This is a genomic window from Shewanella sp. K8, assembly GCF_028823715.1.
GTDB classification, from domain to species: domain Bacteria; phylum Pseudomonadota; class Gammaproteobacteria; order Enterobacterales; family Shewanellaceae; genus Shewanella; species Shewanella algae.
Genome location: NZ_JAPEHY010000037.1, coordinates 1 through 51,876 on the forward strand (window position 1 = coordinate 1; position 51,876 = coordinate 51,876).

Sequence of the window (51,876 nt, forward strand, 5' to 3'; positions counted from 1 at the left end):
CATCCAGGCCCGTAAGCCGACGCAGAGCACACATGGGACTTGTTCACACCTTCCTTAGCCTCTACACGGTTAACCACCGAGGATCCGCTTCCACCAAGGCAGAGGTTCACCGCAGTTGGGCGCCGGATGATAACTGTCGGCCAGCGCAGGTACCGCCACCACATTACGGCAATCGGCTTGTTTCGCTGCACCTGTATCCCGATCGAAATAGCCCTGCACCACGCCGTTGACCGGCGGCAACCTCAGCCCCAGTGGCGGCCGCTCGGCGAGGAAGCGTTGATAAACCGTCATGGCACCACTGCTGCCATAGAACTGGGTCTTGCCGTTGTCATCGCGGCCAACCCAAACGGCGGCAACGTTACGCTCGTCAAACCCGGCAAACCAGGAGTCGCGGCGGTCGTTGCTGGTGCCCGTCTTGCCCGCCAGCATCACGCCGGGGAAGGCCGCCCCCAGACGCGAAGCCGTGCCGGACTCCACCACCTTGGTCATGGCGTACTGCACCAGATAGTTGGCCGCAGGCGTTATCGCCTCATGGCGTGGCATACTGGCCACAGGCAGGGGCTGGTTGTCGCTGTCCAGCACGGCAGTCACCGCATTGAGCTGACGATAACGGCCACCGTCCGCCAGGGTCTGATATACCTGCGCCACCATCAAGGGGGAACCGTTCACGGCGCCGAGCAACATGGAAGGATAAGCCGATACAGCTTCATTCCAGCCGGCCTCTTTTAGCGTCGCGGCCACGGCATCGACGCCGACATTCATCCCCAAATTAACGGTCGGCACATTCATCGATTTCTTGAACGCCGTCAACAGTGGCACCTGGCCACGGAACTTGCGATCCACATTCTGTGGCGACCAGGTCTTGCCCTGCTCATTCTTGAGGGTAATGGCCTCATCTTTGAGGGGGCTGGCGAGATTGAACTTGCTGCCCTGAGCCAGCGCCGTGGCATAAACAAAGGGCTTGACCAGTGAACCTATGGGACGGCGAATTTCCACCGCCCGGTTGAAACCCTCGTAGCCAGGTACCTTGTCGCCCACCATGGCGGCGATACCGGCGCTGTACTTGTCGGTCACCACCATGCCTACCTGCAACTCTTTATCTTTCTTGCCAAGCTCCTTCAGGGTTCGCTCAACGGCGTTTTCGGCGGCTTCCTGTGCCATGGGGTCCAAGGTGGTATAGACCTTGACGCCGGACTGCTTCAGCAGCGCCGCACCGTAGCGATCCTTGAGTTCCTGTTTGACCACGGCAAAGAAGGCCGGCAGTTTCTGGTGCACAGGTTTGTCCGAGCGCCTTAATCCCAGCGGCGACTCTGCTGCCGCCTTGTATTGGTCAACAGAAATTTTGCTGCCTTCCATCAACAGCCGGAGCACCAGATCGCGCCGCTCCTGAGCCCTGTCAGGATAGCGCCAGGGGTTGTAGTAAGATGGCCCCTTGATAGCGGCGACCAGGAAGGCTTGCTGCGCCAGGGTCAGCTCTCCTACGGGGCGGCCAAAATAGAATTGCGATGCCAGCCCCATGCCATGCACGGCTCTGGATTTGTCCTGTCCCATGTAGACCTCATTGAGATAGGCCTCGAGGATTTCATCCTTGCTGTAACGAAAATCGATAATCAGCGCCATCAGGGCCTCTCTGGCCTTACGGATCAAGGAGCGCTCGCTGGAGAGGAAGAAGTTCTTCGCCAGCTGCTGGGTCAGGGTCGAGCCGCCCTGTACCGTGCGACCGGCACTGATATTGACCAGCAGGGCACGGGCGATGGCAAAGGGGTTCACCCCGTGGTGTTCATAGAAGCTGCGGTCTTCCACCAGAATAAGCGCTTCGACTATGTTTTCGGGGATCTGTTCGGTTGGTACAAACAGCCTGTCCTCACCATCGCCGGCGATGATCCTGTCCAGCAGTACAGGTTCGAGATGAAACACCGCCAGTTGGCGTTTGTCGCTCATACGCGCCACTGAAGTGACGCCGTTGGAGTCGAAACTTATCATCACCCGCTGCTCTGCCTGGCTACCCTCAGGATGCAGGAAGGGGCGGCGCCACAGCTCGATTCGGGTACTGGAGGCAGAAAACTCCCCCACCTGGCGCGGATTGGCCACCTTGCGATAGCCCAGCAGCTTAAGTTCGGCCATCAGCTGGGCATGGCTCACCGCCGCCCCGGGATAGAGTGCCATGGAGCGACTGAACACCTGCGCCGGCAGGTGCCACTTCTGCCCTTCAAACTTACGGGCGATGATCTGATCCAGGTAGATACAATAGATAGTCAACGCCGCTACCAGAATAAGGGCCAGCTTCCAGGTTATCGACCATAACCTGCGCCACAACCCAGGGCTTTGCTGCGCCGGTTTGCTCTTGCTGCTGGTTTTTCTGATACTTTTTTTCGTGGTACTTTTCTTGGTGGTCATGCTTATCCCAAAATTTACTGCTGGATATTCAAGGTCTTTTTCTTGGTGAATTTAGTCGGCAAAGTATTGGCCGGATCGTCGGGCCACAGGTGTTTAGGGTAGCGCCCACGCATCTCTTTTTTCACTTCGACATAGGGCCCTTGCCAAAAACTGGCCAGATCGGCCGTCAGCGCCAAAGGGCGCTGCGCCGGAGACAAGAGTTCCATGGTTACGGTCAGTTCCCCTTGCAGCAGCCGCGGGCTTTCGGCCATGCCCAGCGCTTCCTGCAGACGCACACTCAGCAGCGCCCTGCCGCCGGCATCATAGCGGATCGGTGCCCGGGTGCCCGTGGCCATTTTCCAATGACTCGGCAGCCATTCATTCAGTGTCTGCTGCGCCTGCCACTCGAGGCGATTGAACAGCAGCTGCTTGATATCCAATGCCATTAATCCCTTTAGCTGCTTGATATCGCTCAAAAACGGCTCTAACCACTCTTCGAGAGAATCCAGCAGCGCCGGATCGCTGCTGTCCGGAAATAGGCTAGGGTCTTTGGATCTTGCCAGTGCCAGCCTGAACTGGAGCTGCCTGACATCCTCATCCATATTGAGCAGCGCCAAGCCTTTACTGCGCAGCAGCGCCATAATCGCCTGAGCCCTCAGCTTGGGATCCGCCTCTTTCTCGGACTCCCGCTTGAGTACTATCTCCCCCAGACGCAGTTGGCGCTCGGCAAAGAAACGTCCCTTGGACTCATCCCAGCCCGCCTGCTGTTGCCAGGTACAGAGAAAGGCCAGCTCATTTTCCAGCAATCCCGTCGGTAATTCGGCCGCCAGATAGATGCGGCCGGCGCTGCGGCCCTCGGTCTCCTGGTAATCGGCCACCACCAGAAACTCGCAGCCGCTGAGGCTGTCACCGGCATCGAGCACCACGCCGCTGCCATTGGCCAACTGGTAACCCTCGACGCCTCTTGCCTTGGCTATCCTGTCAGGAAATGCCAACGCCAACAACAGGGCGCAATCGGCACGATTCGCCAATTTCAGAAAATCCGCCGCCTTGCCATTAAGCCCTAAGCGTCTGAGCCAGTTGCCGACTTGTCTGGCTTCAAGGCCTTGAGTGGCCTGAGAAAGTTTATCCATGATGTCGGCGCCGTTGCCCGCAAGGCTTCTGGCCTCCAATAAGGCAGCCAGCAGACAAGCCAGACCGGCTAGTTCGGGGTCGCCGCGCGCCTGCCCCAGGCTTTGCGCCCGGAGCAGCATGTGCGCCAACCGTGGCTGCGCCCCCAGTGCATAGGCCGCGCGGCCATGGGCGGTAAGCTTACGTTGCGGGTCAACCAATTGCAGCGACTGTAACAGCTGCCAGGCCACCGCCTCATTGGCTCTGGCCGGTAGTGTCAGTAAAGGCAAGTCACTGAGGCTGCGCACACCCCAGCAGGCCGCATCCAGGGCCATGGAGAGCAAGTCGGCATGCAAGATTTCCGGTTCATCCGCCTGCGGCAAGCGGCCGTGCACCTCCTGGCCCCAAAGCCTTAAGCAAAAACCCGCACTGGTGCGCCCAGCCCGCCCGGCTCTTTGAGTGGCCGATGCCTGGCTGATACGCTTGAGTCCCAAACGGGTCACGCCGCTGCGGGGGTTGAAACTGGCCTGGCGCTTGTAACCACTGTCCACCACCAGAGTAATCCCCTCTATGGTCAGACTGGATTCCGCCAGGTTGGTGGACAGTACCAGCTTACGCTCACCGGCATTGGCCGGGGCAATCGCCGCATCCTGCTCTTTTGCACTCAATGAGCCGTAGAGAGGACAAATGCGCACATTGGCTGCAACTCTGGATTGCAGATAGTGCTTGAGGCGCTGAATTTCCCCCTGTCCCGGCAGGAAGGCGAGTATCGAGCCCTGTTGCTGCGCTTCGCTAACCCCCAAAGCACTGGCCTGCTGAGGATCCAGCAGCGCCAGCAACTGCCGCCCAATATGTTCAAGCCAAGGTGCCATGCCAGAGCCGGAACCCGAACCGCTGCGCCTCTGCGCCGAAGCGGCGCTGTAGGCGATAGTCACAGGGTAGCTGCGGCCCTCACTGACAAGCAGCTTGGCATCCGGCATCAAGGTTTGTAACGGCAAGCCTTCGAGCGTTGCCGACATGGCCAGCAAGTGTAAATCGTCCCGCAATGAGGCCTGCACTTCCAGTGCCAGCGCCAGACCGAGATCTGTGCTCAGATGGCGCTCATGGATCTCATCGAAAATGATCATGGCAACGCCCTTGAGCTCAGGGTCCTGCTGGATCATGCGGGTCAGTACCCCCTCGGTGATGATCTCGAGTCGGGTGTTGCCGCTGACCTGACTCTCACCACGAACCCTGAACCCCACCTCTTGCCCCAGTGCCTGCCCTCTTTGGCGCGCCAAAAAGCCGGCGATGGCCCGCGCTGCAACCCGCCGGGGCTCCAACATGAGGATCTTGCCGTCGATTTCCGGCCAGTCGAGCAGTGCCAAGGGCAGCGCGGTGGATTTACCGGCTCCGGTAGGCGCCTCGAGGATAACTTGCCGACAAGTGGCCAAGGTTTGGCGCAGTTGAGGCAACAGGGATTGAATGGGTAAGTCGTTCAAGATTCAGGGCATGGCTTACAAAAACAGGCGCTCAGTGTAACCAGTTTCAGCCGCCGTGGCTAACAGGAAGGCCCTGAGCATGTCCTGCAAACTACACCAGGTATCCTGATGTCAGTCTGTGCCAGCCTGTATGAATCAATAAGCATTGGCACAACTGCGGTTGGACTCACTCAGCTCAAGTAAGGGCCTGGGCTTGCCTATGGCGTAGCCCTGAGCATAATCCACCCCCAGCTCCTGCAGTTTCGCCACTATGGCCTCGGTTTCCACAAACTCGGCAATAGTTTGAAACTCCATCTGCCTTCCCAACTGGCACATGGCGGCAATAATCGCCTGATCCGCCTTGTCTTCACAGAGATTGAGCACAAACTGGCCGTCAATCTTCACATAATCCACCGCCAACTGTTTAAGGTAAGCAAAAGAGGAAAAGCCGGCACCAAAGTCATCCATCGCCAGCTTACAACCCAGGGGTTTAAGCAGCTCAATCAACCTGTGGGCCTGCTCGAGCTGGCTGAGAACCGAAGTTTCGGTGATTTCGATACACAGCTTATCGACCAATTCGGGTTCGGCCAGCAGGCGCATCTCAAGCCAGTCCATAAACTCCTCATCCTCGAGCGAGGACGCCGAAAGGTTCAGCGACACCAAAGACAGGGATTGCCACAACTCAAGATGCCTATTGCCCCAGAGCAGCAGATGATCTATCACCCAGCGATCCACCCTGGATGCCAGGTTATAACGCTCGGCCGCTGGCAGAAATATCGCCGGAGACAACATCTCTCCCTCCTCCTGATACATACGCAGCAAGATCTCCAGATGCATGCCGCTATCTGTAGCCTCCAGCGGGCGGATCTCCTGGAAATAGAGCTCAAATCTGTCATTGGCAAGAGCCCCGAGGACATCGACAGAGGCGGTCATTTCGCTGTAGAGCCGCTTGAGGCGGGGATCGCTGCTGTCGTAGAGTAACCAGCCGTTGCGCCCCTGCTCCTTGGCCAGGCGGCAGGCGGCATCGGCCTGGCCCATGACGGTATAAATGTCCTGGGCTGCCGGATCCAACTGGGCTATGCCTATGCTGGCCGAGACCCCGTGTTTGCGGTTTTCCCAGTTGAATTCGTGATTGAACAGCTGCTGACAGATACGCTCGGCGATATGTTTAGCCGACTCTGGGTTGCAAAAATGCATCAGGATCCCGAACTCATCGCCGCCGAGCCTGGCCACCACATCCCCCTTGCGCACCAGCTGCTTGAGCCGCTGCGCCACCTGACACAAGAGCCTGTCACCCGCGATATGACCGCTGACATTGTTGATCACCCGAAACTGGTCCAGATCCACAAAGGCAATACACACAGGCGGCGCCTGTTCCTCGCCGAGCACTTTGGCCAGCAGGGCTTCGAAATGCACCCGGTTGGGCAGGCCGGTCAGCGCATCATAATTGGCGTGAAATGACAGCTCGCTGGCCAGTCTGTGGCGTTCACTGACATCTTCGGCCATCAACACCAAGGTACGCTTATCAGCCTTACTGCGGCTGAAACTGAGTTTTTGCCAAGAGAGCTCCTGTCCATGCAGAAAACCAACCTCACACCAGGCCTGATTCAATACCCCATCGCGTACCACGGCCAGGGTATCGAGCAAAATCCCCTTGTCATCCTCACGCACCAACGCCAGCAGATCCTTGCTGTCACTGGCCACCAGCGTTTGCTTGGCTATCCGGTTCATCATGGTCAGTTGGTTGCTGCTGTCCAACTGCCCGCAAGCCAGGGGTAACTGTTGAAATAGCTCCTGATACTTGCGCTCACTGGCCAGCAGCGCCAAGGCGATGCGGGTCAGCTCCATTGCCGAACCTATCATGGCGGCAGCATGGCTGAGTTCATTGATAAAATCTTCCTGCCAGCGCTTTTCGCCGCCGCATTGCAGGGCGCCAACGGCGATATGGGTATCTCCCAGATGCAGTGGCGGCAGCACCAACAGGCTGCGTACCTGCCACTGGCGTAAGAAGCGTTTCTCTTCCTGAGCTTCCTTGGGAAGCTCTTCAATACTGTCCAAGGTCAAGAGTTTGGGGTGGCGTAACAGATTGCGAAAAAAAGGCATGTTCCCCAGCCCCCATTCCCGGGAAGCTTGCTGAGTCTTGAATTGGGGTTTGAGGTAGAGATTGCGGGTCTTGAGTCGCCCCGGTGTCTTACCGGCCGCCAGCACAAACACCCCGTCACAATCCAGTTGTCGGGTGATGATCTCCAGGGCGCGATCAACATTCTGCTCCAGGGTGATCAGCGGAGAATCGCTGAAGACATCCACCAGAGCATGTTGTAATTGGTTGGCAAGACTCGCGGGCATAATGGGGTCATTTCCTTACGACTGTTTTTTGATCCGAAGAATCCATCCGATACCATTGCTTTTCATTCTCACCGAGTGAATCGACTCCTGTGTACAATGGTACAAGTCACAGTATAGGCCAAGGTCTTAACCGGGAACGAAAAATGAGCTCAATTACGCCTAAAAGGCTATTTCTGGGATTCACGCCAACCACGGCAGAAAGAGCGAGCTTACTGACGTTGCAGCAAGCATGTGAACAAGCTGATGAACCGTCAGCCCCCGGTCTCAAGAAAGTGACTGAGGCCAATCTGCACCTTACCCTGGCGTTTCTCGGCCAGGTGACGGCAGAACAGCTCGGGAATTTACTCGCTGCCATTCCCGGCTTGCCCTTGAAACGCTTTCGGGTGCGGCTCGAGCATCTCTGTTTCTGGCCCGGGCCGAAAATACTCTGCCTGGCCGGCACAGCCGAGGATCCGGCGTTAATGGCGCTTGCCGGGACGGCGCAACAACTGGCGGACGACCTTGGGCTGCATAGCAGCGAATATGATTACCGTCCCCATATCACCTTGATGCGAAGGGCTGGCAACCTACCGAAACTCGAACATATTCCAACGCTCGATTTAACGCCAAGCGAGCTGCAACTCTACGAGTCTTTGAGTACTCCAACCGGCGTCGAGTACCGGATATTGGCCAGTTGGCCGTTAAGCGACTGAATCACTTAAGCGCCTTGTGCATCACCACGCAGTCGAGCACTATGCCTCTTGGGGAGTGATATTGGCTTATCCCCTCACCGCAAAAGCCACAGCTACGATAGAAGTCGGCGGCATTGAGGGTAGACTCCAGCGTCAGCGCAGTCACGCCTCTTTCACGCGCCAAAGACTCGAGATGAGCGAGCAAGTCACGCCCGAGCCCTTGGCCCATGGCTTGTGGATGCACGAACAGTGCTTCAATTCGGTCGTTATCCAGCATGCCGGTCGCCAGTATTTTTCCCTGATGTTCGATTAGATAAAAGTCTCTCTCCACCATGGTGATAAAGACAGAGGGCATCTCGCCTTGGGTCCAAATTCTGAGCTCTGCCTTTGTGTAAAACCCCTGGCAACCGGCCTGAATAGCCAGATTACGGATATCCCAGGCAGTTTGTGCGTCTTCCTTTCTTGCCTTGCGTAACTTCATCCTGCACTTCCCTTTGTTGAAAAATAGCGATACACCGGCATTAAAAAGCCGCCCAGTGGGCGGCTTGGTTTGGGCGTTAATTCCCTATGACTTAGTCCGCCAGCAGTTCGGCTATGGTCAACATACCATGAGTCGTGGCGCCTGCAGCCCAAAGGGCCGAAGCGTTGTCTTCAAATGCGGCGGCCAGATCGATATGCAGCCAATCCACACCTTCATTGACAAAACGCCACAGGAAACCGGCGGCATTGGAAGCACCACCGGCGCCGCCACCTTTTACAGGGCGGCTGTTGGCGGTATCGGCATAGGCAGAAGGGCACATCTCTTTATGCCAAGGCTCCAGCGGCAAAGGCCAAACATTTTCGGCCACTAGAGCCGCCTTTTGCTGCGTCAACGCCAGCAGTGGCTGGCTGGGGGAGAAGATGGCGTTATAGTTGCGGCCAACGGCCATCACAGCGGCGCCGGTCAGGGTGGCGGCATCGATAACCCGAGTCGCACCGCTGGCGCAGGCGGCCTGCAGACCATCGGCCAGCACCAGGCGTCCCTCGGCATCGGTATTGACCACTTCAACCGTGGTGCCGTTCTTGTAGGTCAGTATGTCTCCCAGCTTATAGGCACGACCACTGATCAGGTTCTCGGCGCAGCAGAGGTAGAGTTTGACCCGCTTGTCGAGACCGTTCTGAATCGCCAGCCCCAGCGCCGCAGTAACAGTTGCCGCACCGCCCATATCCGCCTTCATGCCCAGCATGCCTTCGGAAGCCTTGATGCTGTAACCGCCTGAGTCAAAGGTGATCCCCTTACCTACCAGCGCGACGGACACGGGAGCATCTTCACCCAGAGGGTTGAAGTCCAGTTCCAGCAATGCAGGTGGCCTTTCGCTGCCGCGGCCAACCGCATGAATGCCTATCCACTGCTCCTGCAACAAGGCTTCCCCTTCAACTATCCGGTAGCTGACCTTGTCACCGCCGAGTTCGGCCAGCCAATTGGCCGCCTGCTGCGCCAGTTTCAGTGGAGGCAGGTTTTCCGGAGTTTCATTGATAAGACTGCGGGCAAACGATGCGCTGTAAGCCCTGCTGGTCAGCGCACCCTTGAGCGCCTCATCACCGGCCCACTGGATCTCATGTCCGCCTTTGGCAGTGACAAAGCCCTGAGCAAAGGCCCACTGACTGTTGAGGTCCCAACCCTCTCCCACCAAAGAAACCTGATTGATTCCCTGGTTACGCAGCTTGCGGGCAGCCATCTGGATTTGCCGCAGAGCATCGTTTCCCTGCAGGTGGATCTGAGCCTGCTCAGCATTGTAGGTTACATCGGCCTTGCCCCAATGGGCCGCAGGGGCCTCATGGGTCAGCACTATCTTCATGGATTGACTCATTTCGATTCCTTCTTCTTTATGCAGTGAGCGCCTTCGCGCCACAATTGGTCCCAGTGTACTGCATTCCAGCCCGGCACTTGAAGCCCCGCGCCGAATGAGAATTGTTGCCAACTGTAAAGCCTGCTAGGCTTTGGGGTTTTCAACAACTTCAGGGAGATGGGGATGGAGTTTATCCCGCCACTGCAATCCGGCATCCTGCTCCAAAGGTATAAACGCTTTCTGGCCGATGTCAGGCTGGATGATGGCACTGAGATTACCCTGCACTGCCCCAATACGGGTTCAATGAAGAACTGCCAGTTCCCAGGCGAGCGGGTTTGGTTCTCCTGTTCGGACAATCCCAAGCGTAAATACGCCCACACCTGGGAGCTGATGCAAACCCCTGACGGCGACCTGATTGGAGTCAACACAGGGCGGGCCAATGCCCTGGTAGAGGAAGGGATCCAAACGGGTGTCATCAGGGAACTGCAGGGGTACCAAAACCTCAAGCGGGAAGTGAAGTACGGTGATGAAAACAGCCGTATCGATATCTTTCTCAGCGAAGGGGCAGAGGCTGATTGCTATATCGAAGTGAAGAACACCACACTCTTGGAAGAGGGTCATGGTTACTTTCCCGATGCCGTCACCAGCCGTGGTCAAAAACACTTGCGGGAACTGATGTCAGTGGTCAAAAGTGGCCAACGTGGGGTATTGGTGTTTTTAGTGCAACATACAGGGATAAAAACCGTATCAGCGGCCCACCATATAGATTCAAAATATGCCGACTTATTGAACGAAGCCATAGATGCCGGGGTCGAAATACTGGCCTATGCCACAAGCCTTTCACCTAAAGGCTTCAGGGTGGAATCAAGGCTCGAATTTGTTCGTCAGACAAGCCCCAAAAAGTGATAAAAAGTTGATTTAATCGGGTTTAGCAGACATATTCAAATAATTAGCAATAAGTAAATCGAAATATTTGCCTAGGTAGAGAGATTCTGATATAGATAGCGGCCGTTCATAAGAATGCCCTACGACGCAAATGGAAACAGGAGATGCGTTATGCCTGAAGGCACTAAAAAACTTGGTGTACTCGCTATCGCTGGTGTAGACCCTTACCAGGAAAAACCCGGTGAGGAGTACATGAACTCACAACAACTGAGCCACTTCAAGACCATTCTTGAAGCATGGAGGAATCAGTTGCGTCAAGAGGTGGATCGCACTCTTACCCATATGCAGGATGAAGCTGCAAACTTCCCGGATCCGGTTGACCGTGCCGCCCAGGAAGAAGAGTTCAGCCTCGAACTGCGCGCCCGCGACCGCGAACGTAAGCTGATCAAGAAGATCGAAAAGACACTGCAGAAAATTGAAGAAGATGACTTCGGTTTCTGCGAATCCTGCGGCGTCGAAATCGGCATCCGTCGTCTGGAAGCCAGACCGACAGCCGATCTGTGTATCGACTGCAAAACGCTGGCAGAGATCAAAGAAAAACAGATGGCAGGTTAATCTAATCTGCCGCAGCGCGGGGCCAAGTGTTACACTGGCCCCGCGTTTTTTTGTCACTCAGCCCTTGATGAACAACACTTCCTACATAGGCCGTTTCGCCCCCTCGCCTTCAGGCTCTTTGCATTTCGGCTCTCTTGTTGCCGCCCTCGGCAGTTATCTACGCGCCCGCTCAAAGCAAGGGCAGTGGTTGCTGCGAATAGAAGATATCGACCCCCCGAGAGAAGTCCGCGGCGCAGCCGATGACATAATGCGTACTCTGGAAGCCTTCGGCCTGCACTGGGATGGCGAAGTGCTGTACCAGAGCCGGCGTCTGCAAGACTATCAGCAACATATTGATGCCTTATTGAGATCCAATCAGGCCTACTACTGTCAGTGCACCCGCAAGCAGATCCAGCAAAGAGGTGGTGTTTACGACGGCCGCTGCCGGGAGTTGCAACTCAAGCAAGGTGCCATTCGCATTCACAACCAACTGGCGGTTGCCCGGTTTATCGATGGTCATCTGGGGGAAGTCTGTGTCGACCCAGCCTTCGCCGCAGAAGACTTTATTATCAAGCGCAGCGATGGCCTGTACGCCTATCAACTGGCGGTGGTACTGGACGACGCCTTTCAGGGCATCACTGAGATAGTCCGCGGCGCCGACCTCTTGGAGGCCAGTTGCCGACAGATAAGCCTGTTTCGCCAATTCGGGTTTCAGGAACCGAGCTTTTTTCATCTGCCACTTGCCAGCACCCAGGCAGGGCTCAAGCTTTCCAAGCAAAACCATGCCACGCCGGTGGATAAACGCCATCCACAACCGGCGCTGCTGGCGGCACTCGAGTTTCTCGGCCAGGCGGCTGTCACCCCCCAAGCCGATGTGACTCAGATGTTGGCCCAGGCGGTGGCTCAGTTTGATCCAGACAGCATTCCCAAGCAGACAGAGATCCTCATCGGCCGCTGATATACTCATCGCCTGCTATTTGGTATATCATAGCCGCCAGTTTTTAACCCTTATTTTGCGTTAACGTTCCGAGGTGTCCCATTTTTCGCCGTATCAGTCAGTTTTGTAAGCAGTTGTTTGACGATGGTCAGACAGCCAAGGCTCAACAAGAAGACAACACAGACACAGGTTTGAGCCTGGAGGTTATCCCGCGCGATGGCCACAGCATTTCCCGCAGACAGATTAGCGAGAATGCGCTCAAGGTTTTGTACCGCCTGCATAAGTCTGGCTTTCACGCCTATCTGGTTGGTGGCGGCGTACGCGATCTGCTGCTGGGACTGGAGCCGAAAGACTTTGACGTGGTCACCAATGCCACTCCGGAAGAGATCAAGAAGCTGTTTCGCAACTGCCGCCTGGTTGGCCGTCGTTTCCGCCTGGCCCATATCGTCTTTGGCCGGGATGTTATTGAAGTGGCTACCTTCCGCGGCCACCACGGCAACAGCGAAGAGAAGATTTCCAAGGTCAATTCAGCCGGACGACTGCTGCGCGATAATGTTTATGGCGACATAGATGAAGACGCCGAGCGCCGCGACTTTACCGTCAACGCCCTCTATTACAATATTGCCGACTACTCCATTCGCAGCTATGGCGGCGGTATTCATGATCTTAAGGCCAGAACCCTGCGACTGATTGGCGATCCCGAGACCCGTTATCGGGAAGACCCGGTGCGTATGCTGCGGGCCGTGCGCTTTGCCACCAAGCTTGGGATGTCCATCGAAAAACGCACTGCGGCCCCGATCAAGAGTTTGGCTCCGCTGCTGAAAGATATTCCGGCTGCGCGTATGTATGAAGAAGTGCTCAAGCTGTTCTTCGCCGGTAAGGCGCTGAACAACTATCAGATGATGCGCGAATATCAACTGTTTGCGCCCATTTTCCCTCTGGTGGAAAGCCTGCTGCGGGACGACCCCAAGGGCCCGGCCGCCAGACTGCTGAGCGAAATGATGCACAACACAGATGTGCGCGTTGGTGAAGACAAGCCTGTGACTCCGGCCTTCTTCTATGCCGCACTCCTTTGGTATCCGCTGCAAAACCGCGCCCAGGATATCGCCTTGGAGAGCGGTCTCAGCCCCTATGATGCCTTCTTTGCCGCCATGGGCGATGTGCTCGAACAGCAGTGCCGTTCGGTAAGCATTCCCCGCCGCTTCAGCACTCCGGCGCGGGATATCTGGCAGTTACAGATACGCTTTGAACGCTCTCAAGGGGGCCGCGCCTTTAAACTGATGGAACATCCCAAGTTCCGCGCCGCCTACGATCTCTTGCTACTCAGAGCCAATGCCGAAGGCGGCAATCTGGCCAAGCAGGCCAGTTGGTGGCAACAGTTTGTCGAGTCTGATGACGAACAGAAGCAACAACTGGTGCGCAGCGGCAGTAAGTCCAACGGCAGCCGCAACCGTAACGCCAATCAACGCCGGCGCCGCAAGCCTCGTCGCCCAAGCGAAAAACCACAGGCGGCCGAGTAAGATGACCGGAGTCTATGTGGCGCTGGGCGCCAACCTGGACTCTCCCGAGCGCCAGCTTGACAGTGCTTGCCTGGCGCTGCAACAGCTGGCGCGGCAAAACAGCTTTCGCGTTTCATCCTACTATCGTTCGGTTCCCATGGGCGATGTTCCCCAGCCGGACTATGTCAACGCGGTGGCCTATTTCGAGACCGAGCTAGCGCCGCTGGAACTCCTTGACGCCTTGCAGGAAATCGAGTTGCAGCAAGGGCGACAACGCCTGGTGCGCTGGGGCCCCAGAACTCTGGATCTGGACCTGTTGCTCTACGGCGATAAGCAGATACAGACCCCAAGGCTCACAGTGCCCCACTACGGCATCAAGAGCCGCGAGTTTGTCCTCATTCCACTGGAAGAGCTCAATCCTTCGCTGGTGTTGCCCTGCGGCACCGGCATAGCCACGCTGATCACCAATGCCATGCGCCAATCGCTGCAACTGATCCACCCCTCAGGCTGAGAACCTGAGCCGGATCGTTGCAGTCCAAAGCCGCATGGCATATAACACCACTTCACTCGGTTAATAAGAAGAGCATTATGTCTAAAATCACCACAGCTACCCTGCGTAAATTCAAGCAGGAAGGTAGAAAGTTTACCGCTCTGACCGCTTATGACGCCAGTTTTGCCGCCGCTTTTGACAGCGAAGGTGTAGACGTCCTGCTGGTAGGAGACTCATTGGGAATGGTTCTGCAAGGTCACGATGATACCTTGCCGGTCAGTGTCGAGGAGATGGCCTATCACACCCGTTGCGTTCGCCGCGGCATCAGCCGCAGTTTGTTGATGGCCGATCTGCCCTTCATGAGTTATGCCACTCCCGAGCAGGCGATGACCAATGCTACCAAGCTGATGCAGGCCGGTGCCAACATGGTCAAGATTGAAGGTGGCCAATGGTTGCTGGAAACGGTTTCCATGTTGACCGAGCGCGGCATTCCTGTCTGCGCCCACCTGGGACTGACGCCACAATCGGTGCACGTGTTCGGTGGTTTCAAGGTACAGGGCCGCGATGCCGACAACGCCCAGCGGATCCTGGATGAGGCCAAGGCGCTGGAAGGTGCCGGGGCCCAGTTGTTGGTACTCGAGTGCGTACCGGCTTCGCTGGCACAACAGATAACCGAAGCGCTGCAAATTCCAGTGATCGGCATAGGGGCCGGCAAGGATACTGATGGCCAAATTCTGGTGATGCACGATGTACTCGGGATATCCAGCGGCTATATCCCGCGCTTTTCCAAGAACTACCTTAAGCAGACAGGTGAAATCCGTGAGGCCGTGAAGGCCTATATCGACGAAGTTCAGCAGGGACAATTCCCCGCAGAAGAGCACACCTTTAACTGAGCCGGGGATTCGCCAGATTATGCTGACCACAGCCAAGATAAATGAGATCCGTGCCCGGGTACGGGAATGGCGCCAAAAAGGGGAAACCGTAGCCTTTGTCCCTACCATGGGCAATCTGCACCAAGGACATGTGAGTTTAATCCTCGAAGCCGCGCGCCGCGCCGATCACGTGGTGGCCTCGATTTTTGTCAATCCACTGCAGTTTGGCAAGAATGAGGATCTCGATGCTTACCCCCGCACCCTGGGCGCCGATCAACAGAAACTGACCGAAGCCGGCTGCGAGCTGCTGTTTACCCCAACACCCGAGCTTATCTACCCCAAAGGGCTGGATGCCCAGACCTTTGTGGAAGTCCCCGGGATCTCCGATGAGCTTTGCGGCGCCAGCCGTCCAGGGCACTTTCGCGGGGTCGCGACCATAGTCTGCAAACTGTTCAATATAGTTCAGCCTGACATAGCCCTGTTTGGCCGTAAGGACTACCAGCAGCTTCTGGTGATCAAGACCATGGTGGCCGACCTGTCGCTGCCCATCGAGGTCATAGGGGTAGAAACCGTTCGCGAGGATTCCGGCCTGGCACTGAGTTCGCGCAATGGTTATCTCACCGAAGCCGAAAAAGCACTGGCGCCCAAGCTCAAGGTAAGCATGGATAAACTGGCCGAGGCGATTGTACTGGGGCAGGATATCGACCAGGCCATCAGCAATGCCAAGGAGTTCCTGCGCGCCGCCGGGCTTGAGCCCGACTATCTGGAAGTGCGTGAGGCTTCAAGCCTCAAACCTGTGAGCAGCGATGACAAGTCGCTGGTGATCCTGGCCGCCGCTTATCTTGGCAAGGCTCGCCTCATAGACAATATGACGCTGTCACGCTGATATCCTTTCTTTAGGGAGGGGGAAATATTCCCCCCTCTTTCTTCCGAAGACCTTTTTCCAGGTCGCCAAAAAAATTTCCTTAGTCAAAAACTGGTCTTCAATAAAGGTTTGAGTCATATTGGTTACACTTGTTTTAGATATGTAACGAAAGGATTCCCGCCCCAATGTTGCCCGGACAGCCCAGACTCTGGCTCTTTGCTGCACTGCTGCTCGCTTCGCAAGTTCAGGCAGGTACCGTCTATAAATGTATCAAAGAGGACAAGGTAGTATTCAGCCAGCTTCCCTGCCCGCAAGCCTTCAAACAGCACAAGATTGAATATCAGTATGGCGTGACCACGGAAACGGCCGAGGGAGAAAGAGTTGATCCGCTGCAATCCCTTTTGGAGAACGACAGCCTGCCAGAAAACAAGCTATTGCAGCGACTGGAAGCCGAAGTCTATCGGCTGCAGCAGGAAAACAGCTATCTGGAAATATTGCGGGCCAGCGAGCTACAAAAGCAGGAGCGGCAACGCTATTGGCAGAAACTGGAGCGGGAAGACCCCGCTTTTGTTAAGCAACGCGGCAAGATAAACGCCCATTTTGATGAGCTCAAACGCGTCAATGATGACAAGATAGCCAAGCTGCAGCAACACAGACAGTTGCTGCAGCAAAAAACCGAGGCTCAGCCCTGAATCAGCTGCGCAGCCCTATCCCACGGGAGATCAGGTAATAAGCCAGCAACCACAGACCCGCACAGAACCCCAACATCACACCAATGGACAGCGGCACGCTCATATCGGCAAATCCCAGGAAACCGTAGCGGAACACGTTGATCATATACACCACAGGGTTCAGCGCCGATACGCCACGCCAAAAGTCAGGCAACAGCGACAGCGAGTAAAACACCCCGCCAAGATAGGTCAGCGGCGTCAACACAAAGGTGGGGATGATGCTGATGTCGTCGAAGCTCTTGGCAAACACGGCATTGATAAGGCCGCCAAGGGCAAACAGCACTGAGGTCAGAAACACTGTGACTATCACCAATCCCAAGTGCTGCACACTGAGATCGACAAAGAACATGGCCACCAGGGTCACTATCAGGCCCACCAGCAATCCACGGGCGACACCGCCACCGACATAGCCGGCTATCATCACATAGTGGGGCACGGGCGCCACTATCAGCTCTTCCAGGTTACGTTGGAACTTGGCGCTGAAAAAGGAAGATGCCACATTGGAATAGGAGTTGGTAATCACCGACATCATGATAAGGCCCGGGGCGATAAACTCCATATAGGACACCCCGCCCATCTCACCGATGCGACTGCCCACCAGATTACCGAAGATCAGGAAATACAGTGTCATGGTGATCGCCGGCGGTACCAGTGTCTGTACCCAAATGCGGGTAAAACGGGTAATTTCCTTGATTAAAATACTCTTGAAGGCAACCAGATACAGACCTCTCATGCCTTGCCTCCTTGGGCATTTTCAACCAGTTTCACAAACAACTCCTCCAATCGATTGGCCTTGTTACGCATGGATAGCACCTCAACCCCCTGCTCGCTCAGTAAACCGAAGACGGCGTTCAGGCTGTGGGACTTCACCAAGTCCACTTCCAGGGTCGCAGGATCGGTAAGCCTGACTGTAATATCGCCAAGCTTGGGCACCTCAACAAGCGGCTGCTTGATATCCAACACAAAGGTTTCCATATCCAGTTTCGACAGCAGGGATTTCATACTGGTGCACTCCACCAGCACGCCCTTATCGATAATGCCTATGTTGCGGCAGAGCATTTCCGCTTCTTCCAGATAGTGGGTTGTCAGTATAATGGTGACGCCTTCAGCGTTGATTTTTTTGAGAAACTCCCACATGGAGCGCCGCAGTTCTATATCCACCCCGGCGGTGGGCTCATCGAGGATCAAAAGTTTGGGCTCGTGCATCAGTGCCCTGGCTATCATCAAACGCCGCTTCATGCCGCCGGAAAGCTGCCGGGATTGGCTGTTGCGCTTGTCCCAGAGATCCAGTTGCCTGAGGTATTTCTCGGCCCGCTTGTGGGCTTCGGCTCTGGGCACACCGTAATAACCGGCCTGGTTAACCACGATTTGCAGCACTGTCTCGAACTGGTTGAAGTTGAATTCCTGCGGCACCAAGCCGATACACAATTTGGCCTGCTCCAGTTCTTTATCCAGATCATGGCCAAAGACCCGCACACTGCCGCCACTCTTGTGCACCAACGAGCTTATGATGCCGATAGTGGTGGACTTACCGGCACCGTTGGGGCCGAGCAAGGCAAAAAAGTCGCCCTGAGCCACATTCAGGCTAATCCCTTTGACGGCTTCGACACCGCCCTTATAGGTCTTCTTAAGATTGTCCAGCTCCAACGCCAGAGCTTTGGTCGTCATAGATGTTTCTCCTAAAGAGCCTCCAATACCTGGGGTATCGGCAGCGGCCCGGGACGCAAAAAGCAAGACTCCCGCCGTGGCGGGAGTCCGTCTTACTATACAAACAAAGCCGAAATCACAGCTTGCTTACTCCTGCGGGATCACCTTGGCGATATAAGGCAGGTTGCGGTACTGCTCGGCGTAGTCGATACCATAACCGACCACGAATTCATCAGGAATAGTAAAACCGACAAAGTCTACCGGTACGTCTACTTCGCGGCGGTCCGGCTTGTCCAGCAGAGTACAGAGAGTCAGGCTCTTTGGCTCACGCAGCAGCAGCATTTCGCGTACCTTGTTGAGCGTGTTGCCCGAGTCAATCAGATCTTCGACGATCAACACATCACGATCGGCGATTTCCGACTGAACATCTTTGAGTATCTTCACGTCTCTGGAGCTGGTCATGGCATTGCCATAGCTGGAAACAGACATAAAGTCGATCTCTACATGGCCCTTAATCCGACGGCAGAGATCGGCCATAAAGACCACTGAGCCCTTGAGCAGGCCGACCATCAGCAACTTGTCGGCATTGGCATAATGCGCATTGATGCGCTCGGCTAATTCATCCAGTTTCTGGTTGATCTCTTCTGCCGAGATCATCACTTCGGTGGTGTGTTTCATATCACTCTCAATTGTCGATCTCACTGTCTTTGGGCTTGTCATAACCCCAGCGATCCGTTAATGCATGTTCGACACCCAGATGATCCAGGATCCGGGCGACCATGAAGTCTATCAGATCTTCAATGGATTTGGGATGATGATAAAAGCCGGGGGCGGCCGGCATTATGATGGCGCCCAGTTGGCTGAGTTTCAACATATGTTCGAGATGAATGGCGTTGAAAGGTGTCTCTCTGGGCACCAACAACAACTGACCGCGCTCCTTGAGCACCACATCGGCGGCTCGCTCCAGCAGGCTGTTACTCATGCCGGTGGCCACCGCGGCCAAAGTGCCGGTTGAGCAGGGACAGATCACCATCTGCTTTGGCGCCGCCGAGCCGGACGCCGGCGGAGAGAACCACTCATCCTTGCCGAGCACCCTCAGCTCACCGCCTTCGGGAAACAGTTTTCTGAGCTGCTCTGTGGCCTTGTCCGGTGCGCTGCTGAGTTTGAGCCCATGTTCCGTTGCCAGCACCACCCGAGCGGCGCTGGACACCATCAGAAAAACCCGAAACTCGGCCTTGAGCAAGCACTCCAGCAGCCTCAGCCCATAGGGCGCCCCGGAGGCGCCGGTCCAGGCGAGGCTGATACTCTTAATCTGCTGATATTTCACGCTTTGACCTCGCCACTTCTGGCTTTAAGGGCCTGGAGCAACTTTTGATGCAGACCGCCAAAGCCGCCATTGCTCATGATCAGCACGGTATCGCCGGGCTTGGCTTCACCACTGACCTTGGCCACTATCTCATCTATGTCGTGCAAAACCTGCACCGGCAGCGGCGCCGCCTGCATGGCCGCGGCAATATCCCAATCGATATTATCCGCCTGATACAACACGGCCTCATCGGCCAGGGCCATAGAGTTGGCCAGTGTGTCTTTATGCACCCCTTGCTTCATGGTGTTGGAGCGGGGCTCGAGCACGACAGTGATTTTGCCCTGGCCCACCTTGGCGCGCATCCCCTGAAGAGTAGTGGCGATTGCCGTTGGGTGATGGGCAAAGTCGTCATAAACGCTGACCCCGTCTACGCTGCCCAGCAACTCGAGACGGCGCTTGGGCGGGGTAAAGTCTGCCAGCGCCTTGAGCGCATCTACCGGCAAGACCCCGACATGACGCGCCGCGGCTATCGCCATAGTGGCGTTGTCTATGTTGTGACGCCCAATCAGGCCCCAGCTCAAAACGCCCTGGGATTTACCGCGGAAAAATAGCTCAAATTCGTGACCATCGTCTGCCAACATCCTGGCGCTCCAGTCCCGCTGGCCCGCTTCATGGCCCAAGGTTTCCTGCTCACTCCAGCAGCCCTTGGCTATCACGCCGGCAACCGCCTGACTGTCTTGCGGCCAGATCACCCGGCCATCCCCCGGCACGATTCTGAGCAGATGGTGAAACTGCTTCTGTATCGCCTTGAGATCGTCGAAGATGTCGGCATGGTCGAACTCCAGGTTGTTGATCACCAAGGTTCTTGGCTGGTAATGCACAAACTTGGAGCGCTTGTCGAAGAAAGCGCTGTCATATTCGTCGGCCTCGACCACAAAGAAGGGCGACTCGCCCAACCTGGCCGAAATGCCGAAATTCTGTGGCACCCCACCAATCAAAAAGCCAGGTTGATAGCCGCAGGCTTCGAGGATCCAGGCCAACATGCTGGCGGTAGAGGTTTTGCCATGGGTACCGGAAACGGCCAATACCCAACGTTCGGGCAATATATGGTCATGCAGAAACTGCGGACCCGAGGTGTATTTCAGGCCGCGGTTGAGTACGGCTTCCACACAGGGGTTGCCGCGGCTCATGGCATTGCCTATCACCACGAGATCCGGCTCGGGATCCAGCTGTGACGGGTCAAACCCCTGAATAAGGTCTATCCCCTGCTGCTCAAGCTGGGTACTCATGGGTGGGTAAACATTGGCATCGGAGCCGGTGACCTTATGTCCCATGGCGCGAGCCAGCAGCGCCAAGCCCCCCATAAAAGTGCCACAGATCCCCAGAATATGTACGTGCATTAAGGCCATCCTTCTGCAGTGAGTCCGCTCGCCCCACGTTGGGCGAGTTTGCATGCCGCTCATTGTACCTATGCCACCGGCAAGACGCGAGAGGCCTCTGCCTGCTGTTCAGTTTTCTCTCATCTTCCCATGACAAATACAATAAATGGATAGCGGAAATTTCCCAAAACCTGAGCCGATCGCTGGTCAGGACAGAGCCGCGCGTTTAAAATGCCCGCAGCCTACGCAAATGCGATTAGCATCAGGAAAGCAGCATGCAGTTAACGGAAGAACTCCAACATCTCAGGCGCGAGCTTGAAGATCTCAAACTCAAAGAGACTAACCTGGAAATCAGGACAGATATCCGCCTCGACGCGATAGAACAAAGAATCGAGGCGCTGTTTGCGGCCGTCAATCAGCTTGCCGAAGAGCAAGCTCAGCCTTTGGCGCCCAAGGTTGCCGAGCCGTCAGCAATACCTGGGCCCAATGAGCCTCAGGCCGAGCCAGTAGCCGACTTATCCTCCGAGTCACAGACCCAGCGCCAGGACGCCTGGCAGCGCAGGGCCGATATTCAGCCTATCGAGCACACCAAGCCGGCAAGGGCAGAGATGGCTGCAACGCCAGTTGCAGCCAAAGCGCAAACCGCTTCTGAATCCTCCGCAGCGAAACCCTTCGCTTCGAGACCCACTGATTCGAAATCCTCCGCCGCCCAAAGAGTATCGCCCCAAACACAAGAGGGTCGAGGGCAGCAGACTCCCAACTGGGGGCGTAAGTTTGATCAGGCTGTGGCCGCTTTTTTTGCCGCTATGCTGAGCCCCCTGCTGGGACTCTTCGCACAAGCCAAAGATTTTTATCAGCACTATCAAGCCAAAGGTCAGGGCCCGGTATTTATGATGACCCTGGCCGGGATCATCGCCATGACCCTGGGCTTTGGTTATCTGCTGCAGTATTCCATGAACCACTGGCTGTCGGACACAGGAAAGGCCTTGACCGGCTTTGTCTGTGCCAATGGCATTCTGGCCTTGGGGGCCTTTATCCGCAAACGGCAACGAGCGATGGCCGATTTCGGCTCGGGTCTAGTGGGCCTTGGGCTGATTATCAACTATCTGTGTGCCTATTTTGTCGGTCCCTACTTCGAGCTGGTGCCGGATGGCGTCAGCTATCTGCTGCTGTTGCTTATCACTGTGGCCGGTTACAGTCTGGCGCTGAAACTGGAAGCCAGAGTCATCAGCATAGTCGCCTTGCTGGGTGGCTCCCTCGCACCACTGATGCTGCTTTCCGGCAGTCAGGCGCCTTTGATGTATCTACCCTTCCTGCTGCTGATTGGTGGCTGCTCTTTACTCTTGAGTCACAAGATACGTTGGCCTGTGCTGCTGGAAACGACAGCCATACTGCACATCGCCTGTATCGAGAGCCTGAGTTTCTTTGTCGAGCTGCCGCTGCAAGGGCAAGGGATAATGGGAGTTCTGGCGCTCATCTCCCTGCATGGCCTCTTCTATGGTTATGGCCTTGGCAGCCTTTGGCTGTTTGGCCGGGAAGGCCTCAGCCACAGACTGCTGGCTCTGCCGGCGGCATTGCTGGCCTTTTTGGTCTATAGCCTGAGTCAGTTCAGCCCCCATGCCGGCGAGCTGCTACTGGCCAACGCCGCCGTGCTTATCGGCCTGTCGCTCTGGCTTAAACAAGACAAACAGCTGCAGACGCTATTGTGGCTGGCGACCGGTGCCTGTCTCGGTTTTGCCGCGCTCAGCCTGCTCAGTGGTGAGCTGCTGGGGCTGGTGTTACTGCTCGAAGCCTTGCTGTTGATGTGGCTAGGTTGCCGAGAGCAGCAAGCCTCGCTGCGAATCGAGGCCATCACCCTGCTGGCTCTTGGACTGGTCATCAACCTGTTGGCCCTTGGCGATATGATCAATGAAGCGCCGGCGCTCTTGTCACTGCCGCTGCTGGCTTGGGGGCTAAGCACGCTTACGCTATTTGGCTTTAACCAACTGCTGGGCAAACAGCCCGAGCTCAGCCGCTGGGAGCAACAACTGCTGCAGCTGGGACGCGAGCTTGCCAACGTGCTGCTGGTGTCTTTAGCCCTGGTTAGCGCCTGGCTGATAAGTGAAAGCTACTTCCTGGTGATAATTCCCGGATTGAGTCTGACCTTGCTGCTACTCGCACGCAGGCAACAACTCAGGGTCAGCGAGGCCTTGGCCTGGGCCTTGTTGTTACCGCTGGCGGCTCAGGTCATCTTCGCCGCCGTGGATGTGCATAGCCTGAGTTTCCGCGCTCAGCCGCTGTATGCGCAAATCGCCAGGGTAGAGCTGTTCCTCTGTCTGTTACTGGCCTGGTATGCATACCGGCGCTTCCATCCCAAGGGCGAACTTAGGCGTTTGGCCTGGTACACTCGCCTGGCCTGCCTGGTGCTCTTGCCACTGCTGTGGCTGCCCAAAATCGCCCTTCGCTTTGAAGATTGGCTGGCCCCGGCCTTGTGGTTATCCTGCTTTGTCAGCTTAGTATTGGCCCGCAAGTTCAGGCAGCCGATACTGAAACGCGAAACGGATGTACTGCTGGTGCTGGCTATAGCCCAAACCGCTTTTGCTTGCCTTGCAGGACAATGGCCTGGACTTATCGCACTGCTGCTGGGCAGTATCTATTCCGGTCTGCTGCTGTGGCGCTATCCATCCTTGCCAAGGCTCTGGCAAGGCCCCTGCCGACTCGGCTGGCAGTTGTCACCCTTCTATGGCGCCCTGCTGCTGGCGGTGGTCAGCCACAGCCTGGAGGTCTTGTTCAGCCACACTCTGGCACTTAGCAGTGTGGTGCTAAGCGGCTACTTTTTTATCCTGCTCAGCCGCAAACCGCTCAAGGCCCTGCGCCCGGGTTACCCCTTTGCCTTTGCCAGCTTCTTTATCGCCTTGCTGCTGCCCTGGATTACCTGGCTCGACAGCCTGCAATATTTGCAGCTCGATGTCCTGACCCGACCCTCTGAACCTTGGCTGATGGCGCTGGCACAAGCTTGCAACCTGGCCTTGCTGGCGCTGTTTATCCGTAAACGGCCATTGGCCATGAGACGCTATCGTCAGCAGTTGCCGACCAATATGGTGTTTATCGCCTGGCATGCCCTGTTGCTGCTGGCCTATCTGCCACTGGCCTACCAGATGCCAACCGGATTCGATGCCACCTTAAGCACAGTGCTCATGGTGTCCCACGGCTGCTGGCTGATGTTCCTCAGCCTGCGTCCCGGCTGCCAGATTATGCTCAAACTGGCCGCAGGTCTGTTTGCCATCAGTTGCCTCAAGGTATTGCTGCTGGATATGGCCGCCGCCGATCTGCTGCAAAAGATCATCGTCTTTATGCTGATTGGTGCCTTGCTGCTCGGGGTGGCTTACTTCTACCAGAAGTCCAGAGCCCGGCTGTCACAATAAACCAACTCAAAGGCGCCTGCGGGCGCCTTTGGGATAGGTCTGACAGCTATAGATTGAAGGTTTTGCTAGAATGGCGGCCTCTTACTCCATCCTTGGTGATTTATGAAACTGACCCACATAGCCCTATTTTCCCTGGCTCTGTTTTCGCTCCCCGCCCTGGCCGGTGGTCATTGCGCCAAAAAAGAAGCCGAAATCGAAAAGCAGATCTCTTATGCCAAAGAGCATAACAACAGCCACAGAGTACGGGGGCTGGAAACGGCGCTGGCCGAAGTCCGTGCCCACTGCACTGAGGCCGGTGAAATCAAAAAACAGCAAGATTCACGCGATGAATTGGCAAACAAGATCCGTGACAAGCAGGATGATATTCGCGAGTTACGTGAAGAGCTGGCCGAAGAGCGCGCCGAACTGAAGGCCGATATCGCCGAGGCCGAGCGCAAGGGCAAAGTCGATAAGGTCGCCAAATATCAGCGAGAACTGGCCGAGGAAGAGGCTAAAACAGCCGCCAAGATCAGCGCCAAAGAGGCTGAAATACGTGCATTGAAGTCCGAGCTGGACGCCAGATAAGTATTAGCCCCGCTTGACGGGGCTTTTTGATGATGTCATCAAGCCTGGGAGGCTTCCAGCGCCTGGGCCACATCGCTGATGATGTCGTCTATATGCTCAATTCCCACAGAGATCCGGAGCAGATCTTCACTCACCCCGGCGCGAGCCAACTCCTCGGCGTTGAGCTGCCTGTGGGTCGTGGTGGCAGGGTGACAGGCCAGTGACTTGGCATCGCCTATATTCACCAGACGCAAGATCATCTGCAGCGCATCGATAAAGCGCCCGCCGGCCTCTTTGCCCCCCTTGATACCAAAGCTGATAATGCCGGACGCCTTACCCGAGGTGATTTTGTCGCAATTGGCCTTATAAGGGCTGTCTGCCAGGGCGCCATAATTGACCCAGTTAACCAGCGGGTGGGACTGCAGGTAACTTGCCAGCGCCTCGGCATTACTGCAGTGGCGCTCCATCCTCAGGCTCAAGGTCTCCAGCCCCTGCAGCAGTAAAAAGGCGCTGTGTGGTGATAGAGCCGCGCCGGTATTACGCAGAGGCACCACCCGGCAACGGCCGATATAAGCCGCCGCGCCGAAGGCTTCGGTATACACCACCCCATGGTAGGAGGGGTCCGGCTGATTGAGCACCGCAAATCTGTGTTTATTGGCGACCCAGTCAAACTTGCCCGAATCGATGATCACCCCGCCCACTGTGGTGCCGTGGCCACCGACATACTTGGTGAGCGAGTGGACGACGATATCGGCGCCATGTTCGAAGGGGCGGCACAGCACAGGGGTCGCCACAGTGTTATCCACCACCAAGGGCACACCATGTTTGTGGGCAATTTCTGCCAGACGCGCGATATCGACAATATTGCCGGCGGGGTTGCCTATGGATTCACAAAATACCGCCTTGGTGCGTTCATCAATAAGCGACTCCAGGGTATCGAAGTCATCGAACGACGCCATGCGCACCTCAACCCCCTGGCGCGGCAGAGTATGGGCGAACAGGTTATAGGTGCCGCCGTAGAGCTGGCTGCTGCTGACTATGTTGTCGCCCACTTCCGTCAGCGCCTGCAGCGCATAAGTGATGGCCGCCATTCCAGAGGCCAGCGCCAGCGCGCCAATGCCGCCTTCGATGGCCGCCATTCTGGCTTCGAGCACGGCGTTGGTGGGGTTCATGATGCGACTGTAAATATTGCCGGGCACCTTGAGGTCAAACAGATCGGCGCCGTGTTGAGTATCGTCGAAAGTATAGGACGTCGTCTGATAGATGGGCACCGCCGCCGACTTGGTGGTGGCTTCCGATTCATAACCATGGTGCAACGCCAGGGATTCCAGTTTCATCTCGCGCTCCTTGATGACGAGTAATGCAGTTTTAAGTTTGATATCAAGCTAGCAAACAGACATCCAGATGTCTAAATTTTTTTCAAGCAGTTTTCCCTGAGTCGTGCTTAGTGCACAAAATCGACGTAGAAGTAAAAACATCTAGACGTCTAAATTGACAGACGACTGGCTATCCCCTATTCTTTCGCCTAATTTGTCAGGAGATGATGCCGTTAAGACAATGCAATTCAGCGAGTTTGGCTGCTGCGGAGGGAATCCCCGGCCGAACGTGATTCACAGAGAGTAGATTTTGACCCAGAACAACACTTCTCCGGCCGTTAAAGCTCCGGCCTCATTTGTGGCACTACTGCCATTGTTTCTGTTTCTGGCGCTGTTTATCGGTGCCGGGGTCTATTTCCAAAGCCAAGGGGTAGACTTTGCCTTCTATCAGTTGCCGAGCCCGATAGCGATATTACCGGCGATTGTACTGGCCATTTTGCTGTCCAAGCAAAAGCTCAACCAGACCATGAACACCTTTATGGCGGGGATAGGCCACAACAACATCATCGCCATGTGCCTAATCTATCTACTGGCCGGTGCTTTTGCCGCCGTGGCCAGTGCCACTGGTGGGGTTGATGCCACAGTTGCCTTGGGGCTTAAGCTGATCCCGGCCAATCTGCTGCTGCCCGGCTTTTTCATTATCGCCGCCTTTATCGCCACCGCCATGGGCACCTCCATGGGCACGATTGCCGCCGTGGCTCCTATCGCCCTCGGGGTTGCCGATCAGGCAGGGATTGAACTGCCACTGATGGCGGGCTCTGTGATGTCAGGCGCCCTGTTTGGTGACAACCTGTCTATTATCTCGGATACCACTATTGCCGCGACCCGCACCCAGGGCTGCGAAATGAGAGACAAGTTCCGTGAAAACCTGATCTTTGCCATTCCGGCGGCGATTGTGACCCTGTTGCTGTTCGGTTTCCTCTCTTCCGGTCAAGCCGAACTGCCACCACAGGAGGTCGACTTTGTTAAGGTATTACCTTACTTGAGTATTCTGGTGCTGGCCGTCGCCGGGCTGAACGTGTTTGTGGTACTGGCCATCGGCATTTTGCTGGCCGGGATAACAGGGTTTGTCACTCAAGATTACTCGCTGCTGACCTTCGGTAAGGATATCTACAAAGGCTTTGGCAATATGCAGGAGATCTTTATCCTCTCCATGCTGGTTGGTGGCCTGGCGGCCCTGATGCAGCAGCAAGGTGGCCTGAGCTTTGTCAGCCAGCAGATAGAGAAGCTGATAGCCCGTTTCTCCCGCGCCAAGGGTGAAGCCTCCTGTCGCGCCGCCGAGCTGGGGATGGCGGGGATAGTGGCTTTGACCAACTCCTGTGTGGCCAACAATACCGTCTCTATTGTGGTCAGCGGCGATATCGCCAAAGATCTGGCAGCCAAACATGGGGTTGCCCCGAAACGCGCCGCCAGTATTCTGGATATTTTCGCCTGTATCATTCAGGGGCTTATTCCCTACGGTGCCCAGGCATTGCTGATAGCTTCCCACTTCAAGATCTCTCCCCTGGAAGCCGTTGCCAACACCTGGTACTGCATGATCCTGGCCTTGGTTGCCGTGGTGATTGTGATACTGCGTCCCCGCAGTTAAACTAGCGGGCGCAATAACCAAACCGGTCCCTGCGACCGGTTTTTTTGTCGCCGTCATTTGGCGACTATTATTGAATGCAGGTATTCAAACGAGCCATTCCATGCCCCTGTACGAGCAATACCATAAGCAAGATCCGCAGCGCCTGGCATTTATGATGTCTCTGGTGGGCGTCAGCATAGCGGCACTGGGCATGGCCTCCTCCTTCTGGGCCGCCTATGACAACTTGGGCAGCGCCATTTTCAGCATGCGCATGGACAGACTGGGCGACTACTTGAGCTCGCCGCTGGCCTATGTCTACAATATCTCGCTACTGCTCGGCGGCGCCTGCTTCATCTTGGCCATGGGTGGCCTCTGGTGGCAAAAGCACAGCGCGGCAGCCAGCTTGTTGTCAAGATCAGGCATAGCGGTTGGCTTGGGGATAGTGGCGCTGGGGGTCTTCCCCTATAATGAACTCTTTGCCCACCAGCTGGCTGCTATCTTCTTTATTGCCAGTACCTTGGTAATGTTCACCCTTTGCTGCTATTGCTTTGTCTCCCACAGAGCGCTCTGTAACCTGCCGCTGTGCCTGTTCAGCCTTCTGGGGATAATGTCTGCCATCGGCCTGTTATCCCAGTTGCAATGGCCATCGATGAACTATGCCTCTTGTTCGGTGCAAACCCTCTGCCCTTCGGTATGGTTTATGTGGTTGCATTCCATTGCCACTGTGTTTGCCGGCCTCAGCCTGTCGGCCACCGTATATCGACTGTGGCACTGGTCGCAGCCGCTCAACGACTGATGACTGAAAAACCGTATAGGGCTGACGCGACAGCGCCAAAAACAACCCGACAAGCCACAATGCGCCTTGCCCACTATCTGGCGCAATCCGGTCTGTGCTCAAGACGCGAAGCCGCCAGACGCATCGAAGCCGGAGAGATTTTTCTGGGTGACAGGCCAGCCAAACACACAGACAGAGTCACCCTCGCCGCCGGGCAGCGCCATTGTATTGAGAAGTTGTTTTATCTGGGCGAGCCCGTCGCCGCCCCGACACCTTACGCTTATCTGCTATTCAATAAACCCGTCGGGATAGATTGCCGCCTGCTCAAGGATGACCCGAGCAGCCTATCGCATTTATTGCCCCAGGATAAACGCCTGTATCCGGCCGGAAGGCTGGATAAAGACTCCCGCGGCCTGTTGCTGCTCAGCAACGACGGCGAGCTGACCCAGCAACTGATGCATCCGGATTTTTGCCACAGCAAACACTACCGGGTCACTCTGGAGCGGGCATTTACTGACGCGTTTATCCATGCCTTGAGAAACCCAATGGATTACGGGTATGGTCAGGTGCGGGCATCACAAGTCACGCCAATTTCGGCAAACAGTTTTGAAATCATTCTGACTCAGGGCAAGAAGCGGCAAATTCGCCGTATGTGTCGGCATTTGGGCTACAGAGTCACAGATCTCTGCCGTACCCGGATAATGGAGTTAACACTTGATAGGCTTGCTGAAGGGGAGTTTAGAGAGCTCAGCCGTGCACAAATCGCCGCGCTCAAAGCGTCACTTCAACGCTGAACAAGCCACATAATCTTTAGTGCGATTCCTGATTGGTTTATTGCTAAACTAAGCGGCTTGTTGGCCCTGCCCCCAATCCCCCCGGGAAATAGGCAACCATACTCATCACTCGTTTCAGGAGACATCATGCTAGAACTCTTCGCCGTCGCCTGTATCACTATGTTGGCCGTTATCAGCCCTGGGGCTGATTTTGCCATGGTATCCCGCAATAGTATGGTACTCGGACGCCGGGCCGGTCTGATGACGGGTGCCGGTATATCACTGGGCGTATGGGTACATGTGCTCTACTCCATTGCCGGTATCGGACTGCTGATCTCCCAGTCACTGTGGCTGTTCAGCCTGATCAAGTTTGCCGGTGCGGCTTATCTGATCTATCTCGGCATCACCATGCTCAGAAGCAAGGCGGTTGAAGCATCTGAATTGCAGACCCAGGAAGTGATTTCCGATTGGGCGGCACTCAAGAGTGGGTTTCTGACCAATGCCCTCAATCCCAAGACGACATTGTTTGTGGTAGCACTCTTTACCCAGGTTATCGATCCCCAGACCAGCACTCTGACCCAAATAGGTTATGGCGCCTTTATGTCAGCCGCCCACCTGGTGTGGTTTTCATTGGTGGCTTTATTGTTTTCCTCGCAAGCTGCCCGTCGCTCCGTGGCCCGTTGTCGCCACTGGGTTGAACGCGCCATAGGCGGCGTTTTGGTCAGCCTGGGGCTGGGATTGGCCTTTTCCTCTGTGGGACGTTCCTGAGCAGTTTCACGGTGAAGGCCGTCAGGGTTGACTGCCTTCACCGTTTTTAGGCTCGCTTGCCCGGGAGGAGATGGTTTTATCTTCCTTCCCGCCGGGTTGCAGCTCAGACAGAAGATCGGCGGCCTGAGTCACGGCCGCCAGATTAGCCTGATGTTCCTCTTCCGCCATAGTCTTGGATTCGGCGCGCTCTTCCTTGCTGCGTCTGGACTCTCCACTGGCCTTGACCTCTGAATCATAGGGCAGGTCCTCAATTCCCGGCAGTGAATCCGGAATATCACTGGGGCTGACATCCACTATCTGTGAACGGTTCATGGTGATCTTGTATCTGGCATAGCGCGGCGCCTGCTTGCCCTCTTTGAGCACAGCCACCAGGTTTATCTGATAACGCCGCTCCACCGACTCATTGCTGATCCTGCCATCGGTTTCGGTGTAAATTTTGGCCTTGCCGCGCTCCAGATAGCGGGCAAAGGGTACTAAGCTGAACACCACCTGTTCCTGCAACGTGTTGTAACCGGAAAGAAACTCGGTATCTGCCACCTTGGTCTGAATGCCATAGTGAAGAATTTCGGCATCGACCTTATTTTGGCTGTGGCGCCGCCTGAGGATCTCTTTGACATCTTTGGGAAGATCCTGGCTGCGCATAAATTCAAGCCAAACCAGCTGCTTGGCAATGAACTTTTGGTTGGTGGTGTCTCTCAATATCCGGCTCCAGCGCGGTCGTCCCCGCTGGATATAACGCCAAAGGGCATTGCGTACATCGTCTTTAAAGATCTCCCGCGCACCGTAAATCAGCGCCAGTACCAGCACCAATACCAGGGTCACACCGCTGAATACCCCCTGGGCCTTGATGATCAGCGCCGACACCACCAACATTACCAGGGCCGTAGCCAATCCTGTGGTCAGCTTCTTGAGCCCTGTGCCCAGAGGTTTGATTTCCTCTTTGAGTACCACCCCTTGCTGAATAAGCCTTCTGAGCAGCAACATCTTGTTGGCAATGCGGTTGGGATCCTGCAGGGTCTGCGCCGAATTGTAGTGCCGCTCCGCCCGATAGTTATTCTCCACCCGGCAGAGGGTGATCACCTTGTCCGAGATATGGCTGAAGTCGCTGTTTCTGGGGCCATGGGCCAGCAGTTTCAGCAGTTGCTGTTCACAGAACCAGGACAGGTAGTTATCGGCATTCTCGAAATAGTGCTTCCATTTGGCATCGGCCGGCTCGTTGCGGCGAAACTTCTTCAGCAAAATCGCTGTCTGCTCGGTTAACTCCTCCAGCAAGGGATAGAAGTTTTCCGGCTCGGATTGCCGCGAAATCTCTTTGGCATCGTTCTCCATCGCCACCACAAACTGGTAGGCAAACAGGTTCAGATAGAGGCGAAACTCTTCAACGGTACGCTTCTTCTGACTCACAAACCTGGATTGCACCAAGGGCAGATGCAGGCCATCCGAGTAGTAGGAACGCCGACCGAGAATGGCGCTGAAGTAGTATTCCTCTTCATTCAGGCTCTGCGGCCCTATGCCCATCTCCTTGGGCAGGGAAAAGTAGAGATCCAGCTTGCGCTGCTCCCCGACATCCATCAGATGGCTGAACTTGATGGATAGATTTTCTTCCTGCTTGATACGTAGTTTGGACACAATAATGGAACACTATCAATGAATTGATGAAAGATCCTGACTATAGCCCAAGCAACACGGGAATGGGATAGCGCACCGGCGTTAACTGAGTGGAAATGGTGAAATCGTCAGCAAAAATTCAGCGGTCAGTGGATCAGGCGACAGCCACATACTGTGTTGCTCGGTTGGAATAACACAATAGCATAGTCTTTGGCTTCATCGGCATCGAGGATCTCCAGTGCCAAATGATGCAGGCCTTCGTTGCTGAGGTTGAAACTGGAAATATAGGAGAGATATTGCATGTGGGCGGGTCTTGCACCCTTGCCGGAAAGTTCCTGTTTGTCCGTGACCAGAATTTGATAACGGCCGGCTTCTTCCGAAGCCAGTTGCCCCTGCATCAAGATACTGCCGGCGGGGGTGCCATCCATGTTGAAGTAACGATAGTTGACCAGGGCTCGCTTGCCTTTGGTCTGCAGATCCAGCAGCAGGTAGTGCTGCGCATCTTCGCCCTCGTTCAACTGCCGGTCGTAGAGCTCGGAGCTGCAGTTAAGCGCCAAAGCGGGCGCTGTCTGGCTGAAACGATAGATCACCAGCAAACAGCCGAGCAGAAAGATCAGGATCAGCAGATTTATCATCCAAAGCCAACGTCTAGCCACAGAGATCAACCTCCTTGAGCCAAGGTACGCTCACAAATGCCTTCACCTGACGGCCATCGCTGATCTTGAGATTACGCACCACGGATTGTCCCAGATACTCGCCTCTCAAGGTGAGGTTAAGCACCTGCTTATCATGGGACAGCGATACATATAACTTGCGCCAGGGGCTGCTCTTGCACTGGGCTAATGCCGAGGCCAACACCTTACCCTGCTCGGTCAACAACTGGTTGTTGGTGCGGGAGTTGGAATAGAAAAACAGCTCCATTCTCTGACCCGAAAGCAAGGTCAATTCCTGCTTGTTCAGCGGAATGGTGGGCGCCACTCTGGGCAAGCGATACAGATAGAAGATACTGAGGCCGAGCATGAATATCAGCACCAAGCCTACCAGCAGTTGTTTGGGACCTGCATTCAACCTGGACTCCAGCACTCCTGCAGGTTTACGGGCCACAGATGAGCGCAGCAGATACCCCTGCCCCTTGACCGTTTCAATCAAAGACTCATATTCGGGCCCCAGAAAGGCACGCAACATACAGACAGCACGGGCTACGGACGAATCGCTCAAAGGGGGATGATTGTCATCACCGGCGCGCAACTCGATACGGGAAACCAAACGCCCCTGATTGGCGAGCAGGAGTTTCAGTACCTGTAACTCCGCCCGGGGAAGATGCCAGCTATCCCCCCGGCCCCTGTGTTGTAACTCACCGCTGGCTTCATCAAACCAGCAGTCGCCTATCTGCATTATATTCCTCCTGTTTTATATGGTTATGAGTCTATGCAAGAAATCTAATCACTACTGTGATCCTCTTAACCCTGACACAGGAAAAAGTTTAAAAAGTGATCCAACTCAGGCGAGGCGCCGACCAAGAGGGAAGCAAGTGGCATTTTGTGAACCAGTACCCAGGGTTGAAGCCACTGAAGACTGAGGGAAAAAGCCATGAAGACGCCATTAATCAACATGAATGCAACAAATAAAGTGACCCATATCAAATGCTAATCCTCAATGGGTATCAAGATGCAAGCCGTCAATCGTCTTTGCATGTCAAAAATCCGTTTTCGGCCAACTCAGGATTCATGCGCGCTGAATCACAACCTTCATCAGGCATCCCCCTAAGCTGAAGACAACCGACCAGGTCGGGAAAAACAAAGACAACAAAGGGTGATAAATATGAGCATTAACAGACGTCAGGCCCTCGGCCAGATCATTGGAATTAGCGCCGCAGCAGCCGGAGCCGGCCTCACGGCCACTTGTGCCTTTGCAGCCACGGATGAGTCAGGAAACTACCGCCTGGAACTGGGGGAAAAACTCAAATATGCCCCATTGGATCCCATGGCGACCGCCAAACTCGCTTATGAAACCGGCGGTGGCTGTATGCATCAGGTATTTCACGCTACTGTGACCATGCTGGCGCAGTCCGCCAGTGTCGATGCCGATAAGTTTGCCACTATTCCAACGGCGCTGGCCGGTTATGGTTTTGCCGGGGTCACCGGCCAGGGCACGCTTTGCGGTAACCTCAATGCGGTAGGTATGTTGGTCAATATTCTCGATGACATCAATGGCCAAAATGCCGCCGTCATCGGCGCCCTGTTCCGCTACTACGAGAATACCGAACTGCCTTTGTCCAGCGATGAGTTCGTTGCCGGTATTGGCTCCACCGCCGAAAAGACCGCCCTGGTGGTCAAGTCCTCGGTTGCCAACAGCGTGCTGTGCCACTCCTCCATCAGTAACTGGTCCAAGGCCTCAGGCAAGACCTTCTCCGAAAAAGGCGAACGCTGCTATCGTTTGTCGGCCTCCATTGCCTATCATCTGGTGGAGCTCCTGAACCGAGCCCACAAGGGCGAAGACTTGGCCGCCCTGCCGGAGAGCAAACCCAGCACCGAAGCCCAGAGTTGCCAGAGCTGTCATGGCTCCAGCAGCACCATGGGACCGGCCGCCAGCGTCAAGACAGATATGGAATGTACCACCTGTCATACCGGGCACTTTAACTGAGGATTATCCGATGAAAATCAGCTATCTGAGCCTGCTGCTCGGCTCGGCCCTGATCTTGGGAGGCTGTGGCAGCGATGATGACAACAGTAATGGTGGTGGCGAGATCACCCCGCCGCCGGTGGAGAAACCCAGCCAGGATATTGCCGAGGCAAGCAGTATTGAGTTGGCCCTCAATAGCTTCGATCCCGACTCAGGCCAGGTCACCTTTGCCCTGCAAAACGCCGAAGGCAAGGCGCTCACCAATGCCGCCAAGTACCGGATCACCTACTTTGGTTATCCGGCAGAAGAGCAGGCTTCCACCAAGCCCAAAGCCTGGAAACGCTGGCATGTGACCTATGGTTACAGCTGCGATCCGGCGACCGAGTGCGCTGAACCGCTACAGGCTCTGGACAGTGCCGGCAGCTACAGCTTCAGTCCATCAGGGCTGGATTGGGATGCCAATGCCGCCAGCGGTGCCGTCAGCCGTTATAAGGTGGCCATAGAGGTGTTTGGCACAGAGATCAGCAATGAGCTGACACTCTACTCTCCCACCACAGGGGAAGGTGCGAACTAACCCCCGAAAACTGCCCCATCAAATAAGCCGCTGATCAGGGAGAGCAGCGGCTCTTGGGCCTTATCCTCCTCAAACTCACTCATACGACAGGCCCAGAGGTGATCTCCAGGCGTCACCTGGATAAGTGCATAGTCGGCCAGAATATCCATCTCAAGTACATGCAGCCTGAGATCCAGTTTGCCTGGCTGAGCCAACGCCTTATTGATACTGTCCCGCATCGCCAGCAGATATGGTGGCAACTCTGCTTCATCCACTTGCAGCTTTTCCTGTCGCTGCTCCAGGCTTATCAAATAGCTCAGGGAGCCAGGCTCAACCCCTTTGATGCTCCCTGTCAGTTCGATGCTGGCCCAAGGCTCAGAGTCGTGACGATAGCTCACCCGCAGTCTGGCATGACCATTTTCTGTGGCTATCCTGAGCCTGAGTTTTTCAGTGTTGGCCTGATCCACAGCCATGCCGGGACGGATCAAACTCGCTTCACAGTTGAAATTAGGGCTAAGACGTTTGGAAATCAGGGTATCGGCCCAGAGAATGCCGGCAGCAAACAAGAGCAGTAATAACAGCAACAGTATCCAGATCCGGTTTTGGCGTAACCGCCGCCGCAGAGTCGATTCAGTCACAGCGCAGTGCCTCCCTCAGCCAGGTATATTCGGGGGCGCAGGCGTTCATCTGGGCCATGGTCAACTTATAAGCCTTGAGGTACTCGCCTTGGTCGCCTTCTCCCTTGACCACCATACTCAACACCTTGTTGTCATCGCTGAGGGAGATGGAAATAGTGCGCCAACTATCGGGGCAGCGTGTCAGCCAGTCTTCAATGCCTTGAGTCAAATCTTTCAATGCGGCCAATGCCTTGGGGTCGCCGTAGAGACGCAAAAAGGTAGTACTGCCCGAAGGGTGTACGAGTTTAATCACCTCATCCGGCGTTTCCAGATAGCGCAGTGGCCCAACCCTGGATGACAAAAAAAACAATGCCAGTGCGCTCAGCAGTAACATCCAACAATAGTGACGCCAGGGCGTTTGTCCCTTGGGGGACAAAGAGATGGGCCTGCGGCCTCGAGTCTTGCTGTGCAGCAAAAAACCTTGCCTGTCTACGGATTCCAAGAGGTCGCTGTGCTCGGGTCCCAGGTATTGGCGGATCCTGGCCACCGCCTGCTCCAATAAATGCCCTTGATTGGCGGGAATGGCGGCCTCCTGCAGCAGTTGCATTCTGGATACCACCTGCCCCCTGTGAGCCAACAAAATATTCAGCACACACTGCTCTGTTTCAGACAGTGTCCAGCTCATCCCGGATCCAGTATGTTTGAGCGTGCCGGTATCGGCATCAAACCAATAGCAACCTATCTGCATGGCGTGGCTCAGCAGCAAATGAATGGCGGCAGTATAAGGGAAAAAAACACCCATCCAGAGTGATCTGTATGGGTGTTTTTAGGCTTTTGACAAGAAGCGTGAACCGTCTCTCAGACTTTTCCCACAATTAAAATTTTGTTAATTAACAATATGATACATTCTTATCTAGAATGTAGAACTGTTAATCCAGAGGTGCACCAGAATGCTGGCTACGTAACCCAGGGCGATCACGGGTGTCCACCTGAGGTGAGCCCCAAAGGTGTATACCCCTCTCGCCTGCCCCATCAGCGCCACCCCGGCGGCACTGCCGATGGACAACAAACTCCCCCCAACCCCGGCGGTCAGGGTTACCAACAGCCATTGTCCCAACGCCATATCCGGGTTCATTGTCAGTACGGCAAACATCACTGGAATGTTGTCTATGATAGAGGACAGCACCCCAATGGCGACGTTGGCATAGGTGGGATCCCACTGGGTGTACATGGCATGGGATACCATGCTCAAATAGCCCATAAAGCCCAAACCGCCGACACACAGCACCACACCATAGAAGAACAGCAAAGTGTCCCATTCGGCTCTGGCAATACGGCTGAATACATCGAAAGGCACCACGTTACCCAGTTGCTCCAGACGCTTTTCATCCTGCATCAGGCGCGCCTTCTCCTGCGCTCTTGCCAGCGCTTTGGGGAAATTCTTCCTCAGGTAGAAGCCAAAACACTGCAGCAGTCCAAGGCCTGTCATCATGCCAAGCACAGGCGGCAGACCCAGCAGTGAATGGGTACACACAGCCATGGCTATGGTGAACAGGAACAGCAGCACTATCCGCTTGGCGCCTGTCTTGGTGTAAACCTTTTCAACCAGGGCATCAGATTTTTCCCTGGAAATAAACAGGCTCATGATCACCGCCGGCACCAGGAAATTCACCAGTGATGGCAGGAACAGCTTGAAGAACTCGGAAAAGTGCACCATACCCTTTTGCCACACCATCAGAGTGGTGATGTCCCCAAAGGGGCTGAAGGCGCCACCGGCGTTGGCCGCCACCACTATGTTGATGCACGACAGGGTGATAAAACGGCGATTATCGGCGCCCATTTTCATCACCACGGCGCACATCAGCAGCGCAGTGGTCAGGTTGTCGGCGATGGGCGAAATAAAGAAGGCCAGTAAACCGGTAAGCCAAAATATCTGGTATAAACTGAAGCCCTTGCTGACCATCCAACAACGCAAGGCGTCGAACAACTTACGTTCTTCCATGGCGTTGATATAGGTCATGGCCACCAGCAAAAACAGCAACAACTCGGCATATTCGAGCAGGTTATGTTTGAAGGCGGCTTCGGCCACTTCCGACATACCATTCTGGGTATAGACATAACCTATCATGCCCCAGATGAGACCGGCAGCGACCAACACAGGCTTGGACTTTCTCAGGTGCAGCTTCTCCTCCCCCATCACCAGTAAATAGGCGATGGCAAACAGAGTCAGAGCCAGATACCCCACGGTTGAGTCTGTCAGACTCAGGTTATTTGTGGCTTCCGTGCTAGCCAGGACCACAGGCGAAAACAGTCCTGACAAAATTCCCCCTAAGGCTGCGCAGCCCCCATGCAAACGCATTAACTTCATCTCTTTCTTCTCTTGGTAGGAAATTAACTAAAACCTAGCACAGAGAATGGAAAGCGAATCTTGATAAAACGCAAATTTCTGCAATTTAAGTGAGCAAGACCCGGCTCTAAGTGGCAGACCGCAGCAGAAGAATTGAAAAAGACTGGTAAAAAAACACCATAGATCACAAAAGCGCCCGCAGGCGCTTTTATCTGGTTCACACTTTTTATGTCACGGCTTTTTTAGAAAGAATACAGCAGTGTCATATTGGTTTCAGTGTCAGTGCTCTTTTTGTCGTCCAGCGGATCGCTGTTATAACGCACAATCACGGCAAACTTCATTGCCAGGGCGCCGATGATGTTGGCGGTCAGCGAAGTCTCGGAGCGGGCGTCGAGCTTGTCGCCATAATCGGCAATAAACATCTGGCGGAACTTGGAGGTCTTGCTGATCTCAAGCTCATAGTTGATCACTCCGTGAGCGACCCAGCTGGCGTCAGAGTTATAGCCCAGAATGGCGCTTTGCTCACTGTCCAGACGCTGATACTGGTAACCAGGACCTATCTCGGCATCCAGGAAGCTTTTGCTGCCCTGGAATACACGGTAGCCGTAACCGGCCGCACTGTTGAACTTGTAATCGTAACCAGTGAAGGGATCGGCTTCGTAGCTGGTGTTGGCAAACAGATAGCTGCGCTCATCCAGACGGTAGTTGCCCTGAACACCACCAAAATAACGCTTGGCAGTAACTTCTTCAGAATCTTCCTTGTACAGACCTTCGAGCAGGTACTGGTTTTCCCAGTTGCCCAGTTCGTGTTTCATCGCCAGGCGAGCCTTCACCGAAGAGGTTTCAGTGTTACCTGTGGTCAGGGTTGCCCCCAACTCCGCCTCACCGGCAAATGTTTTATCACCTTCGACAAAGTCAGCCCCAGCGTGAGCAAATGGTGCGACCAGCAGAATGGCTGCAGCGCTAAGCAGTTTTTTCATTCTTGTGCATCTCCGTTCAAAGCAATCCCCTAAAAAAACGGGCGCCATCTTAACATCTATGGCGAAAAATACGAAACAGCTCGCATTTTGCAGCTGAAAAAACCTGATTTCCGACACCGGTAACCGTTTTGTCTGACAGAGACAAGGCTATCAGGCCTTCAACCCGGCCGCAGACATCAGCAGTCGCAACAGCGAAGAGACACTCAGCAAAGAAAGAACACTCAAGCACCAAAGCAGCAGCATCCAACAGCCTGGACGGCTATCGAGCCAATTCTTAGCCGGGGCCAGCAGCCGGATGGCCCGGCCCCTCAAAGCGTCAATGATAGGCTTCATCGGCGCTCACCTTGCCGCGGAACACATAATAGGTCCAGCAGGTATAAACCAGAATAATGGGGATAATAAACAGAGCCCCCACCAACATGAAGCCTTGGCTCTGGGGTGGTGCCGAAGCCTGCCAGATGCTGATACCCGGTGGAATAATATAGGGCCAGATGCTGATCCCAAGACCGCAGAACCCCAGTAACACCAAGAGCAGCGTCATCACAAAGGGTTGGTAAGTATCTTGCCTTTGCAGGCCCAGGTACAGATTCCATCCCAGTAGTGCCGTCAATAAAGGCACGGGTGAGAGGAAAATCAGGTTCGGCAGTGAAAACCAACGCTCGGCGATTTGGGGATGTGCCAAAGGCGTCCAGATACTGACCAGCACTATTGCCACCAGCAAGCCTATGAGCAAAGAGCGGCTCAGCAGAAACATCTGTTGCTGCAGATGCCCCTGGGTCTTCATGATTAGCCAGCTGCTGCCAAGGAGTCCGTAAGCGACCACCAGCCCGACACCGCATAAAAGCGGGAAAGGCGCCAACCAGTCGAGCTGCGAGCCGGCAAAGCTGCGATCTATGACAGGGAAACCGGATATCACAGCCCCCAGCACCACCCCCTGGAAGAAGGTCGCTGCCACAGAGCCGATGGCAAATGCCCTGTCCCAGGCTTTTCTGTGGCCTTCAAACGCCTTGAAGCGAAACTCAAACGCCAAGCCTCGAAAGATAAGCGCCACCAGCATAAAGGTCAGCGGAATCGCCAAGGCATCGATAATCACCGCATAAGCCAGCGGAAAGGCGCCGAACAGCGCAGCCCCGCCCAGTACCAGCCAGGTTTCATTGCCGTCCCACACAGGTGCCACTGAGTTCACCATGATATCTTTGTCATGCCTGTCTCCAACCAAGGGCAGCAGTATCCCCACTCCCAGGTCGAAACCATCCATGACTATGTACATCAAGGTGGCGAAAATAATAATCACAAACCAGATAACAGCCAGATCAATGCCCATACTCAGCTCTCCTTATGCAGCTCGTCGCTGTGAAACAGTGAAATTCGCCCGACCAACGCAGGGCTTTCGGATAAGACTTCCTCGACCTTGGGCCCCTGACGGATAAGATTGAGCAGATAGAGATACCCCAAACCAAACACCAGGCTGTAGACCACAAAGAACCCCAGCAGGCTCAGGCTCATATGCAGCTCGCCATGGGCGGAGACCGCATCCCGGGTGCGCATTACCCCGTGAATGATCCAGGGTTGCCGCCCCACTTCCGTGGTTATCCAACCGGCCAACAGCGCTATGAGTCCCGATGGTCCCATGAACAGACTGAAGCGCAGAAACCAGCGGCTCTGGTACAGGCCACCACTGCGTCTGAGCCAAAGGCTGACGACACCGAGCAGCAGCATCAGCATGCCCAGTCCGACCATGACCCGAAATGACCAGAAGACGATAGGGACATTGGGCCTGTCTTCCACGGCAAACTCCTTCAGCGCTGGCACCTGGGCCTGGCTGTCGTGCATCAGGATCAAACTGGCCAGCGCCGGGATCTTGAGGGCATAGTCAGTGGTTTCTGTCTCCATATTGGGCCAGCCAAACAGGATCAGCGGTGTCGGCTCCCCCGAGCTGTTGTCCCAGTGCCCTTCCATGGCGGCGACTTTGGCCGGCTGATGCTCCAGGGTATTGAGCCCGTGAATATCCCCAAGCAAGGCCTGCAAAGGTGCACAGGCGAGGATCATCCACAGCGCCATGGAGAACATCTTGCGCACCGCCGGGTTGTCGTTGCCTTTAAGCAGGTGCCAGGCGCCCGATGCCGCCACCATCAAGGCGCAGCAGATAAAGGCAGCCACCGCCATATGCGAAAGACGCGGAATAAAGGAAGGGTTGAAGATAACCGCCAACCAGTCTGTCGGTACCACTTGACCGGCTTCAATGACAAAGCCCTGGGGCGTGTGCATCCAGCTGTTGGAGGCCAAGATCCAGAACATGGACATTATGGTGCCGAGGGCGACCATGCAGGTGGAGAAGAAGTGCAGCTGATCGCCGACTTTTTTCCAGCCAAACAACATCACCCCCAGAAATCCGGCTTCGAGGAAGAAGGCGGTCAACACTTCATAGGTCAGCAGAGGGCCGGTAATACTGCCGGCAAACTCGGAAAAGCCGCTCCAGTTGGTGCCGAACTGGTAAGCCATCACCAAGCCGGAAACCACCCCCATACCAAAGTTGACCGCAAATACCTTGGACCAAAAATGATACAGCTGCTTGTATACCGGATTACGCTTTTTGAGCCAAAGCCCTTCCAGTACCGCGAGATAACTTGCCAGGCCAATGGTGATGGCCGGGAAGATAATGTGAAAAGAAACTGTGAAGGCAAACTGTATGCGTGCCATTTCGAGTGCATCCAGTCCAAACATGAACCACCTCAAAGGGTCAATAAACCTGGCTGGCATCTTAAGGACTGAGACAAAACTATAATAGATACAGAAAATAAGATTTTATATATAACAGATTGAATAATTGTTATGCTGGGTGCAGGCAATAAAGCAGAGTAAACCATGGCCAAATATGAAACCCTTATCCAGCAATTGAGGCAACAGATACAAAGCGGTGTCTGGCAGGTGGGTGACCGCTTACCTTCACTCAGGGAGCAGACTCAGCAGAGCCAGATGAGTTTGATGACAGTGATGCATGCCTATCAGGTGTTGGAAAGCCAGGGCTGGATAGTTTCCCGCCCCCGTTCAGGTTACTTTGTCGCCCCGAAAGTGGCTGCCCCCAAGCCCCAAGGTCTGCATCAGTCCAGTGCTGTGACCCGCGCCGAGTCGGTGGATATCAACGCCTTTATCTTTGAGGTGTTGCAGGCCAGTCGCGATCCGGGGATCACGGGGTTTGGCTCCGCCTATCCGGATCCCGGGCTGTCGCCCCACAAACAGTTGAACCGGGCCTTGATTTCAAGCGCCAAGCCCCTGGATTCCGCCAGCGCTCTGGACAATCTGCCTCCCGGGAACCCGGCGCTCAGGCATATCTTAGCCCAACGCTACGCGGCGCAGGGAATGAGCATCTCGCCGGATGAAATAGTGATCACCGCGGGGGCACTGGAGGCATTAAACCTGAGCCTGCAGGCGGTTACCCGTCCCGGGGATTGGGTGGTGATAGAAAACCCCGCCTTTTACGGCGCCCTGCAGTCGCTGGAGCGCCTCGGTCTCAAGGCGCTCGCCATCCGCACCCATCCCCAGGAAGGGATAGATCTACAGTCTCTGGCCCAGGCGCTGCAAACTCACAGGGTCAAGGCCTGCTGGTTGATGACCAACTTTCAAAATCCCTTGGGCTGCAGTATGAGCGATGACAAGAAGCGTCGTTTGCTGAAACTCTTGCAGGAACACGACTGCTTTTTGATTGAAGACGATGTCTACAGTGAACTCTATTTCGGCAAGGAGAAGCCCCTGCCGGCCAAGGCCTTCGACCCGGACAACAGAACCCTGCACTGCGGCTCCTTCTCCAAGTCTCTGGTGGGCGGTTTTCGCGTCGGTTGGGTGGCCGCCGGCAAGATGGCGCTCAGTATTCAAAAACTGCAACTGATGAGCACCCTGGCCACCAGCACCCCGGTGCAATTGGCGCTGGCCCACTACCTGTCGACCCGCAGTTATGAGACCCACCTGCGACAATTGAGGCGCACCCTGGAGCAACGAAAATTCGCCACCTGGCAGGCATTGAAGAACCGCTTACCCGACAGTGTCAGAGTGCATTATGGCGATGGCGGCTATTTTCTCTGGGTAGAGTTACCCGAGGGGCGGGACACCACAGAGCTCTATCGCCAGGCGCTCTCGCAAGGAATAAGCCTGGCGCCGGGACAGATGTTCTCGGCGCACCGGGAGTTCAGCCACTGTTTTCGCATCAATGCCTCACTGCCTGGTGGGCCAAAGTTGGAGCAATCGATAGCCAGCCTGGCCAAGCTGATAAAAGGCGTTTTGTGATAGGTTCAGCTGTCCAAGTCAGACTTCCACCACCAAGCCGGCCGCCTTCCAGTCGGGGAAACCGGCATTGAGTCGCTTGGCATTAAAGCCCTGTGCCTGCAGCAAGGCCACCGCCTCATCCGACAGGGCGCAATAAGGGCCTCGGCAATAGGCCACTATCTCTGTGTGCTTGGGCAGACGTGCCAGTTCCGCTTCCAACAGAGGCAATGGCAGGTTGAGAGCCCCCGGCAGATGGCCGAGTAAAAACTCCTCTTCGGGACGCACATCCAGCAGCAATACATCACCACTTTCAAGCCGCGCCAACAACGCCTCCCGGGAAACCCCTTCACCGCTGCCCGGCTCCGGCTTATGGCGCGCCACCAGTTGATTAACCCGGGAACGCTGAAAATCGGCCAGCTGCGCCAGGCTCTGCAGCAGCACCAACAAGGGACCATCGGCCAGAGAATAGAGTACCTGTTTGCCTTCACGGCGACTGTCCACCATGCCTGCGCGTTTCAGTTGCTGCAGGTGTTGGGAGCAGTTGGCCAGAGTCAGACCGCACTGCTGGGCCAAACGCTCGACCGGCCATTCCCCCTGCGCTATCTGCTCCAGCAGCCTTAACCTGTGGCCATGAGAGAGTACCTTGGCAATATCCGCCAGTTCCCGGTAGTGACTATCGAGCTGCTGCCCCTGTGTCTCGGTCAGATTGTCGCTTGACATTTTTTCTTCACCAAACAATCATTCAATTAATTTATTGAATGATAGATTATCATCATCCATCAGGGGCGACAACCGCCCAGCCCGGATGGACAAAATACGACAAGGAGTAAGATAGATGCAGGAATTTCCCTTTTGGCTCAATGCGCTGCTTTTAGGTGTCGGTGCAACTCTGGTAATGGATATTTGGGCCTTGGCGCAAAAAATGCTGTTGGGGATCCCCTCACTGAGCTATCCCATGGTCGGTCGCTGGATAGGTCATTTACCCAAGGGAAAACTGATCCACAGCCCTATCGGCGCCTCGGCTGCCATCAAGGGCGAAGCCTGGCTTGGCTGGGGAGCGCATTATCTGATAGGCATCATCTTTGCCGCCATCTTGCTGGCGATCTGCGGTTCGCAATGGCTGCAAGCACCGAAGATCATGCCGGCGCTGCTGCTTGGCATTATCAGTGTATTGGCGCCCTTTCTTATTCTGCAGCCGGGACTGGGTGCCGGCCTTGCGGCCAGACGTACCCCGGCCCCCTGGACAGCCAGATGCAGAAGTCTGTTGGCCCATACGGTTTTTGGCCTTGGACTCTACCTGACGGCGCTGCTGCTATCTCTGCTTTAAACGCCGGAAACGGGACGTAAAAAAGCCCGCGAATGCGGGCTTTCAATACAGAGAACGGGATTACAGGTTGATCTGTGGATCCAGTTCGCCGGTTTGATAACGCTTGTACATGGCCTGCAACGACAGCGGCTTGATCTTGGAGCCCATACCGGCACAACCGAAGGCTTCGTAGCGAACGGTACAGATGTCGGCCATGGCTTCCATGGAGGCCTTGAGGAATTTGCGTGGGTCAAACTCAGCTGGGTTTTCAGCCAGGAACTTACGTACCGCACCGGTAGATGCCAGGCGCAAATCTGTGTCGATGTTAACCTTACGTACACCGTGCTTGATGCCTTCAACAATCTCTTCCAGCGGCACGCCGTAAGTTTCAGGGATGGCGCCACCATACTGGTTGATGATCTGCAGCCACTCCTGAGGTACAGAAGAAGAGCCGTGCATTACCAGATGAGTGTTGGGGATACGGGCGTGGATCTCTTTGATGCGGTCGATACGGAGCACATCGCCGGTAGGCTTGCGGCTGAACTTGTAAGCACCGTGGCTGGTACCTATGGCAATGGCCAGGGCATCCACATGAGTGTCGGCCACGAAGCGGGCGGCTTCTTCCGGGCTGGTCAGCATCTGCTCGTGGCTCAGGGTACCTTCGGCGCCGATACCGTCTTCTTCGCCGGCCATGCCGGTTTCCAGACTACCCAGACAGCCGATTTCACCTTCAACAGAAACACCACAGGCGTGGGCGAAGGCCACTGTCTTGCGGGTAACATCGACGTTGTACTCATAAGAGGCAGGAGTCTTGCCGTCAGACATCAAGGAACCGTCCATCATCACAGAGCTCATGCCGAGCTGGATGGAACGCTGACACACGTCAGGGTGAGTACCGTGGTCCTGGTGAATACACACAGGGATATCCGGATACTGCTCGAGGGCAGCCGCCATCAGATACTTGAGGAACTGAGGACGGGCATACTTACGGGCACCGGCTGAAGCCTGCACAATCACAGGGCTGTCAGTGGCTTCGGCGGCCTGCATGATGGCTCGCATCTGCTCCAGGTTGTTAACGTTGAACGCCGGGACGCCGTATCCATGTTCGGCGGCGTGGTCCAGCAGTTGGCGTAGGGAAATAAGGGCCATTTTTTTACTCCAATAATAGGGTGAATTGCTTCACCGAGGTCGCTATCGCTTGGATTTAACTTGATGCTCCCGGCAAAGCCGGGAGCGGTTTCTTTATAATTCTTTTGATTTTGCTCAGTTACCGCGGGCCTTGAGCATGGCCACAGCCGGCAACTCTTTACCTTCGAGGAACTCGAGGAAGGCACCGCCACCGGTAGAGATGTATGACACCTTGTCGGCAATGCCATATTTGTCCACGGCGGCCAGAGTATCACCGCCACCTGCGATGGAGAAGGCCGGTGACTCGGCGATCGCCTGGGCGATACGCTTGGTACCTTCGCCGAACTGGTCGAACTCGAATACCCCAACCGGGCCGTTCCAGACTATGGTACCGGCTTGTTGCAAGATAGCTGCCAGGGCTTCGGCGCTATCCGGGCCTATGTCGAAGATCATCTCATCGTCGGCAACCTCGGCCACTGGCTTCAAGGTAGCCACGGCTGCAGGGCTGAACTCCTTGCCAACCACCACATCGGTAGGCACAGGGATATCGCCGCCACGGCTCTGGGCATTGGCCACCAGGCGCTTGGCTTCATCGATAAGGTCAGCTTCATAGAGCGACTTGCCCACAGGATGGCCGGCGGCGGCAATAAAGGTGTTGGCGATACCACCACCCACTACCAGTTGATCCACTATGCCGGACAGAGATTCAAGCACTGTCAGCTTGGTCGACACTTTGGAGCCACCGACAATCGCCACCAAGGGACGCGCCGGGTTATCCATCGCCTTACCCAGGGCATCCAGCTCAGCCGCCAGCAATGGGCCGGCGCAGGCTATCGGGGCAAACATGCCGACACCATGAGTCGAGGCCTGGGCGCGGTGAGCGGTACCAAAGGCATCCATCACATAGACATCACACAGGGCTGCCAGTTGCTTGGAAAGAGCCTCGTCGTTTTTCTTCTCACCCTTGTTGAAGCGGACGTTTTCAAACACCACGACTTCACCTTGGGCAACTTCGACGCCATCCAGATAGTCTTTTTCCAGACGTACCGGGCAGTTCAGCGCCTTGGCCAGATAATCCACCACAGGCTTGAGGGAAAACTCCTCATTGTATTCGCCTTCGGTTGGTCGTCCCAGGTGGGACATCACCATCACGGCAGCCCCTTTTTCCAGTGCCAACTTGATAGTGGGCAGCGAAGCCCGCAGACGCGCGTCGCTGGTGACCACGCCATCGGCCACAGGCACGTTGAGATCTTCACGGATAAGCACACGCTTGCCCTGAAGATCCAGCTCTGACATCTTGATAATTGCCATTTTTACGCTTCCTTCTTAATCAAAAACAAATCTGTTTCACTAAGGGCGGCGCCTTCCCTGCCACCCTGGAATAATCTGTTGCAGCCTCTCAGGCGCTGCGGGCCTTGATCATCGCCAGCGCCGTATCCAACATACGGTTGGCAAAGCCCCATTCGTTGTCGCACCAAAGCAACAGCTTCACCAGTTGGCCATCACTGACCCGGGTCTGGGTGCCGTCGACCACGCTGGAACGCGGATCATGATTAAAATCGCATGATACCAGAGGCTCATCAGTATAGCCCAGAATGCCCTCAAGCCGGCCATGGGTCGCCTGTTCCAGCACCTGGTTTACCTTGGCAATATCCACTCTGTCATTGAGAGTCACAGACACATCTATGGCGGTGACATTAATAGTGGGCACCCGCACTGAAATGGCCTCAAACTTATCCTTCATCTGCGGCAGGATACGCTCTATGCCGCGGGCCAGCTTAGTGTCGACAGGAATGATCGATTGCCCGGCGGCGCGGGTTCGGCGCAGATCGTCGTGATAGGCATCTATCACCTGTTGATCATTCATCGCCGAGTGGATAGTGGTAATAGCGCCGCTCTTGACCCCAAAGTGCCGATCCAGCACATCGATAACAGGGACAATACAGTTGGTGGTACAGGATGCGTTGGACACCACAGTGTGTTCGGCGGCCAACAGTTCCTGGTTGACACCATAGACTATGGTGGCGTCAACATCCGCCGAAGAGGGATGACTTATCAATACCTGGCGGGTACCGGCCTGGATATGAGCCTCGCAGCTCTGTCTATCAGACAGGGCGCCTGTGGCTTCGAACACCAAGTCGATATCCAGCTCGCCCCAGGGCAGTTTGTCTGCCTCCGGCTCTGCCAACAGTCTGATGCTATCGTCCCCCAGTTGCATCATGCCGTCTGCAAGACTCGCGCGGCTATGGAAGCGACCATGGGTGGTGTCATAGTTGGTGAGGTGGACTATGGCCTCGGGCTTGGCCAGTTCATTGATGGCAACGATCTGAATTTGCTGCCTTTTACCCGATTCGTATAAGGCACGGAGAATTGAGCGGCCGATGCGGCCATAACCATTGATTGCGACTCTGATCATGGAGATCCTGTTCCTCTAATGAGGGATGCTGATTGGGTAACGGCCTGTCTTCCTGACAGGCCGTTGCACTTCCTGTGCGGCATTCCATTGCCTGGTTGCCGCACAGTCATTTCCAATCAGGCAGGCGCGGCTCAGGCGAGCAGAGCCTTACCGGCTTCAACCACTTTATCTACAGTGAAACCGAACATCTCAAACAACTGATTGGCAGGCGCTGACTCACCGAAGCTGGTCATGCCAATAATGCGACCGTTCAGGCCCACATATTTATACCAGTAATCGGCTATGCCCGCTTCCACTGCCAGTCGTTTTGTGACATTGGCTGGCAGTACGGCTTCTTTATAAGCCGCGTCCTGTTGGTCAAATACGTCGGTAGATGGCATAGAAACCACACGCACCTTGGCGCCAGTAGCAGCCAGCTCAGCCTGTGCCTTAACCGCCAACTCAACTTCGCTGCCGGTGGCAATGATGATCAGCTCAGGCGCGCCTTCGCAATCCACCAGCACATAACCGCCCTTGGCCACATCGCTCAGTTGCTCGGCGCTGCGTGGCATCTGGGTCAGGTTCTGACGCGAGAAGATAAGTGAAGTTGGGCCGTCTTTGCGCTCTATGGCGTACTTCCAGGCAATGGCAGATTCTACCTGGTCACATGGGCGCCAGGTGCTCATGTTGGGAGTCATACGCAACGAGGCAATCTGCTCAACCGGTTGGTGAGTCGGGCCGTCTTCACCCAGACCGATGGAATCGTGTGTATAGACCTGAATGTTCTGCACCTTCATCAGCGCAGCCATGCGCATGGCGTTACGGGCGTATTCCATAAACATCAGGAAGGTGGCGCCGTAAGGTACAAACCCGCCGTGCAGGGCAATACCGTTGATGATGGCGGTCATACCAAACTCACGCACACCATAGTGCAGGTAGTTGCCACTGGCCTCTTCGGCCGAAATAGGCTTGGAACCTGAGTACATGGTCAGGTTGGAAGGCGCCAGGTCGGCACTTCCCCCTAAGAATTCCGGCAGCATTTTACCGAAGGCTTCCAGGGCATTTTGCGAGGCTTTACGGGAAGCGATATTGGCAGGATTGGCCTGCAGCTGCTCTATATAGGCTTTGGCATCGGCGTCAAAGTTGGCTGGCAGTTCACCGTTGAGGCGACGCTTGAGCTCGGCGGCCATCGCAGGGTGAGCGGCTTCATAGGCGGCGAACTTGTCGTTCCAGCTGTTTTCAGCGGCCTTACCGGCTTCCTTGGCATCCCAGGCGGCATAGATTTCAGATGGGATCACGAATGGGTCGTGCTTCCAGCCCAGGAATTCACGGGCGGCGGCGATTTCAGCATCACCCAGCGGCGCACCGTGGCAGTCGTGAGAACCTGACTTGTTGGGAGAACCGTAACCTATGATGGTCTTGCAGCAGATCAGCGATGGACGCGGATCGGCCTTGGCGGCGTCGATGGCAGCGTTGATAGCTTGCGGATCGTGACCGTCGACACCGGCAACCACGTGCCAGCCGTAGGCTTCAAAGCGCTTGGGGGTATCATCACTGAACCAGCCTTCAACATGACCGTCGATGGAGATACCGTTGTCGTCCCAGAAGGCGATCAGTTTGCCAAGACCCAGAGTACCGGCCAGAGAGCAGGCTTCGTGGGAGATACCTTCCATCAGACAGCCGTCACCCATGAAGACATAAGTATGGTGATCGACAACATCGTGACCGTCACGGTTAAACTGAGCCGCCAGAGTCTTTTCCGCAATCGCCATACCTACGGCATTGGTGATGCCTTGGCCCAGAGGCCCTGTGGTGGTTTCGATGCCGGGAGCATAACCATATTCAGGGTGGCCCGGAGTACGTGAGTGCAGTTGCCGGAACTGCTTGAGATCTTCAATGCCCAGATCATAACCCGCCAGATGCAGCAGTGAGTAATGCAGCATGGAACCATGGCCGTTTGACAGCACAAAGCGGTCGCGGTCAGCCCATTGAGGGTTCACAGGGTTGTGTTTGAGGTGATCCCGCCACAGGACTTCGGCGATATCTGCCATCCCCATGGGAGCACCGGGGTGGCCGGAATTGGCCTTTTGGACAGCGTCCATACTTAAAACACGGATAGCGTTAGCGAGTTCTTTACGGGAAGACATGCTCTCTCCTGCTTGATCTTAGAGGTCTTGGGCAAAATGGAGCCATATTTTCCCCTACCGGGCAGAAGGACGCAAATAAAATTCGCCCACCCACGGCGCCAAAAGCAGCCCAGGCTTTGCTTTGTGTTTACATTTGCGCCTCATTTGCGAAGCCTGCCGCTCACAAAGCTGTCAACTTGCCTGTCCGCTGATCGCTTTCAACGCAAATGCCAAGGCTGAATTGCCAGAGGAAAAGTCTAGATTCAGATACAGATGAATCTGATAAATTTCAGCAAAATAGCTGAAAACAGTAAAAAAAGATTTGAGTCATTTGAGCCGATTCCTGCGCCATGGCGCACAAATATTTGCGACAAGGGGTGTCATCCAAGTCGAATTCTACTAAAATGGCCGTCTAGATGTAGATGCTTCTACACGTTTGAATTCCACAGACGAGATTTTCCGAATTATGGCAAAACACTTGTTTACCTCTGAGTCGGTCTCAGAAGGACATCCAGATAAAATCGCCGATCAGATTTCTGATGCGGTACTCGACGCGATTCTGGCTCAGGATCCCAAGGCCCGTGTAGCCTGTGAAACCCTGGTCAAGACAGGTATGGTACTGGTAGCCGGTGAAGTCACCACCTCTGCCTGGGTCGATATTGAAGAACTGACCCGTAAAACCGTTCGCGAAATAGGTTATACCCACTCAGATATGGGCTTCGATGCCGACAGCTGTGCGGTACTGAACGCCATCGGTAAGCAGTCCCCCGATATCAACCAGGGTGTGGACCGTGCCGATCCCAAAGAACAGGGTGCCGGTGACCAGGGTCTGATGTTCGGTTACGCCAGCAATGAGACTGACGTGCTGATGCCGGCTCCTATCACTTATGCTCACCAGTTGGTTAAGCGCCAGTCAGAAGTACGCAAGAGCGGTGCTCTGCCTTGGCTGCGTCCCGATGCCAAGTCTCAGGTGACTTTCGCCTACGAAGACAACAAGATTGTCGGTATCGATGCCGTGGTACTTTCTACCCAGCATTGCGGTAGCGTCAGTCAGGCGGATCTGGTGGAAGGCGTGATGGAAACCATCATCAAGCCGGTATTGCCTGCCCAGTGGCTGAATAAGGACACCAAGTACTTCATCAACCCAACCGGCCGTTTCGTTATCGGTGGTCCCATGGGTGACTGTGGTTTGACCGGTCGCAAGATCATCGTTGATACCTACGGCGGCATGGCCCGTCACGGTGGTGGCGCCTTCTCAGGTAAAGACCCATCCAAGGTTGACCGTAGCGCCGCTTACGCTGCCCGTTACGTTGCCAAGAACATAGTGGCTGCCGGTCTGGCGGATCGCTGTGAAATCCAGGTGTCTTACGCCATTGGTGTGGCCGAACCGACTTCCATCAGTGTGGAAACCTTCGGTACCGGCAAAGTCTCGCAAGAGCTGCTGATCCAATTGGTTCGTCAGCACTTCGATCTGCGCCCATACGGCCTGACCGAGATGCTGGATCTGGCGCGTCCCATCTATCAAGGCACCGCCGCTTACGGTCACTTCGGCCGTGATGAGTTCCCATGGGAGCAAACCAACAAGGCTGAAGCTCTGCGCGCCGACGCAGGTCTGTAATAGACTCAGCTTGCAAAAAACCGCCTCAGGGCGGTTTTTTTATTGTCACCCCAAAACTACCTCCTATGGAGGTGGTGATCGTCAAGTCGGGGCTCAGCCCGAAGAGTGCCCAT

The 51,876-nt window shown here is 55.4% G+C and carries 46 protein-coding genes; 20 read left to right on the top strand and 26 right to left on the bottom strand.

The window, feature by feature from the left end; genetic code table 11:
- Positions 1–69: 69 nt before the first annotated feature.
- The 3 genes from mrcB to ON072_RS17395 all read right to left on the bottom strand — a co-directional run bounded on the left by mrcB (position 70) and on the right by ON072_RS17395 (position 7,292).
- Entirely contained in the window at positions 70–2,397 is a 2,328-nt protein-coding gene (mrcB, locus tag ON072_RS17385; RefSeq protein WP_261752938.1) for a penicillin-binding protein 1B, read from the bottom strand.
- 14 nt (positions 2,398–2,411) lie between these two features.
- The gene (gene hrpB, locus ON072_RS17390) at positions 2,412–4,967 is read right to left on the bottom strand and encodes an ATP-dependent helicase HrpB (protein WP_274626113.1); all 2,556 of its coding nucleotides are present in this window, start codon (positions 4,965–4,967) and stop codon (positions 2,412–2,414) included.
- Positions 4,968–5,102: 135 nt separating this feature from the next.
- Positions 5,103–7,292 (bottom strand): putative bifunctional diguanylate cyclase/phosphodiesterase, encoded by a 2,190-nt coding sequence (locus tag ON072_RS17395; protein ID WP_274626114.1) that lies wholly within the window; start codon positions 7,290–7,292, stop codon positions 5,103–5,105.
- Positions 7,293–7,435: 143 nt separating this feature from the next.
- Here ON072_RS17395 and thpR point away from each other — a divergent pair, with 143 nt between their 5' ends.
- Complete coding sequence (thpR, locus tag ON072_RS17400; protein WP_071238542.1) at positions 7,436–7,984, top strand: RNA 2',3'-cyclic phosphodiesterase; 549 nt, start codon at positions 7,436–7,438, stop codon at positions 7,982–7,984.
- A 1-nt stretch (position 7,985) separates the two neighbouring features.
- Here thpR and ON072_RS17405 read toward each other — a convergent pair whose 3' ends face one another.
- Complete coding sequence (locus tag ON072_RS17405; protein ID WP_028780159.1) at positions 7,986–8,444, bottom strand: GNAT family N-acetyltransferase; 459 nt, start codon at positions 8,442–8,444, stop codon at positions 7,986–7,988.
- Between the two features lie 91 nt (positions 8,445–8,535).
- On the bottom strand, positions 8,536–9,813 hold the full coding sequence (gene pepB / locus ON072_RS17410) for an aminopeptidase PepB (RefSeq protein WP_025886963.1): 1,278 nt from the start codon (positions 9,811–9,813) through the stop codon (positions 8,536–8,538).
- Between the two features lie 162 nt (positions 9,814–9,975).
- Between pepB and sfsA the strand changes: the two genes are divergently transcribed.
- The 8 genes from sfsA to ON072_RS17450 all read left to right on the top strand — a co-directional run bounded on the left by sfsA (position 9,976) and on the right by ON072_RS17450 (position 16,626).
- Positions 9,976–10,698 (top strand): DNA/RNA nuclease SfsA, encoded by a 723-nt coding sequence (gene sfsA / locus ON072_RS17415; RefSeq protein ID WP_107006067.1) that lies wholly within the window; start codon positions 9,976–9,978, stop codon positions 10,696–10,698.
- A gap of 150 nt (positions 10,699–10,848) precedes the next feature.
- A complete protein-coding gene (gene dksA / locus ON072_RS17420; RefSeq protein ID WP_025010051.1) occupies positions 10,849–11,292 on the top strand; it encodes an RNA polymerase-binding protein DksA in 444 nt (147 codons plus the stop codon).
- Between the two features lie 67 nt (positions 11,293–11,359).
- Positions 11,360–12,229, top strand: a complete 870-nt coding sequence (gene gluQRS, locus ON072_RS17425; protein ID WP_144380047.1) for a tRNA glutamyl-Q(34) synthetase GluQRS — start codon at positions 11,360–11,362, stop codon at positions 12,227–12,229.
- Between the two features lie 113 nt (positions 12,230–12,342).
- A complete protein-coding gene (gene pcnB / locus ON072_RS17430) occupies positions 12,343–13,728 on the top strand; it encodes a polynucleotide adenylyltransferase PcnB (RefSeq protein ID WP_243880917.1) in 1,386 nt (461 codons plus the stop codon).
- Between the two features lies 1 nt (position 13,729).
- Positions 13,730–14,218 carry a 2-amino-4-hydroxy-6-hydroxymethyldihydropteridine diphosphokinase gene (gene folK, locus ON072_RS17435; RefSeq protein ID WP_101058258.1) on the top strand — a complete coding sequence of 163 codons (489 nt, stop codon included), beginning with the start codon at positions 13,730–13,732 and terminating at the stop codon, positions 14,216–14,218.
- Between the two features lie 77 nt (positions 14,219–14,295).
- A complete protein-coding gene (gene panB / locus ON072_RS17440) occupies positions 14,296–15,090 on the top strand; it encodes a 3-methyl-2-oxobutanoate hydroxymethyltransferase (protein ID WP_025010048.1) in 795 nt (264 codons plus the stop codon).
- A gap of 19 nt (positions 15,091–15,109) precedes the next feature.
- Positions 15,110–15,955: a pantoate--beta-alanine ligase gene (gene panC, locus ON072_RS17445; protein WP_144380048.1), complete on the top strand. Its 846-nt coding sequence runs from the start codon at positions 15,110–15,112 to the stop codon at positions 15,953–15,955.
- Between the two features lie 164 nt (positions 15,956–16,119).
- Positions 16,120–16,626, top strand: a complete 507-nt coding sequence (locus ON072_RS17450; protein ID WP_144380049.1) for a DUF4124 domain-containing protein — start codon at positions 16,120–16,122, stop codon at positions 16,624–16,626.
- Position 16,627: 1 nt separating this feature from the next.
- Here ON072_RS17450 and ON072_RS17455 read toward each other — a convergent pair whose 3' ends face one another.
- The 5 genes from ON072_RS17455 to mpl all read right to left on the bottom strand — a co-directional run bounded on the left by ON072_RS17455 (position 16,628) and on the right by mpl (position 21,018).
- Entirely contained in the window at positions 16,628–17,398 is a 771-nt protein-coding gene (locus ON072_RS17455) for an ABC transporter permease (RefSeq protein WP_025010045.1), read from the bottom strand.
- The gene (locus tag ON072_RS17460) at positions 17,395–18,333 is read right to left on the bottom strand and encodes an ABC transporter ATP-binding protein (protein WP_044733821.1); all 939 of its coding nucleotides are present in this window, start codon (positions 18,331–18,333) and stop codon (positions 17,395–17,397) included. The genes ON072_RS17455 and ON072_RS17460 overlap by 4 nt, the downstream gene beginning before the upstream one ends.
- A 126-nt stretch (positions 18,334–18,459) precedes the next feature.
- The gene (gene hpt, locus ON072_RS17465; RefSeq protein WP_025010043.1) at positions 18,460–18,990 is read right to left on the bottom strand and encodes a hypoxanthine phosphoribosyltransferase; all 531 of its coding nucleotides are present in this window, start codon (positions 18,988–18,990) and stop codon (positions 18,460–18,462) included.
- A gap of 7 nt (positions 18,991–18,997) precedes the next feature.
- Positions 18,998–19,639 carry a flavin prenyltransferase UbiX gene (locus ON072_RS17470; protein WP_025010042.1) on the bottom strand — a complete coding sequence of 214 codons (642 nt, stop codon included), beginning with the start codon at positions 19,637–19,639 and terminating at the stop codon, positions 18,998–19,000.
- Complete coding sequence (mpl, locus tag ON072_RS17475) at positions 19,636–21,018, bottom strand: UDP-N-acetylmuramate:L-alanyl-gamma-D-glutamyl-meso-diaminopimelate ligase (protein WP_144380050.1); 1,383 nt, start codon at positions 21,016–21,018, stop codon at positions 19,636–19,638. Before mpl ends, ON072_RS17470 begins: the two co-directional genes overlap by 4 nt.
- 254 nt (positions 21,019–21,272) lie before the next feature.
- On the opposite strand from mpl, the gene ON072_RS17480 reads away from it, so the two are divergent.
- Both ON072_RS17480 and ON072_RS17485 read left to right on the top strand, forming a co-directional pair.
- On the top strand, positions 21,273–24,401 hold the full coding sequence (locus ON072_RS17480; RefSeq protein WP_144380051.1) for a DUF2339 domain-containing protein: 3,129 nt from the start codon (positions 21,273–21,275) through the stop codon (positions 24,399–24,401).
- Positions 24,402–24,503: 102 nt separating this feature from the next.
- On the top strand, positions 24,504–24,965 hold the full coding sequence (locus tag ON072_RS17485; protein WP_025010040.1) for a DUF1090 domain-containing protein: 462 nt from the start codon (positions 24,504–24,506) through the stop codon (positions 24,963–24,965).
- Between the two features lie 38 nt (positions 24,966–25,003).
- Here the strand turns inward: ON072_RS17485 and ON072_RS17490 are convergent, their stop codons facing one another.
- Entirely contained in the window at positions 25,004–26,281 is a 1,278-nt protein-coding gene (locus ON072_RS17490) for an O-acetylhomoserine aminocarboxypropyltransferase/cysteine synthase family protein (protein WP_028780172.1), read from the bottom strand.
- A 289-nt stretch (positions 26,282–26,570) separates the two neighbouring features.
- Here ON072_RS17490 and ON072_RS17495 point away from each other — a divergent pair, with 289 nt between their 5' ends.
- The 4 genes from ON072_RS17495 (at position 26,571) to ON072_RS17510 (ending at position 30,203) form a co-directional block, all read left to right on the top strand.
- A complete protein-coding gene (locus ON072_RS17495; protein WP_028780176.1) occupies positions 26,571–27,908 on the top strand; it encodes a Na+/H+ antiporter NhaC family protein in 1,338 nt (445 codons plus the stop codon).
- Positions 27,909–28,008: 100 nt separating this feature from the next.
- Positions 28,009–28,683 carry a hypothetical protein gene (locus ON072_RS17500; protein ID WP_025010033.1) on the top strand — a complete coding sequence of 225 codons (675 nt, stop codon included), beginning with the start codon at positions 28,009–28,011 and terminating at the stop codon, positions 28,681–28,683.
- Positions 28,684–28,742: 59 nt separating this feature from the next.
- Positions 28,743–29,456: an RNA pseudouridine synthase gene (locus ON072_RS17505; RefSeq protein WP_144380052.1), complete on the top strand. Its 714-nt coding sequence runs from the start codon at positions 28,743–28,745 to the stop codon at positions 29,454–29,456.
- Between the two features lie 126 nt (positions 29,457–29,582).
- Positions 29,583–30,203, top strand: coding sequence for a LysE family translocator (locus ON072_RS17510; protein ID WP_274626115.1), 621 nt, complete (start codon positions 29,583–29,585; stop codon positions 30,201–30,203).
- Positions 30,204–30,224: 21 nt separating this feature from the next.
- On the opposite strand, the gene ON072_RS17515 is transcribed toward ON072_RS17510, so the two are convergent.
- From ON072_RS17515 to ON072_RS17525, 3 genes are all read right to left on the bottom strand, one after another.
- Complete coding sequence (locus tag ON072_RS17515) at positions 30,225–31,832, bottom strand: hypothetical protein (RefSeq protein ID WP_234503566.1); 1,608 nt, start codon at positions 31,830–31,832, stop codon at positions 30,225–30,227.
- Between the two features lie 125 nt (positions 31,833–31,957).
- The gene (locus tag ON072_RS17520) at positions 31,958–32,467 is read right to left on the bottom strand and encodes a hypothetical protein (RefSeq protein WP_025010031.1); all 510 of its coding nucleotides are present in this window, start codon (positions 32,465–32,467) and stop codon (positions 31,958–31,960) included.
- Positions 32,460–33,206 carry a winged helix-turn-helix domain-containing protein gene (locus ON072_RS17525; RefSeq protein ID WP_109247568.1) on the bottom strand — a complete coding sequence of 249 codons (747 nt, stop codon included), beginning with the start codon at positions 33,204–33,206 and terminating at the stop codon, positions 32,460–32,462. The genes ON072_RS17520 and ON072_RS17525 overlap by 8 nt, the downstream gene beginning before the upstream one ends.
- Before the next feature lie 426 nt (positions 33,207–33,632).
- Between ON072_RS17525 and ON072_RS17530 the strand changes: the two genes are divergently transcribed.
- Both ON072_RS17530 and ON072_RS17535 read left to right on the top strand, forming a co-directional pair.
- Positions 33,633–34,454, top strand: coding sequence for a hypothetical protein (locus ON072_RS17530; RefSeq protein WP_025886951.1), 822 nt, complete (start codon positions 33,633–33,635; stop codon positions 34,452–34,454).
- A gap of 10 nt (positions 34,455–34,464) precedes the next feature.
- Positions 34,465–35,007 carry a hypothetical protein gene (locus ON072_RS17535; RefSeq protein ID WP_208128493.1) on the top strand — a complete coding sequence of 181 codons (543 nt, stop codon included), beginning with the start codon at positions 34,465–34,467 and terminating at the stop codon, positions 35,005–35,007.
- Here the strand turns inward: ON072_RS17535 and ON072_RS17540 are convergent.
- The 7 genes from ON072_RS17540 to ON072_RS17570 form a co-directional block, all read right to left on the bottom strand.
- Positions 35,004–35,624: a hypothetical protein gene (locus tag ON072_RS17540; RefSeq protein WP_054744601.1), complete on the bottom strand. Its 621-nt coding sequence runs from the start codon at positions 35,622–35,624 to the stop codon at positions 35,004–35,006. The two genes, ON072_RS17535 and ON072_RS17540, sit on opposite strands and share 4 nt — an antisense overlap.
- Positions 35,617–36,405 (bottom strand): winged helix-turn-helix domain-containing protein, encoded by a 789-nt coding sequence (locus tag ON072_RS17545; protein WP_096142336.1) that lies wholly within the window; start codon positions 36,403–36,405, stop codon positions 35,617–35,619. The genes ON072_RS17540 and ON072_RS17545 overlap by 8 nt, the downstream gene beginning before the upstream one ends.
- Before the next feature lie 111 nt (positions 36,406–36,516).
- Entirely contained in the window at positions 36,517–37,971 is a 1,455-nt protein-coding gene (gene nhaD, locus ON072_RS17550) for a sodium:proton antiporter NhaD (RefSeq protein WP_025010025.1), read from the bottom strand.
- Positions 37,972–38,192: 221 nt separating this feature from the next.
- On the bottom strand, positions 38,193–38,930 hold the full coding sequence (locus ON072_RS17555; RefSeq protein ID WP_044733810.1) for a DUF481 domain-containing protein: 738 nt from the start codon (positions 38,928–38,930) through the stop codon (positions 38,193–38,195).
- 150 nt (positions 38,931–39,080) lie between these two features.
- The gene (locus ON072_RS21100) at positions 39,081–39,263 is read right to left on the bottom strand and encodes a DUF2474 family protein (protein ID WP_037466649.1); all 183 of its coding nucleotides are present in this window, start codon (positions 39,261–39,263) and stop codon (positions 39,081–39,083) included.
- On the bottom strand, positions 39,247–40,254 hold the full coding sequence (cydB, locus tag ON072_RS17565; protein ID WP_025010023.1) for a cytochrome d ubiquinol oxidase subunit II: 1,008 nt from the start codon (positions 40,252–40,254) through the stop codon (positions 39,247–39,249). The genes ON072_RS21100 and cydB overlap by 17 nt, the downstream gene beginning before the upstream one ends.
- Positions 40,255–40,256: 2 nt before the next feature.
- The gene (locus tag ON072_RS17570; protein WP_261752934.1) at positions 40,257–41,654 is read right to left on the bottom strand and encodes a cytochrome ubiquinol oxidase subunit I; all 1,398 of its coding nucleotides are present in this window, start codon (positions 41,652–41,654) and stop codon (positions 40,257–40,259) included.
- A gap of 141 nt (positions 41,655–41,795) precedes the next feature.
- Here ON072_RS17570 and ON072_RS17575 point away from each other — a divergent pair, with 141 nt between their 5' ends.
- Entirely contained in the window at positions 41,796–43,211 is a 1,416-nt protein-coding gene (locus tag ON072_RS17575) for an aminotransferase-like domain-containing protein (protein WP_261752933.1), read from the top strand.
- An 18-nt stretch (positions 43,212–43,229) separates the two neighbouring features.
- On the opposite strand, the gene ON072_RS17580 is transcribed toward ON072_RS17575, so the two are convergent.
- A complete protein-coding gene (locus tag ON072_RS17580; RefSeq protein ID WP_167716790.1) occupies positions 43,230–43,910 on the bottom strand; it encodes an ArsR/SmtB family transcription factor in 681 nt (226 codons plus the stop codon).
- A gap of 115 nt (positions 43,911–44,025) precedes the next feature.
- On the opposite strand from ON072_RS17580, the gene ON072_RS17585 reads away from it, so the two are divergent.
- Positions 44,026–44,517, top strand: a complete 492-nt coding sequence (locus ON072_RS17585; protein ID WP_025010020.1) for a DUF2938 domain-containing protein — start codon at positions 44,026–44,028, stop codon at positions 44,515–44,517.
- A 60-nt stretch (positions 44,518–44,577) separates the two neighbouring features.
- Here the strand turns inward: ON072_RS17585 and fba are convergent, their stop codons facing one another.
- The 4 genes from fba to tkt all read right to left on the bottom strand — a co-directional run bounded on the left by fba (position 44,578) and on the right by tkt (position 50,166).
- Positions 44,578–45,645: a class II fructose-bisphosphate aldolase gene (gene fba / locus ON072_RS17590; protein ID WP_025886945.1), complete on the bottom strand. Its 1,068-nt coding sequence runs from the start codon at positions 45,643–45,645 to the stop codon at positions 44,578–44,580.
- Positions 45,646–45,759: 114 nt separating this feature from the next.
- Entirely contained in the window at positions 45,760–46,935 is a 1,176-nt protein-coding gene (locus ON072_RS17595) for a phosphoglycerate kinase (RefSeq protein WP_025886944.1), read from the bottom strand.
- Positions 46,936–47,023: 88 nt separating this feature from the next.
- On the bottom strand, positions 47,024–48,040 hold the full coding sequence (gene epd / locus ON072_RS17600; protein WP_261752932.1) for an erythrose-4-phosphate dehydrogenase: 1,017 nt from the start codon (positions 48,038–48,040) through the stop codon (positions 47,024–47,026).
- A 131-nt stretch (positions 48,041–48,171) separates the two neighbouring features.
- The gene (gene tkt / locus ON072_RS17605; protein ID WP_261752931.1) at positions 48,172–50,166 is read right to left on the bottom strand and encodes a transketolase; all 1,995 of its coding nucleotides are present in this window, start codon (positions 50,164–50,166) and stop codon (positions 48,172–48,174) included.
- 445 nt (positions 50,167–50,611) lie between these two features.
- Between tkt and metK the strand changes: the two genes are divergently transcribed.
- Positions 50,612–51,763: a methionine adenosyltransferase gene (metK, locus tag ON072_RS17610; protein ID WP_107006086.1), complete on the top strand. Its 1,152-nt coding sequence runs from the start codon at positions 50,612–50,614 to the stop codon at positions 51,761–51,763.
- Positions 51,764–51,876 lie beyond the last annotated feature (113 nt).

Bases quoted from the DNA above. Each gene is read 5' to 3' on its own strand.
- ON072_RS17460 (WP_044733821.1), bottom strand. From the start codon at position 18,333: ATGACGACCAAAGCTCTGGCGTTGGAGCTGGACAATCTTAAGAAGACC.
- hpt (WP_025010043.1), bottom strand. From the start codon at position 18,990: ATGAAACACACCACCGAAGTGATGATCTCGGCAGAAGAGATCAACCAG.
- mrcB (WP_261752938.1), bottom strand. From the start codon at position 2,397: ATGACCACCAAGAAAAGTACCACGAAAAAAAGTATCAGAAAAACCAGC.
- ON072_RS17490 (WP_028780172.1), bottom strand. From the start codon at position 26,281: ATGAAACTGGAATCCCTGGCGTTGCACCATGGTTATGAATCGGAAGCC.
- ON072_RS21100 (WP_037466649.1), bottom strand. From the start codon at position 39,263: ATGAAGCCTATCATTGACGCTTTGAGGGGCCGGGCCATCCGGCTGCTG.
- ON072_RS17585 (WP_025010020.1), top strand. From the start codon at position 44,026: ATGCAGGAATTTCCCTTTTGGCTCAATGCGCTGCTTTTAGGTGTCGGT.
- metK (WP_107006086.1), top strand. From the start codon at position 50,612: ATGGCAAAACACTTGTTTACCTCTGAGTCGGTCTCAGAAGGACATCCA.
- ON072_RS17510 (WP_274626115.1), top strand. From the start codon at position 29,583: ATGCTAGAACTCTTCGCCGTCGCCTGTATCACTATGTTGGCCGTTATC.
- tkt (WP_261752931.1), bottom strand. From the start codon at position 50,166: ATGTCTTCCCGTAAAGAACTCGCTAACGCTATCCGTGTTTTAAGTATG.
- gluQRS (WP_144380047.1), top strand. From the start codon at position 11,360: ATGAACAACACTTCCTACATAGGCCGTTTCGCCCCCTCGCCTTCAGGC.
- ON072_RS17555 (WP_044733810.1), bottom strand. From the start codon at position 38,930: ATGAAAAAACTGCTTAGCGCTGCAGCCATTCTGCTGGTCGCACCATTT.
- ON072_RS17450 (WP_144380049.1), top strand. From the start codon at position 16,120: ATGTTGCCCGGACAGCCCAGACTCTGGCTCTTTGCTGCACTGCTGCTC.
- epd (WP_261752932.1), bottom strand. From the start codon at position 48,040: ATGATCAGAGTCGCAATCAATGGTTATGGCCGCATCGGCCGCTCAATT.
- ON072_RS17500 (WP_025010033.1), top strand. From the start codon at position 28,009: ATGCCCCTGTACGAGCAATACCATAAGCAAGATCCGCAGCGCCTGGCA.
- ON072_RS17505 (WP_144380052.1), top strand. From the start codon at position 28,743: ATGCGCCTTGCCCACTATCTGGCGCAATCCGGTCTGTGCTCAAGACGC.
- pepB (WP_025886963.1), bottom strand. From the start codon at position 9,813: ATGAGTCAATCCATGAAGATAGTGCTGACCCATGAGGCCCCTGCGGCC.
- fba (WP_025886945.1), bottom strand. From the start codon at position 45,645: ATGGCCCTTATTTCCCTACGCCAACTGCTGGACCACGCCGCCGAACAT.
- ON072_RS17485 (WP_025010040.1), top strand. From the start codon at position 24,504: ATGAAACTGACCCACATAGCCCTATTTTCCCTGGCTCTGTTTTCGCTC.
- thpR (WP_071238542.1), top strand. From the start codon at position 7,436: ATGAGCTCAATTACGCCTAAAAGGCTATTTCTGGGATTCACGCCAACC.
- ON072_RS17395 (WP_274626114.1), bottom strand. From the start codon at position 7,292: ATGCCCGCGAGTCTTGCCAACCAATTACAACATGCTCTGGTGGATGTC.
- ON072_RS17570 (WP_261752934.1), bottom strand. From the start codon at position 41,654: ATGTTTGGACTGGATGCACTCGAAATGGCACGCATACAGTTTGCCTTC.
- ON072_RS17580 (WP_167716790.1), bottom strand. From the start codon at position 43,910: ATGTCAAGCGACAATCTGACCGAGACACAGGGGCAGCAGCTCGATAGT.
- mpl (WP_144380050.1), bottom strand. From the start codon at position 21,018: ATGCACGTACATATTCTGGGGATCTGTGGCACTTTTATGGGGGGCTTG.
- dksA (WP_025010051.1), top strand. From the start codon at position 10,849: ATGCCTGAAGGCACTAAAAAACTTGGTGTACTCGCTATCGCTGGTGTA.
- ON072_RS17535 (WP_208128493.1), top strand. From the start codon at position 34,465: ATGAAAATCAGCTATCTGAGCCTGCTGCTCGGCTCGGCCCTGATCTTG.
- ON072_RS17595 (WP_025886944.1), bottom strand. From the start codon at position 46,935: ATGGCAATTATCAAGATGTCAGAGCTGGATCTTCAGGGCAAGCGTGTG.
- sfsA (WP_107006067.1), top strand. From the start codon at position 9,976: ATGGAGTTTATCCCGCCACTGCAATCCGGCATCCTGCTCCAAAGGTAT.
- panB (WP_025010048.1), top strand. From the start codon at position 14,296: ATGTCTAAAATCACCACAGCTACCCTGCGTAAATTCAAGCAGGAAGGT.
- folK (WP_101058258.1), top strand. From the start codon at position 13,730: ATGACCGGAGTCTATGTGGCGCTGGGCGCCAACCTGGACTCTCCCGAG.
- ON072_RS17525 (WP_109247568.1), bottom strand. From the start codon at position 33,206: ATGCAGATAGGCGACTGCTGGTTTGATGAAGCCAGCGGTGAGTTACAA.
- ON072_RS17455 (WP_025010045.1), bottom strand. From the start codon at position 17,398: ATGAGAGGTCTGTATCTGGTTGCCTTCAAGAGTATTTTAATCAAGGAA.
- ON072_RS17405 (WP_028780159.1), bottom strand. From the start codon at position 8,444: ATGAAGTTACGCAAGGCAAGAAAGGAAGACGCACAAACTGCCTGGGAT.
- nhaD (WP_025010025.1), bottom strand. From the start codon at position 37,971: ATGAAGTTAATGCGTTTGCATGGGGGCTGCGCAGCCTTAGGGGGAATT.
- ON072_RS17545 (WP_096142336.1), bottom strand. From the start codon at position 36,405: ATGGGTGTTTTTTTCCCTTATACTGCCGCCATTCATTTGCTGCTGAGC.
- cydB (WP_025010023.1), bottom strand. From the start codon at position 40,254: ATGGGCATTGATCTGGCTGTTATCTGGTTTGTGATTATTATTTTCGCC.
- ON072_RS17530 (WP_025886951.1), top strand. From the start codon at position 33,633: ATGAGCATTAACAGACGTCAGGCCCTCGGCCAGATCATTGGAATTAGC.
- panC (WP_144380048.1), top strand. From the start codon at position 15,110: ATGCTGACCACAGCCAAGATAAATGAGATCCGTGCCCGGGTACGGGAA.
- ON072_RS17575 (WP_261752933.1), top strand. From the start codon at position 41,796: ATGGCCAAATATGAAACCCTTATCCAGCAATTGAGGCAACAGATACAA.
- ON072_RS17480 (WP_144380051.1), top strand. From the start codon at position 21,273: ATGCAGTTAACGGAAGAACTCCAACATCTCAGGCGCGAGCTTGAAGAT.